At 70.6% G+C, this 57,102-nt stretch carries 51 protein-coding genes, 3 pseudogenes and 1 riboswitch (2 of these 55 running past the window's edge); of the genes and pseudogenes, 42 read left to right on the top strand and 12 right to left on the bottom strand.

The features are described 5' to 3' along the window. The 17 genes from OG510_RS09660 to OG510_RS09580 form a co-directional block, all read left to right on the top strand. Positions 1-391: the 3' portion of a hypothetical protein gene (locus OG510_RS09660; protein WP_164265902.1), read on the top strand. The gene continues 203 nt to the left of window position 1, outside the view; the window shows 391 of its 594 coding nt (coding positions 204-594); the start codon falls outside the window, past its left edge; its stop codon occupies positions 389-391. A gap of 163 nt (positions 392-554) precedes the next feature. Beyond that, a complete protein-coding gene (rpsP, locus tag OG510_RS09655; RefSeq protein ID WP_406136376.1) occupies positions 555-1,001 on the top strand; it encodes a 30S ribosomal protein S16 in 447 nt (148 codons plus the stop codon). A 2-nt stretch (positions 1,002-1,003) separates the two neighbouring features. Then, positions 1,004-1,243 (top strand): RNA-binding protein, encoded by a 240-nt coding sequence (locus tag OG510_RS09650; protein WP_164265900.1) that lies wholly within the window; start codon positions 1,004-1,006, stop codon positions 1,241-1,243. A 155-nt stretch (positions 1,244-1,398) separates the two neighbouring features. Next, positions 1,399-2,004, top strand: a complete 606-nt coding sequence (rimM, locus tag OG510_RS09645; RefSeq protein ID WP_406136374.1) for a ribosome maturation factor RimM — start codon at positions 1,399-1,401, stop codon at positions 2,002-2,004. Further along, positions 2,004-2,825 (top strand): tRNA (guanosine(37)-N1)-methyltransferase TrmD, encoded by an 822-nt coding sequence (gene trmD, locus OG510_RS09640; RefSeq protein WP_406136373.1) that lies wholly within the window; start codon positions 2,004-2,006, stop codon positions 2,823-2,825. The genes rimM and trmD overlap by 1 nt, the downstream gene beginning before the upstream one ends. Positions 2,826-2,956: 131 nt before the next feature. Next, positions 2,957-3,307: a 50S ribosomal protein L19 gene (gene rplS, locus OG510_RS09635; protein ID WP_164265897.1), complete on the top strand. Its 351-nt coding sequence runs from the start codon at positions 2,957-2,959 to the stop codon at positions 3,305-3,307. 33 nt (positions 3,308-3,340) lie between these two features. Beyond that, positions 3,341-4,108 (top strand): signal peptidase I, encoded by a 768-nt coding sequence (gene lepB, locus OG510_RS09630; protein WP_406136372.1) that lies wholly within the window; start codon positions 3,341-3,343, stop codon positions 4,106-4,108. Continuing rightward, positions 4,101-5,177: a signal peptidase I gene (lepB, locus tag OG510_RS09625; RefSeq protein ID WP_406136370.1), complete on the top strand. Its 1,077-nt coding sequence runs from the start codon at positions 4,101-4,103 to the stop codon at positions 5,175-5,177. The genes lepB (OG510_RS09630) and lepB (OG510_RS09625) overlap by 8 nt, the downstream gene beginning before the upstream one ends. Further along, positions 5,092-6,072 (top strand): signal peptidase I, encoded by a 981-nt coding sequence (gene lepB, locus OG510_RS09620; RefSeq protein WP_406142347.1) that lies wholly within the window; start codon positions 5,092-5,094, stop codon positions 6,070-6,072. Before lepB (OG510_RS09625) ends, lepB (OG510_RS09620) begins: the two co-directional genes overlap by 86 nt. A gap of 45 nt (positions 6,073-6,117) precedes the next feature. After that, a complete protein-coding gene (lepB, locus tag OG510_RS09615; RefSeq protein WP_406136369.1) occupies positions 6,118-6,864 on the top strand; it encodes a signal peptidase I in 747 nt (248 codons plus the stop codon). A 1-nt stretch (position 6,865) separates the two neighbouring features. Then, a complete protein-coding gene (locus OG510_RS09610; RefSeq protein ID WP_406142346.1) occupies positions 6,866-7,342 on the top strand; it encodes an NUDIX hydrolase in 477 nt (158 codons plus the stop codon). A 54-nt stretch (positions 7,343-7,396) separates the two neighbouring features. Beyond that, the gene (locus tag OG510_RS09605) at positions 7,397-7,705 is read left to right on the top strand and encodes a DUF2469 domain-containing protein (protein ID WP_003965949.1); all 309 of its coding nucleotides are present in this window, start codon (positions 7,397-7,399) and stop codon (positions 7,703-7,705) included. A gap of 113 nt (positions 7,706-7,818) precedes the next feature. After that, entirely contained in the window at positions 7,819-8,178 is a 360-nt protein-coding gene (locus tag OG510_RS09600) for a YraN family protein (protein WP_406136367.1), read from the top strand. Then, on the top strand, positions 8,178-9,800 hold the full coding sequence (locus OG510_RS09595) for a YifB family Mg chelatase-like AAA ATPase (protein ID WP_406136366.1): 1,623 nt from the start codon (positions 8,178-8,180) through the stop codon (positions 9,798-9,800). Before OG510_RS09600 ends, OG510_RS09595 begins: the two co-directional genes overlap by 1 nt. Then, the gene (gene dprA / locus OG510_RS09590; protein ID WP_406136364.1) at positions 9,797-10,969 is read left to right on the top strand and encodes a DNA-processing protein DprA; all 1,173 of its coding nucleotides are present in this window, start codon (positions 9,797-9,799) and stop codon (positions 10,967-10,969) included. Before OG510_RS09595 ends, dprA begins: the two co-directional genes overlap by 4 nt. Before the next feature lie 208 nt (positions 10,970-11,177). Then, complete coding sequence (whiG, locus tag OG510_RS09585; protein WP_164265889.1) at positions 11,178-12,014, top strand: RNA polymerase sigma factor WhiG; 837 nt, start codon at positions 11,178-11,180, stop codon at positions 12,012-12,014. A gap of 73 nt (positions 12,015-12,087) precedes the next feature. Next, complete coding sequence (locus OG510_RS09580) at positions 12,088-12,645, top strand: TetR/AcrR family transcriptional regulator (protein WP_406142345.1); 558 nt, start codon at positions 12,088-12,090, stop codon at positions 12,643-12,645. Between the two features lie 281 nt (positions 12,646-12,926). Here the strand turns inward: OG510_RS09580 and OG510_RS09575 are convergent. After that, positions 12,927-13,310, bottom strand: a pseudogene (locus OG510_RS09575) (peptidoglycan DD-metalloendopeptidase family protein); the annotation flags it as partial. A gap of 480 nt (positions 13,311-13,790) precedes the next feature. Here OG510_RS09575 and rpsB point away from each other — a divergent pair. The 10 genes from rpsB (at position 13,791) to OG510_RS09525 (ending at position 24,404) form a co-directional block, all read left to right on the top strand. Next, entirely contained in the window at positions 13,791-14,738 is a 948-nt protein-coding gene (rpsB, locus tag OG510_RS09570) for a 30S ribosomal protein S2 (RefSeq protein WP_406136363.1), read from the top strand. A 94-nt stretch (positions 14,739-14,832) separates the two neighbouring features. Beyond that, positions 14,833-15,669: a translation elongation factor Ts gene (gene tsf / locus OG510_RS09565; RefSeq protein WP_164266817.1), complete on the top strand. Its 837-nt coding sequence runs from the start codon at positions 14,833-14,835 to the stop codon at positions 15,667-15,669. Positions 15,670-15,854: 185 nt separating this feature from the next. Continuing rightward, the gene (gene pyrH, locus OG510_RS09560) at positions 15,855-16,610 is read left to right on the top strand and encodes a UMP kinase (RefSeq protein WP_164266825.1); all 756 of its coding nucleotides are present in this window, start codon (positions 15,855-15,857) and stop codon (positions 16,608-16,610) included. Positions 16,611-16,785: 175 nt separating this feature from the next. Next, the gene (gene frr / locus OG510_RS09555) at positions 16,786-17,343 is read left to right on the top strand and encodes a ribosome recycling factor (protein ID WP_164266826.1); all 558 of its coding nucleotides are present in this window, start codon (positions 16,786-16,788) and stop codon (positions 17,341-17,343) included. Beyond that, the gene (locus tag OG510_RS09550; RefSeq protein ID WP_406136361.1) at positions 17,343-18,443 is read left to right on the top strand and encodes a phosphatidate cytidylyltransferase; all 1,101 of its coding nucleotides are present in this window, start codon (positions 17,343-17,345) and stop codon (positions 18,441-18,443) included. The genes frr and OG510_RS09550 overlap by 1 nt, the downstream gene beginning before the upstream one ends. Before the next feature lie 116 nt (positions 18,444-18,559). Beyond that, a complete protein-coding gene (gene rlmN / locus OG510_RS09545; RefSeq protein ID WP_164266819.1) occupies positions 18,560-19,666 on the top strand; it encodes a 23S rRNA (adenine(2503)-C(2))-methyltransferase RlmN in 1,107 nt (368 codons plus the stop codon). Positions 19,667-19,695: 29 nt separating this feature from the next. Then, positions 19,696-19,800: riboswitch (TPP riboswitch) on the top strand. A gap of 72 nt (positions 19,801-19,872) precedes the next feature. Continuing rightward, complete coding sequence (locus tag OG510_RS09540) at positions 19,873-20,997, top strand: thiamine ABC transporter substrate binding subunit (protein WP_406136360.1); 1,125 nt, start codon at positions 19,873-19,875, stop codon at positions 20,995-20,997. Positions 20,998-21,071: 74 nt separating this feature from the next. Continuing rightward, the gene (locus OG510_RS09535; RefSeq protein ID WP_406142344.1) at positions 21,072-22,685 is read left to right on the top strand and encodes an ABC transporter permease; all 1,614 of its coding nucleotides are present in this window, start codon (positions 21,072-21,074) and stop codon (positions 22,683-22,685) included. Next, the gene (locus OG510_RS09530; protein WP_406136359.1) at positions 22,685-23,710 is read left to right on the top strand and encodes an ABC transporter ATP-binding protein; all 1,026 of its coding nucleotides are present in this window, start codon (positions 22,685-22,687) and stop codon (positions 23,708-23,710) included. Before OG510_RS09535 ends, OG510_RS09530 begins: the two co-directional genes overlap by 1 nt. A 226-nt stretch (positions 23,711-23,936) precedes the next feature. Then, complete coding sequence (locus OG510_RS09525; RefSeq protein WP_406142343.1) at positions 23,937-24,404, top strand: SRPBCC domain-containing protein; 468 nt, start codon at positions 23,937-23,939, stop codon at positions 24,402-24,404. Positions 24,405-24,413: 9 nt separating this feature from the next. Here the strand turns inward: OG510_RS09525 and OG510_RS09520 are convergent, their stop codons facing one another. Both OG510_RS09520 and OG510_RS09515 read right to left on the bottom strand, forming a co-directional pair. After that, a complete protein-coding gene (locus OG510_RS09520) occupies positions 24,414-25,520 on the bottom strand; it encodes an LOG family protein (protein ID WP_406136358.1) in 1,107 nt (368 codons plus the stop codon). Between the two features lie 170 nt (positions 25,521-25,690). Next, complete coding sequence (locus tag OG510_RS09515; RefSeq protein WP_406136356.1) at positions 25,691-27,148, bottom strand: purine-cytosine permease family protein; 1,458 nt, start codon at positions 27,146-27,148, stop codon at positions 25,691-25,693. A 66-nt stretch (positions 27,149-27,214) separates the two neighbouring features. Here OG510_RS09515 and OG510_RS09510 point away from each other — a divergent pair, with 66 nt between their 5' ends. Continuing rightward, positions 27,215-27,853, top strand: coding sequence for a TetR family transcriptional regulator C-terminal domain-containing protein (locus OG510_RS09510; RefSeq protein WP_406136354.1), 639 nt, complete (start codon positions 27,215-27,217; stop codon positions 27,851-27,853). Between the two features lie 140 nt (positions 27,854-27,993). Next, on the top strand, positions 27,994-29,619 hold the full coding sequence (locus OG510_RS09505) for an amidohydrolase (protein WP_406136352.1): 1,626 nt from the start codon (positions 27,994-27,996) through the stop codon (positions 29,617-29,619). A gap of 149 nt (positions 29,620-29,768) precedes the next feature. Here OG510_RS09505 and OG510_RS09500 read toward each other — a convergent pair whose 3' ends face one another. From OG510_RS09500 to OG510_RS09485, 4 genes are all read right to left on the bottom strand, one after another. Then, positions 29,769-30,875 (bottom strand): hypothetical protein, encoded by a 1,107-nt coding sequence (locus tag OG510_RS09500; protein WP_406136350.1) that lies wholly within the window; start codon positions 30,873-30,875, stop codon positions 29,769-29,771. Continuing rightward, positions 30,857-31,594 carry an ABC transporter ATP-binding protein gene (locus OG510_RS09495; protein ID WP_406136348.1) on the bottom strand — a complete coding sequence of 246 codons (738 nt, stop codon included), beginning with the start codon at positions 31,592-31,594 and terminating at the stop codon, positions 30,857-30,859. Before OG510_RS09495 ends, OG510_RS09500 begins: the two co-directional genes overlap by 19 nt. A 147-nt stretch (positions 31,595-31,741) precedes the next feature. After that, the gene (locus OG510_RS09490; protein WP_406136347.1) at positions 31,742-33,103 is read right to left on the bottom strand and encodes an aspartate aminotransferase family protein; all 1,362 of its coding nucleotides are present in this window, start codon (positions 33,101-33,103) and stop codon (positions 31,742-31,744) included. 2 nt (positions 33,104-33,105) lie between these two features. Then, positions 33,106-33,609 (bottom strand): Lrp/AsnC family transcriptional regulator, encoded by a 504-nt coding sequence (locus tag OG510_RS09485; protein WP_164264740.1) that lies wholly within the window; start codon positions 33,607-33,609, stop codon positions 33,106-33,108. Between the two features lie 213 nt (positions 33,610-33,822). On the opposite strand from OG510_RS09485, the gene OG510_RS09480 reads away from it, so the two are divergent. The 3 genes from OG510_RS09480 (at position 33,823) to OG510_RS09470 (ending at position 38,100) form a co-directional block, all read left to right on the top strand. Beyond that, complete coding sequence (locus tag OG510_RS09480; protein ID WP_406136346.1) at positions 33,823-35,262, top strand: gamma-aminobutyraldehyde dehydrogenase; 1,440 nt, start codon at positions 33,823-33,825, stop codon at positions 35,260-35,262. A gap of 186 nt (positions 35,263-35,448) precedes the next feature. Then, a complete protein-coding gene (locus OG510_RS09475; protein WP_406136345.1) occupies positions 35,449-36,627 on the top strand; it encodes a PotD/PotF family extracellular solute-binding protein in 1,179 nt (392 codons plus the stop codon). 483 nt (positions 36,628-37,110) lie between these two features. Then, complete coding sequence (locus OG510_RS09470; RefSeq protein WP_406136344.1) at positions 37,111-38,100, top strand: TauD/TfdA dioxygenase family protein; 990 nt, start codon at positions 37,111-37,113, stop codon at positions 38,098-38,100. A 111-nt stretch (positions 38,101-38,211) separates the two neighbouring features. Here the strand turns inward: OG510_RS09470 and OG510_RS09465 are convergent. From OG510_RS09465 to OG510_RS09455, 3 genes and pseudogenes are all read right to left on the bottom strand, one after another. Then, a pseudogene (locus OG510_RS09465) lies at positions 38,212-40,005 on the bottom strand (glycine betaine ABC transporter substrate-binding protein); the annotation flags it as partial. Between the two features lie 520 nt (positions 40,006-40,525). After that, on the bottom strand, positions 40,526-41,221 hold the full coding sequence (locus OG510_RS09460) for a glycerophosphodiester phosphodiesterase (RefSeq protein ID WP_406136343.1): 696 nt from the start codon (positions 41,219-41,221) through the stop codon (positions 40,526-40,528). Between the two features lie 33 nt (positions 41,222-41,254). Next, a complete protein-coding gene (locus tag OG510_RS09455; protein WP_406136342.1) occupies positions 41,255-42,280 on the bottom strand; it encodes an adenosine deaminase in 1,026 nt (341 codons plus the stop codon). A 108-nt stretch (positions 42,281-42,388) separates the two neighbouring features. Between OG510_RS09455 and OG510_RS09450 the strand changes: the two genes are divergently transcribed. The 9 genes and pseudogenes from OG510_RS09450 to OG510_RS09410 form a co-directional block, all read left to right on the top strand. Further along, on the top strand, positions 42,389-43,249 hold the full coding sequence (locus tag OG510_RS09450; protein ID WP_406136341.1) for a DUF4190 domain-containing protein: 861 nt from the start codon (positions 42,389-42,391) through the stop codon (positions 43,247-43,249). 308 nt (positions 43,250-43,557) lie between these two features. Continuing rightward, entirely contained in the window at positions 43,558-45,063 is a 1,506-nt protein-coding gene (locus OG510_RS09445; RefSeq protein WP_406142342.1) for a gamma-aminobutyraldehyde dehydrogenase, read from the top strand. Between the two features lie 18 nt (positions 45,064-45,081). Continuing rightward, entirely contained in the window at positions 45,082-46,329 is a 1,248-nt protein-coding gene (locus OG510_RS09440) for a spermidine/putrescine ABC transporter substrate-binding protein (protein ID WP_406136340.1), read from the top strand. A gap of 118 nt (positions 46,330-46,447) precedes the next feature. Continuing rightward, a complete protein-coding gene (locus OG510_RS09435) occupies positions 46,448-47,602 on the top strand; it encodes an ABC transporter ATP-binding protein (protein WP_406136339.1) in 1,155 nt (384 codons plus the stop codon). Next, entirely contained in the window at positions 47,599-48,531 is a 933-nt protein-coding gene (locus OG510_RS09430) for an ABC transporter permease (protein ID WP_406136338.1), read from the top strand. Before OG510_RS09435 ends, OG510_RS09430 begins: the two co-directional genes overlap by 4 nt. After that, the gene (locus tag OG510_RS09425) at positions 48,531-49,340 is read left to right on the top strand and encodes an ABC transporter permease (protein WP_406136337.1); all 810 of its coding nucleotides are present in this window, start codon (positions 48,531-48,533) and stop codon (positions 49,338-49,340) included. Before OG510_RS09430 ends, OG510_RS09425 begins: the two co-directional genes overlap by 1 nt. Positions 49,341-49,403: 63 nt before the next feature. Then, complete coding sequence (locus tag OG510_RS09420) at positions 49,404-50,822, top strand: NAD(P)/FAD-dependent oxidoreductase (RefSeq protein WP_406136336.1); 1,419 nt, start codon at positions 49,404-49,406, stop codon at positions 50,820-50,822. A 141-nt stretch (positions 50,823-50,963) separates the two neighbouring features. Further along, positions 50,964-51,431: a hypothetical protein gene (locus tag OG510_RS09415; RefSeq protein WP_406136335.1), complete on the top strand. Its 468-nt coding sequence runs from the start codon at positions 50,964-50,966 to the stop codon at positions 51,429-51,431. 290 nt (positions 51,432-51,721) lie between these two features. Further along, a pseudogene (locus tag OG510_RS09410) lies at positions 51,722-52,741 on the top strand (chitinase); the annotation flags it as partial. On the opposite strand, the gene OG510_RS09405 reads toward OG510_RS09410, so the two are convergent. Then, positions 52,692-53,273, bottom strand: coding sequence for a phosphatase PAP2 family protein (locus OG510_RS09405; protein ID WP_406136334.1), 582 nt, complete (start codon positions 53,271-53,273; stop codon positions 52,692-52,694). The pseudogene OG510_RS09410 and the gene OG510_RS09405 sit on opposite strands and share 50 nt — an antisense overlap. Positions 53,274-53,615: 342 nt before the next feature. Continuing rightward, the gene (gabT, locus tag OG510_RS09400; RefSeq protein ID WP_406136332.1) at positions 53,616-54,947 is read right to left on the bottom strand and encodes a 4-aminobutyrate--2-oxoglutarate transaminase; all 1,332 of its coding nucleotides are present in this window, start codon (positions 54,945-54,947) and stop codon (positions 53,616-53,618) included. Between the two features lie 235 nt (positions 54,948-55,182). Between gabT and OG510_RS09395 the strand changes: the two genes are divergently transcribed. Further along, positions 55,183-57,102, top strand: partial view of an ATP/GTP-binding protein gene (locus tag OG510_RS09395; RefSeq protein WP_406136331.1) — the 5' portion only. 450 nt of this gene lie beyond the right edge of the window; 1,920 of the gene's 2,370 nt are visible here — the first part of the coding sequence; it begins with the start codon at positions 55,183-55,185; its stop codon lies off the right edge, out of view.

The following is a 57,102-nucleotide window of genomic DNA, read 5'->3' as shown; positions in this document are numbered from 1 at the left end:
CACCTCCCGCGCCGGCCGCTACCACAACCGCAGGTTCCTGGCGATCGCCGAGGAGATGGGCCTCGACCACCCCGAGGAGCCGCATCCCAGCAGCGGCTTCTCGCTGGTCTCGCTCAACCCCGAGGCGAAGCGCAGGTACCGGCAGACGGCCGAACGGCTGCAGCGCGCCCTCAAGGCGCACACCGCGGCCACGGCCGCCGACACCAAGCGCTCCTTCCGCGGACCTGCCGCCCGGCACGGTTCATCCGGCGGCGGTGTGCGGGTGAAGGCGGTCTGCGACTGCGGCCGCAATGTCCGGGTCGTTCCGTCTGTGCTGGCCCAGGCGCCCATCGTCTGCGGTGGCTGCGGGAAGGCTTTCCGTATCCCGGAAGTGGTCGCCGCGGCCGGCTGACCCGGGGTGCCGCAACGTATGGCACAATGGCTAGCTGTACTCGACAGCCGCACAGGAACCCTCTCGTCCTCCGGCTGACGCGTCCATCGGGCACCCGAGTACCGCAACCCCACGTGGCATCTCGTTGTGCCCAACCACGTCAAGACCAGGAGACACCACTTCCGTGGCAGTCAAGATCAAGCTGAAGCGTCTGGGCAAGATCCGTTCGCCTCACTACCGCATCATTGTCGCCGACTCCCGTACCCGCCGTGATGGCCGGGCCATCGAGGAGATCGGCCTGTACCACCCGGTGCAGAACCCCTCGCGCATCGAGGTCGACTCGGAGCGTGCGCAGTACTGGCTGTCCGTCGGCGCCCAGCCGACCGAGCCGGTCATGGCGATCCTGAAGCTCACCGGTGACTGGCAGGCGCACAAGGGCCTCCCGGCCCCCGCGCCGCTGCTGCAGCCGGAGCCGAAGGCCGACAAGCGCGCCGCGTTCGAGGCGTTCGCCAAGTCCATCGAGGGCGACGAGCCGAAGGGTGAGGCCATCACCCCGAAGGCGAAGAAGGCCGACAAGAAGGCGGACGAGGCGGCTCCGGCCGCTGACTCCACCGAGTCGACCGAGGCCTGAGCATGCTCGAGGAGGCTCTCGAGCACCTCGTGAAGGGCATCGTCGACAACCCCGACGACGTACAGGTCGCTTCGCGCAACCTCCGTCGCGGGCAGGTGCTGGAGGTCCGGGTGCACCCCGACGACCTCGGTAAGGTGATCGGCCGCAACGGCCGCACCGCGCGCGCCCTGCGCACCATCGTGGGCGCCATCGGCGGCCGTGGCATCCGGGTCGACCTCGTCGACGTGGACCAGGTCCGCTGAGAAGTAGCTGAACACCGGCTCGGGCCGGGGAGGGCTGAGAAGCCGTCCCCGGCCTTTGTCGTCCGCGGTCCGCGCGGCAACACTGGAAGCGGCAGAACCGGCAAGACCGGCAAGACCGGCAGAAACAGCAGAACCGGCAGAATGAGGAGCGAAGCGTGCAACTGGTAGTCGCACGGATCGGGCGCGCCCACGGGATCAAGGGTGAAGTCACCGTGGAGGTGCGGACCGACGAGCCCGAGCTGCGGCTCGGTCCCGGCGCGGTGCTCACCACCGACCCTGCGGCCACCGGGCCGCTGACCATCGAGACCGGCCGGGTGCACAGCGGCAGGCTGCTGCTGCGCTTCGCGGGGGTCACGGACCGGACCGCCGCCGAGGCGCTCCGGAACACCCTGCTGATCGCCGATGTCGACCCGCGGCAGACTCCTGAGGACCCCGAGGAGTACTACGACCACCAGCTGATGGACCTCGACGTGGTGCTGGCCGACGGCACCGAGATCGGCCGGATCACCGAGATCACCCACCTGCCCTCGCAGGACCTCTTCATCGTGGAGCGGCCCGACGGCAGCGAGGTCATGATCCCCTTCGTCGAGGAGATCGTCACCGGGATCGACCTGGAGGAGCAGCGGGCCGTCATCGATCCGCCGCCCGGCCTGATCGACGCCGACCAGGCCGAGGTCGCGGGGACCCGGGACGAGGCCGCCGGGGACGAAGCCGCCGAGGGCCAAGCCGCCGAGTCCGCGGACGCCAGGGACGGCGACTGATGCGGCTCGATGTCGTCACGATCTTCCCCGAGTACCTCGAACCGCTGAACGTCTCGCTGGTCGGCAAGGCGCGCGCCCGCGGCCGGCTCGACGTACAGGTGCACGACCTGCGCGACTGGACGTACGACCGGCACAACACGGTCGACGACACCCCGTACGGCGGCGGCCCCGGCATGGTCATGAAGACCGAGCCCTGGGGCGAGGCGCTGGACGAGGTGCTGGCCGCCGGTTACGAGGCGGGGGCGTCGGGCCCGGTCCTGGTCGTGCCCACGCCCAGCGGCCGCCCCTTCACCCAGCAGGTCGCGGTCGAGCTGTCCGAACGGCCCTGGCTGGTCTTCACGCCCGCCAGGTACGAGGGCATCGACCGACGGGTGGTGGACGAGTACGCGACCCGGATGCCGGTGTACGAGGTGTCCATCGGGGACTACGTCCTGGCCGGTGGCGAGGCCGCCGTCCTGGTGATCACGGAAGCCGTCGCCCGGCTGCTCCCCGGGGTGCTCGGCAACGCCGAATCGCACCGCGACGACTCCTTCGCCACCGGCGCGATGGCCGATCTGCTGGAGGGGCCCGTCTACACGAAGCCGCCCGAGTGGCGCGGCCGGGGCATCCCGGACGTCCTGCTGAGCGGCCACCACGGGAAGATCGCACGCTGGCGCCGGGACGAGGCGTTCCGGCGTACGGATCTCAACAGGCCGGATCTGCTGGAGCGCAGCGACCCCGCGTCCTTCGGCAAGAAGGACCGCGAAATGCTCTCGATCCTGGGGTGGAAGCAGGGTCCCGGAGGGCGATTTGGGCGAGAGCCCGGAGCCGTGGAACAATAGGCCGCTGCTGTACGTCCGGCGTGCGCCCCTGCCACAGGGGGAACGACGACCGTCCGACGCGATCAGCTCCCGAAACTCATCACGATGATCCCGTCGATGACCTGTGGCATCGGCGAAGAAAGCAGAAGATCATGTCCAGCCTGCTCAACGACGTCAAGGCCGCTTCGCTCCGGTCCGACCTGCCGGCCTTCCGTGCCGGTGACACGGTCAACGTCCACGTCCGTGTCATCGAGGGCAACCGTTCGCGTATCCAGCAGTTCAAGGGTGTCGTCATCCGCCGCCAGGGTGCGGGCGTCAGCGAGACCTTCACGGTCCGCAAGGTCTCCTTCTCCGTCGGCGTCGAGCGCACCTTCCCGGTGCACAGCCCGATCTTCGAGAAGATCGAGCTCGTGACCCGCGGTGACGTCCGTCGCGCGAAGCTGTACTACCTCCGTGAGCTGCGCGGCAAGGCCGCGAAGATCAAGGAGAAGCGCGACCACTGAGTCCACAGGGCGGCCGGATAAGCTCTGGCCCCGATGGACACCGAAGCACAGCACACGGAGCGCGACCGCTCACCCGAACCGGATACGTCCGGTGAGGAGGAACGGTCGCGCTCCGTGCGTCTCTCCGCGCTGGTCGAGGGGCCCTGGCGCAAGGCCGGGCTGCTGGTCCTCGTCTGCGCGGTGTTCCTGCTGCTGCTGAGTACGTATGTGGTGCAGCCGTTCCTCATCCCCAGCGGCTCCATGGAACCCACGCTCCAGGTGGGGGACCGGGTGCTGGTGAACAAGCTGGCGTACCGGTTCGGCGACGAGCCGCGGCGCGGGGACGTGGTGGTCTTCGACGGCACCGGCTCCTTCGTGCAGGACGCGCCCGCGCAGAACCCGGTGACCCGGGTGGTGCGCGGTGCGGCGGCCGCGCTGGGGCTCACGGCGCCCACCGGGACCGACTATGTGAAGCGTGTGGTGGGGGTGGGCGGCGACCGTGTGGTCTGCTGCGACAAGCGCGGGCGGATCGAGGTGAACGGGCAGCCGGTGGACGAGCCGTACGTGTATCCCGGCAACCCGCCCTCCCAGGTGCCCTTCGACATCGTGGTGCCCGCGGGGACGCTCTGGGTGATGGGCGACCACCGCTCCCGCTCCAGCGACTCCCGCGACCATCTCGGTGACCCCGGTGGCGGGATGGTCCCGGTGGACGAGGTGATCGGACGGGCCGGCTGGATCGGCTGGCCGGTCGGCCGCTGGACGTCGCTGGAGCGGACCGGAGCCTTCGACCGGGTGCCGGCGGCCGGCGGCCGCCATGGGTAACCGGGGGAGAGCCCGCGGCAGCGGTGCGACCGGCGAACGGCCAGCGGCGGCGGACGGCCCCACGGGCGAGCGGTCCCTGCCCACCAGGGCCGAGCGGCGCAGACTCGCGCGCAAGGTCCAGCGGCGGCGCAGACGGTCAACGGCGCGTGAGATCCCCGTCCTCATCGTCGTCGCGGTCGTGATCGCGCTGGTGCTCAAGACGTTCCTGGTCCAGGCGTTCGTCATCCCGTCGGGTTCGATGGAGGAGACGATCCGGATCGGTGACCGGGTGCTGGTGGACAAGCTCACCCCCTGGTTCGGCTCGAAGCCGCAGCGCGGCGATGTCGTCGTCTTCAAGGACCCCGGCCACTGGCTGCCGCCGGGGGAGAGCACCACGCAGGACTCCTCGTTCCCCGTCAAGCAGCTCAAGTCCGGACTGACCTTCATCGGGCTGTTGCCGTCGAACGACGAACAGGACCTGATCAAGCGGGTCATCGGAGTCGGCGGGGACACCGTGAAGTGCTGCGACAAGGACGGCAGGGTCACCGTCAACGGCACGCCCCTGAACGAGCCGTACCTCCATCCTGGAAACCCGCCGTCCGAGCTGAAGTTCGAGGTGAAGGTACCGGCGGGACGGCTCTTCGTGATGGGTGACCACCGGTCCAACTCGGCGGATTCACGGTTCCATCTGGACGAGCCGTACCAGGGGACGGTGCCGGTGAGCGGTGTGGTGGGGCGGGCAGTCGTTATCGCCTGGCCGCTGGGACACTGGAGCAGGCTCAGGGAACCGGCCACCTTCGCGTCGGTGGCGTCCGCGCCGGGGGCCACGGCCTCCGGGGCCGTGGATCCGCAAAGCCCCGGTCAGCAGCGGCTCGTGGCTCAGGATCGGCACGTAAACTTCCCGCTCCCGACTCCTGCGGAACTTCCGCTCGTTATGGGAGTGGTGGGCCTGCGTCTCCCCGGAGGCAGGCGACGGCACGGAGTGAGGAGTGGATGTGGGGGACGTGGCGGTCGGCGCGCGATCCGGACACGAAGAGCCAGAGGACCGGCCAGGGCCGCCCGTTGGTGGCGAGGGAACCGAAGCCTCTGACAGCGGGAGGGCCGGTGGCCAGCACAGGGCCGGCGACCGGCAGGAAGGACCCGGCGGGCCCGGCGGGCCGTACGGTCCTGACGAGGGCGACGGGAACGGCGAGGGCACCGGGAGCACCCGGACGAAGGAACCGAAGAAACAGCGCTCCTTCTGGAAGGAGCTGCCGCTCCTCATCGGAATCGCGCTGGTCCTGGCCCTGTTGATCAAGACTTTCCTGGTCCAGGCGTTCTCGATCCCGTCCGACTCGATGCAGGACACCCTGCAGCGCGGCGACCGGGTGCTGGTCGACAAACTGACGCCGTGGTTCGGCTCGGAGCCCGAGCGGGGTGACGTTGTGGTGTTCCACGACCCGGGCGGCTGGCTGGAGGGCGAGCCGACCCCGACGCCGAACGTGGCGCAGAAGTTCCTGAGCTTCATCGGCCTGATGCCGTCCGCGGAGGAGAAGGACCTGATCAAGCGGGTCATCGCGGTCGGCGGTGACACGGTTTCCTGCAAGAAGGGCGGCCCGGTCGTCGTCAACGGCAACGCGCTCTCCGAGAAGTCGTACATCTACCCGGGCAACACCCCTTGCGACGACCAGCCGTTCGGGCCGATCCATGTGCCCAAGGGCCGGATCTGGGTGATGGGCGACCACCGCCAGGACTCGCTCGACTCCCGCTACCACCAGCAACTGCCCGGTGGCGGCACGGTGTCGGATAAGGAGGTCGTCGGACGGGCCTTCGTCGTGGCCTGGCCGGTCAACCGCTGGTCGTGGCTGGGCGTTCCGAGCACCTTCGACCAGAAGGGCATCAACGCCGCGGGCGCGGCCGCTCCCGGCGCGCTGGGACTGGCGGGCGCGTTGCCGCTGGTGATCCGGCGCAGGCGCAGGCTGACCCGCGACGGTACTGCCGGGTAAGGTGCCGTCCCAGGTTGTCGATCTCCGATACGGGGGAGCGCTGGGATGAGCGGAACAGTACGTACGAGTGGCGGAGGCCGGCTCGGCAGCGCGCTGTCGGGCCTGGCCGTGGCCATCGGCTGCGTGCTCTTTCTCGGAGGGTTCGCGTGGGGCGCGGTGGAGTACAAGCCGTACACCGTGCCGACCGACTCGATGACCCCGACCGTGCAGGTCGGGGACCGGGTACTGGCACAGCGAATAGACAGCAGCACGGTGCGCCGCGGGGACGTGGTGGTGTTCAAGGACCCCGACTGGGGCGATATGCCGATGCTGAAGCGGGTGGTCGGGGTCGGCGGCGACAAGGTCGCCTGCTGCGACACCCGGGGCCGGCTCACCGTGAACGGCAAGGGGATCGACGAGCCGTATCTCAAGGCCGATTCGCTCTCCAAGGGACGGGCGTCCGCGGTCGGTTTCACCGTGCAGGTGCCCGAGGGCAGGCTCTTCCTGCTCGGTGACGAGCGCACCAACTCGATGGACTCACGCGTCCACCTCCAGGACGCGGACCACGGCTCGGTCCCGCGCTCGACCGTTTCCGGGCGGGTGGACGCCATCGCCTGGCCGCTGAGCGGCGGAATGATGGAGCGGCCGAAGGGCTTCGCCGCGCTGCCCGGCGGGGTCTCGCAGCCCGGACCGCTGAAGCTGGTGGTGGCGGCCGTTCTGGCCGGGGTCGTGCTGATTCTCGGCGGGGCGGTCTACGGGCCGCTCGCGCGGCGGCTCGGCCGCAGCAAGAAGGTGCCTGCCGGTGTCGCCTGACATGCGGAAGGTCGCCCGCGTCATCCTGCTCGATCCGGCCGACCGGGTGCTGCTGATGCACGGGTTCGAGCCCGCCGATCCGGCCCGTACCTGGTGGTTCACTCCCGGTGGTGGCGTCGAGGCGGGGGAGACCCACGAGGAGGCCGCGCTCCGCGAGGTGCGGGAGGAGACCGGCATCGACACGGTGGAACTCGGCCCGGTGCTGTGGACCCGGGTGTGCTCGTTCCCGTTCGACGGGCGGCGCTGGAACCAGGACGAACAGTATTTTCTCGGGCGAACCACTCGGACGGCGACCGCCCTGGACGGACTGACCCCGCTGGAGCAGCGCAGTGTCGCGGGGCTGAGGTGGTGGACTTCCGCCGAACTGTCCGCGACGCGTGAGACGGTGTACCCGACCAGGCTCGCCGGGCTGCTGCGCACGCTGCTCGACGAGGGTCCCCCGGCTGCACCGGTGGTCCTGGCCCCGGAAATCGTCTAGGGGTGCGGGGAGCGGCGCACAATAGGGGGACGCACGGCTGAAGGGGAACATGCCATGAGCGCCGAGGACCTCGAGAAGTACGAGACCGAGATGGAGCTGAAGCTCTACCGGGAGTACCGCGACGTTGTCGGCCTGTTCAAATATGTGATCGAGACCGAGCGGCGCTTCTACCTCACCAATGACTACGAGATGCAGGTGCACTCCGTACAGGGCGAGGTCTTTTTCGAGGTGTCGATGGCTGATGCCTGGGTCTGGGACATGTACAGGCCGGCCAGGTTCGTCAAGCAGGTACGTGTACTGACTTTCAAGGATGTGAACATCGAGGAGCTCAACAAGAGCGACCTCGAACTTCCGGGCGGGTAACTTCCGGGTGGCTGACTTCCGGGTGACTGAGTTGTCCACAACCGGCGAGTAATCCACCAAGATCCACACGGTGGAGGCCGGGGCGGCAGAGTCGGTGCCGGAGGTGGTGCCGGATGAACGCACGGGGGGCACTCGGGCGGTACGGCGAGGAGCTGGCGGCGAGGACGCTGGCCGGAGCCGGAATGACCGTCGTCGAGCGGAACTGGCGGTGCAGGTCGGGCGAGATCGACATCGTGGCGCGGGACGGTGACGCACTGGTCGTCTGCGAGGTGAAGACCCGCAGAGAAGGCTCTTTCGAACATCCGATGGCCGCGGTCACCCCGGTCAAGGCCGGCCGGCTCAGACATCTCGCCGAGTGCTGGCTCGCGGCCAACGGCGGAGCGCCGGCCGGCGGCGTACGGATCGATCTGATCGGCGTGCTGCTGCCCAGGCGCGGAGCGCCGCTCGTCGAGCATGCGCGGGGGGTGGCCTGATGGGCTTCGCGCGTGCGTGTTCAGTCGCCCTGGCCGGGGTCGACGGTGTGGTGGTGGAGGTCCAGGCGGATCTCGAACCGGGTATCGCCGCCTTCACGCTGGTGGGGCTCCCGGACAAGAGCCTGGTCGAGAGCCGGGACCGGGTCAGGGCCGCGGTGGTGAACTCGGGTGCCGAGTGGCCGCAGAAGAAGCTCACCGTCGGGCTGAGCCCGGCGTCGGTGCCCAAGAGCGGCAGCGGCTTCGACCTGGCCGTCGCCTGCGCCGTGCTGGGCGCGGCCGAGCGTATCGACCCGAAGGAGATCGCCGATCTGGTGCTCATCGGGGAGCTGGGGCTCGACGGCCGGGTCAGACCGGTGCGCGGCATCCTGCCCGCCGTGCTGGCGGCCGCCGAAGCGGGATACCGGCGGGTCGTGGTCCCGGAGCAGACCGCGGGGGAGGCGTCGCTGGTGCCGGGCGTCTCGGTGCTCGGGGTGCGGAGCCTGCGCCAGCTCGTCGCCGTACTGACCGGCGAGCCGGTTCCCGACGAGGCGGCCCCGGTGCAGGGGCGGCCGGACTCGATGCTGGCCGGGCTGATGGTGCCGGGCGCCGGGGCCGGTACCGGACTCGCCCTGGGGGCGGGATCCGGCGCGGGGCCCGATCTCGCGGACGTGGCGGGGCAGCCCGCGGCCAGAAAGGCGCTGGAGGTCGCCGCCGCAGGGGCCCACCATCTGCTGCTGCACGGACCGCCCGGCGCGGGCAAGACCATGCTGGCCGAGCGGCTCCCGGCGATCCTGCCGCCTCTGACCAGACAGGAGTCCCTGGAGGTGACCGCGGTCCACTCGGTGGCCGGCATCCTCCCGCCCGGAGAGCCACTGATCGGGACCGCGCCGTACTGCGCGCCGCACCACTCGGCGACCATGCAGTCGCTGATCGGCGGCGGCAACGGCCTGCCACGGCCCGGAGCGGTGTCCCTGGCACACCGGGGCGTCCTCTTCCTCGACGAGGCACCCGAATTCTCCGTCCGGGTCCTCGACGCGCTCCGTCAGCCGCTGGAGTCCGGACGCGTGGTCGTCGCGCGCAGCGCCGGGGTGGTGCGCCTGCCGGCCAGATTCCTGATGGTGCTGGCCGCCAACCCCTGCCCCTGCGGCCGCCACACGATGAACGGCTCCGGGTGCGAGTGCCCGCCGTCGGCCGTCCGGCGCTACCAGTCCAGGCTCTCCGGCCCGCTCCTCGACCGGGTGGACCTCCGGGTCGAGGTGGAGCCGGTGCGCCGCTCGGACCTCATGGGGCAGGGCGACGCGGGAGAGCCGTCGGCCGCCGTGGCCGTACGGGTGCGGGAGGGCCGTGAGCGGGCGGCCGCGCGGCTCGCCGGTACGCCGTGGACGACCAACAGCGAGGTGCCGGGCCATGAGCTGCGGACCCGCTGGACGGCGGCGCCGGGTGCGCTCGCGGTGGCCGAGCGGGACATGGAGCGGGGGCGGCTCACCGCCCGCGGTCTCGACCGGGTGCTGAGGGTGGCCTGGACGGTCGCCGACCTGGCGGGCCGCGACCGGCCGGGCGCCCAGGACGTCGGGCTGGCGCTCCAACTGCGTACCGGAGTGGACCGCGGGGCGCTCCTCGCCGCAGGGAAGGACAGCGGATGAGTACGACGGACACCGGCGGGGAGGAGCGGGTGGCCCGGGCCGCGCTGACCCGGATCATCGAGCCGGGCGACGAGCTGGGCGGCCGCTGGCTGCGCGAGCTGGGGCCCGTGGAGCTGTGGCGGCGGCTGCGCTCCGTGGCGGACGGCGAGGAGGCGGCGTTCCCCGGGATGAGCGCCAGACGGCTTGCCGGATACCGGCTGCGGGCGGCCGCCGCGCGACCCGAGCGGGACCTGCGGGACGCGGCGGCGGGCGGCGGGCGGTTCATCTGCCCCGGCGACCAGGAATGGCCGGCCCAGCTCGACGACCTGGGGGACGCGCGGCCGATCGGGCTCTGGGTACGGGGCCGGCCCCATCTGCGGATATGGGCGCTGCGCTCCGTCGCCGTGGTCGGCGCCCGGGCCTGCACGGCTTACGGGGCGCACGTCGCGGCCGCCCTGGGCTCCGGCCTCGCCGAGCTGGGCTGGGTCGTCGTGTCGGGCGCCGCGTTCGGTGTGGACGGCGCCGCGCACCGTGGCGCGCTGGCCGCAGGCGGGGCCACCATCGCGGTGCTGGCCTGCGGAGTCGACACGGTCTACCCGCGTGGCCACGCCGAGATGATCGGCCGGATCGCGGAACAGGGGCTGCTCATCAGCGAGTTGCCACCGGGGGACCACCCCACGCCCAGCCGGTTCATCCTCCGCAACCGCGTGATCGCCGCCCTCACCCGGGGGACCGTGGTCGTCGAGGCCGAGTACCGCAGCGGCTCACTGGCCACCGCGCGCAGCGCGCAGCAACTGGGCCGGTACACGATGGGTGTCCCCGGGCCGGTCACCAGCGGCCTCTCCGCCGGAGTGCACGAACTGCTGCGTGGCGGCGGCGTACTGGTCACGGACGCGGCCGAAGTCGCCGAGCTGGTGGGGGACATCGGCGATCTGGCACCCGTCAGACGCGGCCCGGTCCTGCCCAGGGACCTTCTGGGACCGGTCGCCACCCGGGTTCTTGAGGCACTTCCCGGCCACGGTGCGATGGACGGACGCGATGTGGCCCGTGAGGCGGGGACGACAGCCGATGAAGCGCTCGCCAGGTTGTACGAACTCCACTCGTTGGGGTTCGTTGAACGGCGAAGTGAAGGATGGCAGTTGGCGTCCGGGGCGCCACAGATCGCCGACGCGCGGCGAGGCGATGCTTGATCTGGGGCAATCGGGTGAAAAGGTGATGTCACAGCCTCGGCAGGGGCCTTCCGGCATCACCTCCCGGACACGGTCCACGCGATGACGTCGCACAGGTGCTATGACGGACACATCGCGCCCTGCGATGCTCCAGTCACGCTACGCTCACGAGGAATCCGGCTCAAAACAAGTCCCACGCAGGTCCCAGCAGAACGGCTCAAGGCAACGAATGCCCCAGCACACGTCCGGGTCTGACCGCGCGGCAGCGCCACCGGCTGCACGTGGCCATATTCGGCCCCCCGCGCCGTCGTCGCTCGATGAGCTGTGGCGGTCGTACAAGTCGACGGGCGACAAACGGCTGCGCGAGCAGCTGATCCTGCACTACTCGCCCCTGGTGAAGTACGTCGCGGGCCGGGTCAGCGTGGGGCTGCCGCCCAATGTCGAACAGGCCGACTTCGTGTCATCGGGCGTCTTCGGGCTGATCGACGCCATCGAGAAGTTCGACATCGAGCGGTCCATCAAGTTCGAGACCTATGCGATCACCCGGATCCGCGGCGCGATGATCGACGAACTCCGCGCGCTCGACTGGATTCCCCGCTCGGTCCGGCAGAAGGCACGCGCCGTCGAGCGCGCCTACGCCACGCTGGAGGCCCAGCTGCGCCGCACCCCGTCCGAGACCGAGGTCGCGGCCGAGATGGGCATCGCCGTCGAGGAACTGCACGCGGTCTTCAGCCAGTTGTCCCTGGCGAATGTGGTGGCCCTGGACGAGCTGCTGCACGTCGGCGGCGAGGGCGGCGACCGGCTGAGCCTGATGGACACCCTGGAGGACACCGCAGCGGACAACCCGGTCGAGCTGGCCGAGGGCCGCGAGCTGCGCAGACTGCTGGCCCGCGCCATCAATACGCTCCCCGACCGGGAGAAGACCGTCGTCACCCTCTACTACTACGAGGGCCTCACGCTCGCCGAGATCGGCCATGTCCTCGGGGTCACGGAGAGCCGCGTCAGCCAGATCCACACCAAATCCGTGCTGCAGCTTCGCGCCAAGCTGTCGGACGTCGGCCGCTGATCCCGCAGGCGAATCGTCCCTGCCGGAACGGCTTCCGTAAAGTGGGCCCGTGCCCAGGATTCGAGCGGCCTCCGTGGCCGAACACCGAACCATGCAGCGCAGCGCCCTGCTGGACGCCGCCCGCACCCTCCTCTCCGAAGGCGGCACGGAGGCGCTGACCTTCCCCGCCCTCGCCGAGCGCACCGGCCTCGCGCGCTCTTCCGTCTACGAGTACTTCCGCTCGCGCGCCGCTGTGGTGGAAGAGCTCTGCGCCGTCGACTTCCCGGTCTGGGCCGCGGAGATCGAGTCCGCGATGGAGCGGGCCCCTGATCCGGCCGGCAAGGTCGAGGCGTACGTCCGCCAGCAGCTTGCCCTGGTCGGGGACCAGCGCCACCGGGCCGTGGTGGCCATCTCCGCCGGTGAGCTCGACGCGGGCGCCCGCGAGAAGATCCGTGCCGCACACGGTGGTCTGATCGCGATGATCGTCGAGGCGCTCGAAGCTCTGCACCACGACCAGCCGAGGCTGGCGGCGATGCTGCTCCAAGGGGTGGTGGATGCGGCGGTGCGGCGTATCGAGACCGGGTCGGCCGAGGACCCCGCCGTGGTGGCCGACGCGGCCGTCGCGATGGCGCTGGGCGGTGTCCGGGGCTGATCCCCGCCCGGTTCGCCCCGGACACCGTCCAGCGATCCCCGGGGCGCTGGCGCCGTGTTTGGCGGGGCCTGCCCGCTCTGCGGGAATTGCCTGACCTCCGGGGCTTGTCCGGCCTCCAGGGCCTGCTTGATCTCCGGGGTCTGCTTGATCTCCGGGACTCCGAAAACGGGCAGCAGCCTGGACGGACCCTGTCGCAGCAGGCTGGGCGGGAGCAGCGACAGCGGGTTCAGATAGCTGTCCCCGCGCAGCAGCCCCCAGTGCAGGCAGCCCGAAGGGCAGTGGGACGGCCCGGCCTCCCGTACGGCGACCGGCCGGCCCGCGGTGACCTCGTCCCCGGTCCCGACGAGCGCCCGGACCGGTTCGTAGGTGGTGCGCAGGGAGGTGCCGGACACCGCGATGGTCAGGACGCCGTGACCGGCCACCCGGCCCGCGAACGTGACCCGGCCGGAAGCGGCCGCCAGCACCGGTGTGCCGGGTGGGGCGGCCAGGTCGATCCCGCGGTGCCCCGGCCCGTACGGGGAGGCGGGCGGGTCCCAGCCGTGGACGATCCGCGGACGGCCGGCCACCGGCCAGCTGCGGTCAGCCGCCGGAACGGATTCCGCCGGAGCTGGTCCCGCCGGAATGGGCCCCGCCCGCACGGCGCCGGATCCCGGTAACGCCGACATCACTGGCATCGGTGACGTCACCGATGCCAGTGATGCCACCGATGCCCCCGCCATGGCAGACACCGCGGGCACCACGGGCAGCAGCACCGCGCAGCACACCGCCACGAGGCGCCCGAGGCACATGAGGTGCCCGGGGCGCCCGAAGCGCACGAGGAGCGTGAAGGGCCGGAAGGGCCGGAAGGGTCCGGAGGGTGCCAGGAACATGGGACAACCGTCCCCCCGTACGCCGCTTCGTGGGGATCATGGCCGGTATCTGTGGACTACCAGCCGGTTGTGGACATCGCCGTCACCCGGCACCCACCGGGTCCCGTACACTTCTGGTGGCGATCCGGGTCACCGGGTCGACTTCGCACGCCCCCCATCACCCCATCAGCGGTCGATGGACGCGCCTCTCGGTCCCTCGTGGCACGGCGCGTGTGGGCGTCAGGCGCGACAGCAAACCTGCGGTCGCGACAACCGAGTACATCAAGGAGTACGGCCATGGCCGTCGTCACGATGCGGGAGCTGCTGGAGAGCGGCGTCCACTTCGGTCACCAGACCCGTCGTTGGAACCCGAAGATGAAGCGCTTCATCTTCACGGAGCGCAACGGCATCTACATCATCGACCTGCTCCAGTCGCTGTCGTACATCGACCGCGCCTACGAGTTCGTCAAGGAGACCGTCGCCCACGGCGGCTCCATCATGTTCGTGGGTACCAAGAAGCAGGCCCAGGAAGCCATCGCCGAGCAGGCGACGCGCGTGGGCATGCCCTACGTCAACCAGCGTTGGCTCGGCGGCATGCTGACCAACTTCTCCACCGTCTACAAGCGCCTTCAGCGTCTGAAGGAGCTCGAGCTCATCGACTTCGAGGACGTGGCCGCCTCCGGCCTCACCAAGAAGGAGCTCCTGGTCCTCTCGCGCGAGAAGGCCAAGCTGGAGAAGACCCTCGGTGGTATCCGCGAGATGCAGAAGGTGCCCAGCGCCGTCTGGATCGTCGACACCAAGAAGGAGCACATCGCCGTCGGTGAGGCGCGCAAGCTCCACATCCCGGTCGTCGCGATCCTCGACACCAACTGCGACCCCGACGAGGTCGACTACAAGATCCCGGGCAACGACGACGCGATCCGCTCCGTCACCCTGCTCACCCGCGTGATCGCCGACGCCGTCGCCGAGGGCCTCATCGCCCGCTCCGGCGCTGCGACCGGCGACCAGAAGCCGGGCGAGAAGGCGGCTTCCGAGCCGCTCGCCGAGTGGGAGCGTGACCTGCTCGAGAAGAAGGACGGCGCCGAGGTCGTCCAGACCTCCGCCGAGACCGAGAAGGTCGCGGACGCCGAGGCCGCCGCCGAGACCCCGGCCGCCGCCGAGGCCCCGGCCACCGAGGCGCCCGCTGCCGAGGCCCCTGCCGCCGAGGCGCCCGCCGCCCCGGCCGCGGACGCCGAGCAGTCCTGACCCTCACCCGGTTCGGTCGTTGACGGCGGAGGCCCCCGGGCCTCCGCCGTTCACCCGTAAGATCTTTCAGACTTCGAGAGAGAATTTCACGATCATGGCGAACTACACCGCCGCTGACGTCAAGAAGCTCCGCGAGCTCACCGGCGCCGGCATGATGGACTGCAAGAAGGCGCTCGACGAGGCCGACGGCAGTGTCGACAAGGCCGTCGAGGCGCTCCGCATCAAGGGCCAGAAGGGCGTCGCCAAGCGCGAGGGCCGCTCCGCCGAGAACGGCGCGGTCGTCACCCTCATCGCCGACGACAACACCTCCGGTGTTCTGGTCGAGCTGAAGTGCGAGACGGACTTCGTCGCCAAGGGTGACAAGTTCCAGGCTGTCGCCAACGCGCTCGCCGCCCACGTCGCCGCGACCTCCCCGGCCGACATCGCGACGCTCCTCGCGTCCGAGATCGAGGCCGGCAAGACCGTCCAGGCGTTCGTCGACGAGGCCAACGCCAACCTCGGCGAGAAGATCGTCCTGGACCGCTTCGCGCAGTTCTCGGGCGTCTACGTCACCTCGTACATGCACCGCACCATGCCCGACCTGCCCCCGCAGATCGGTGTCCTGGTCGAGCTGGACAAGGCCGACGCCGACCTCGCCCGCGGTATCGCGCAGCACATCGCCGCCTTCGCGCCGAAGTACCTGGACCGCGAGGACGTCCCGGCCGAGGTCGTGGAGGCCGAGCGTCGCGTCGCCGAGGAGACCACGCGCGCCGAGGGCAAGCCCGAGGCCGCCCTCCCGAAGATCGTCGAGGGCCGGGTCAACGGATTCTTCAAGGACGCCACGCTCCTGGGCCAGCCGTACGCCCTGGACAACAAGAAGTCCGTCCAGAAGGTTCTCGACGAGGCCGGTGCCACCCTGAAGCGCTTCTCGCGCATCAAGGTCGGCATCTGAGTCTGTACGCGATCCACCGAAGACCCCGATAGGGTCTGACGCAGCCGCCCGGGTCCGCGCCGGACGGCCGCAGATCTGACGAGGAGGCCATTGCCGCACAGGGAACCGCAAGGACCCCCGGCAATGGCCTTCTTCGTATGCGCACGAGGAGAATCTCCATGGAACAGGCCGACAAAAACGCCGACATGACCGACGACGGCACTACCGGCGACGGCAAGAGGCACGGCCGCTTCATGCTGAAGCTGTCCGGCGAGGCGTTCGCCGGCGGCGGCGGCCTCGGCGTCGACCCCGATGTCGTGCACGCCATCGCCCGCGAGATCGCGGCGGTCGTCCGTGACGGCGCCGAGATCGCGGTCGTCATCGGCGGCGGCAACTTCTTCCGCGGCGCCGAGCTCCAGCAGCGCGGCATGGACCGGGCCCGCTCCGACTACATGGGCATGCTCGGTACGGTCATGAACTGCCTCGCCCTCCAGGACTTCCTGGAGAAGGAGGGGATCGACTCCCGCGTCCAGACCGCCATCACCATGGGGCAGGTCGCGGAGCCGTACATCCCGCTGCGCGCAGTCCGGCACCTGGAGAAGGGACGCGTCGTCATCTTCGGCGCGGGCATGGGCATGCCGTACTTCTCGACGGACACCACCGCCGCGCAGCGCGCCCTGGAGATCGACGCCGAGGCGCTGCTCATGGGCAAGAACGGGGTGGACGGGGTCTACGACTCCGACCCGAAGAAGAACCCCGACGCGGTGAAGTACGACGCGCTGGAGTACAGCGAGGTACTGAACCGCAACCTCAAGGTCGCCGACGCGACCGCCATCACCCTCTGCCGTGACAACAGCCTGCCGATCCTCGTCTTCGAGTTGCTGGCCTCGGGCAATATCGCGCGGGCCGTCAAGGGTGAGAAGATCGGGACTCTTGTGAACGACCAGGGCACCCGGGCCTGAGAACCGGGCGTCGGCCGTTCGGGAGAACCAAGGGGCCACGCGGTCACAAGGCCGAGAGGCCGAGAGGCCAACAGGACCGACTAGAACCTGCCGGTCGGACACCGTGCAGGGCAAGACGCGGGTTTACTCCAGGGCCTGAGAACGCGGGCCCACTCAAGACATGCAGGAGCAAGTGGTGATCGAAGAGACCCTCCTCGAGGCCGAGGAGAAGATGGAGAAGGCCGTCGTGGTCGCCAAGGAGGACTTCGCCGCGATCCGCACCGGCCGTGCGCACCCGGCGATGTTCAACAAGATCGTGGCGGAGTACTACGGCGCGCTGACCCCGATCAACCAGCTCGCCTCGTTCTCCGTGCCGGAGGCCCGGATGGCCGTGGTGACCCCGTTCGACAAGACTTCGCTGCGCAACATCGAGCAGGCGATCCGCGACTCGGACCTCGGCGTCAACCCGAGCAACGACGGCAACATCATCCGGGTGACGTTCCCCGAACTGACCGGTGAGCGCCGCAAGGAGTACATCAAGGTCGCCAGGACCAAGGCCGAGGACTCCAAGATCTCGATCCGCTCCGTCCGCCGCAAGGCCAAGGAGACGATCGACAAGATGATCAAGGACGGCGAGGTCGGCGAGGACGAGGGCCGCCGCGCCGAGAAGGAGCTCGACGACACCACCGCGAAGTATGTCGCGCAGGTGGACGAGCTGCTCAAGCACAAGGAAGCCGAGCTGCTCGAGGTCTGATGAACGACTCTTCCTGGGGTGCCCCGCAGAGCGGCCATCCCGTCGGGGAATGGCGACCCGCCCCCGACCAGGGCGCTGTCCCGGCGGGTCCCGCATACGGCGAGCATGAAGTTGAGCAGACTCGGCCCATGCCCATCGTGCCCGACGCAGGCAGAGACGCCGAAGACGGCGGCCGTGACCATGACGGCCGTGCCGACCACGACCGGGGGGCCGCTCGCCCGAGTGGCCCCTCGTTCCGTGACGAGACGCCGCAGGAGCCCGCACCGGCCCCGCCGCCTCCCGAGAAGAAGAAGGCCGGCCGTGATCTGCGGTCGGCGATAGGGGTCGGTCTCGGCCTCGGCGTGGTGGTGATCGCCTCGCTCTTCGTCTGGAAGGCCGCGTTCGTCATCGTGATCGCGGTCGCGGTGGTCGTCGGCCTCTGGGAGCTGACCTCCCGGCTCGATGAGCGCAAGGGCGTCAAGGCGCCGCTGGTACCGCTCGCGGTGGGCGGCGCCGCCATGGTCGTCGCCGGGTACGCGCGGGGGACCGAGGGTGCCTGGATCGCCATGGCGCTCACGGCGCTCGCCGTCCTGGTCTGGCGGATGACCGCGCCACCGGACGGCTACCTCAGGGACGTCACGGCTGGGGTGTTCGCCGCCTTCTACGTGCCGTTCCTGGCGACGTTCGTGGCGCTGCTGCTGGCCGCCGACGACGGGCCCTGGCGGGTGCTCACGTTCCTGGTGCTGACCGTGGTCAGCGACACGGGTGCATACGCGATCGGCTGGCGCTTCGGCAAGCACAAGCTCGCACCGCGTATCAGCCCCGGAAAGACCAGGGAGGGGCTGTTCGGGGCGGTCAGCTTCGCGATGGTGGCGGGCGCGCTCTGCATGCAGTTCCTGATCGACGACGGGCAGTGGTGGCAGGGTCTGCTGCTCGGCCTCGCCGTCGCGGCCAGCGCCACCCTGGGCGACCTGGGCGAGTCCATGATCAAGAGGGATCTCGGGATCAAGGACATGGGAACGCTGCTGCCGGGCCACGGCGGGATCATGGACCGGCTGGACTCCCTGCTGCCCACCGCACCCGTGGTCTGGCTGCTGCTCGTGCTGTTCGTCGGATCCTGAAGGCCGGCTCCTGAGACCGGACGTCCACGTCTGCGACCTGCTGCTTCACCGAGGGAGGGCCCGCTGTCCACAGGACGGCGGGCCCTCCCTCCGCTGTCTGCGACACTGGATGGACCATGCCTAAGCCCGGAGAACTCACTTTCGTCGCGCCCCGCGGAGCCAAGAAGCCCCCGCTCCACCTCGCCGACCTCACGCCCGCCGAGCGCAAGGACGCCGTGGCCGAGACCGGCGAGAAGCCGTTCCGCGCCAAGCAGCTGTCGCAGCACTACTTCGCGCGGTACGCCCACGACCCCGCCGAGTGGACCGACATCCCGGCCGCCTCGCGCGAGAAGCTGCGGGAGGCGCTGCTCCCCGACCTGATGAGCGTGGTGCGCCACATCAGCTGCGACGACGACACCACCCGTAAGACGCTGTGGAAGCTGCACGACGGCACGCTCGTCGAGTCCGTCCTGATGCGCTACCCGGACCGAGTGACGATGTGCATCTCCTCGCAGGCCGGCTGCGGGATGAACTGCCCGTTCTGCGCCACCGGCCAGGCCGGTCTGGACCGCAATCTCTCGACGGCCGAGATCGTGCACCAGATCGTCGACGGGATGCGCGCGCTGCGCGACGGTGAGGTGCCCGGCGGGCCCGCCCGGCTCTCCAACATCGTCTTCATGGGCATGGGCGAACCGCTCGCCAACTACAAGCGGGTGGTCGGCTCGATCCGCCGGCTGACCGACCCCGAGCCCGACGGTCTCGGTCTCTCGCAGCGCGGGATCACCGTGTCCACGGTCGGCCTGGTGCCCGCGATGCTGCGCTTCGCCGACGAGGGCTTCAAATGCCGCCTCGCGGTCTCGCTGCACGCGCCCGACGACGAGCTGCGCGACACCCTCGTCCCGGTCAACACCCGGTGGAAGGTCCGTGAGGTGCTGGACGCCGCCTGGGAGTACGCCGCGAAGTCCGGCCGCCGGGTCTCCATCGAGTACGCGCTCATCCGCGACATCAACGACCACGCCTGGCGGGGCGACCGGCTGGGACGGCTCCTCAAGGGCAAGCCCGTCCACGTCAACCTGATCCCGCTCAACCCGACGCCGGGCTCCAAGTGGACCGCGTCCCGGCCGGAGGACGAGAAGGCGTTCGTCGCCGCCATCGCCGCCCACGGAGTCCCCGTGACCGTACGGGACACCCGCGGCCAGGAGATCGACGGAGCCTGCGGGCAGCTGGCCGCCGCCGAGCGGTAGGGCCCGTGTAACGTGGGGCGCACATTTTCATATTCCGACAGGGGAGCGCCACAGCGCTGAGAGTGCGGCCATGCCGCAGACCCTCTGGACCTTGCCCGGGTCATTCCGGGTAGGAAGTTCGGTCACTACTCAAGCTGTTCAGCCCTGCCCGCTCTCCCGCGGGCAGGGCCGCGTCTCTTCCTGGATGTCCATCCCAGGAGGAATCAGTGAGCACCACCAAGCGAGCGCGCACGGCCGGCAGAACGCTCAGCACCAGGAAGCTGACGGTCACCGCGCTGGCCGCCGCGCTGGGCGTCTCGGCGCTCGCCGCCTGCGGAGGCTCCGACGACTCGGGCTCGGGCGCCAAGAACTCCAAGGTCGTGACGCTCGTCAGCCATGACTCGTTCGCCGCGTCCCCCGCCGTGCTCAAGGAGTTCACCAAGGAGACCGGCTACACCGTCCACGTCCTCAAGAGCGGGGACGCGGGCGCCACGCTCAACCAGGAGATCCTCAGCAAGGGTTCCCCGCGCGGTGACGTCTTCTTCGGTGTCGACAACACCCTGCTGTCCCGGGCGCTCGGCAACGGCCTGTTCACGCCGTACCGGGCGAAGGGCCTGGACCAGGTCGCATCCGCCGTACAGCTCGACGCGAAGAAGCACCGGGTCACACCGGTCGACAGCGGCGACCTCTGCGTCAACTACGACAAGAAGTACTTCGCGGACCACAAGCTCGCCCCGCCCAGGAGCTTCGACGACCTGATCAAGCCGCAGTACAAGAACCTGCTGGTCACCGAGAACGTCGCCACCTCCTCACCGGGCCTGGGCTTCATGCTCGGCACGGTCGGGCGGTACGGGAACGACGGCTGGCAGGCGTACTGGAAGAAGCTCACGGCCAACGGAGTCAAGGTCGACGACGGCTGGGAGCAGGCGTACAACAACGACTTCTCCGGCTCGGCCGGCGGCAAGAAGGCCAAGGGCGACCGGCCGCTCGTCGTCTCGTACGCGTCGAGCCCGCCCGCCGAGGTGCTGTACGCCAAGCCGCGGCCGAAGACCGCCCCGACCGGCGTCGTCACCTCTACCTGCTTCCGGCAGATCGAGTTCGCCGGGCTGCTCGGCGGCGCGAAGAACGAGGCGGGCGGCAAGGCCCTGATCGACTTCCTGATCAGCAAGAAGTTCCAGGAGGACATGCCGCTCAACATGTTCGTGGACCCGGTGGTGAAGGGCGCGAAGGAGCCCGCGGTCTTCACGGAGTTCGGCGCGAAGGTCACCAGGCCCGAGACCGTCGCACCCGCCACGATCGCCAAGAACCGTGACCAGTGGGTCAAGTCGTGGTCCTCGATCGTCCTGAAGTAGCACCCGAGGCGCAGGCCGGGCCCGGGCCGTCGACCGGGGCGGGCCGGCGCCGGGCGGCGGTCGGGCTCGCGCTGATGATGGTGCCCGCCGTGTTCTTCGCGGTCTTCTTCGCCTACCCGGTCGCGGCCATCGTCGGCCGCGGCCTGAAGGCGGGCGGCACCTGGCAGTTCGGGCGGATCGGCGAGGTGCTGAGCGAGCCCGGCATCCTGCACATCCTGTGGTTCACCACCTGGCAGGCATGCGCGTCGACCGGGCTGACCCTGCTGATCGCGCTGCCCGGCGCGTATGTCTTCGCCCGCTTCGACTTCCCCGGCAAACAGCTGCTGCGCGCGGTGGCGACCGTGCCCTTCGTGCTGCCCACCGTCGTCGCCGGGACGGCCTTCCTCGCGCTGCTCGGCCGCGGCGGGCTGCTCGACCAGCTGTGGGGCGTCCGCCTGGACACCACGGTCTGGGCGATCCTGCTCGCGCATGTCTTCTTCAACTACGCGGTGGTCGTCAGGACCGTGGGGGGCCTCTGGGCCCAGCTCGACCCGCGCCAGGAGGAGGCCGCGCGGGTCCTGGGCGCCTCCCGGTTCGCCGCCTGGCGGCGGGTGACGCTGCCCGCGCTGACGCCCGCGGTGGCCGCGGCCGCGCTGATGGTCTTCCTCTTCACCTTCACCTCCTTCGGGGTGGTGCAGATCCTCGGCGGACCCGGCTTCTCCACGCTTGAGGTGGAGATCTACCGGGAGACCGCCGAACTGCTCGACCTGCCGACGGCGGCCGTGCTGACCCTGGTGCAGTTCGCCGCGGTCGGAGCGATCCTCGCGCTGCACGCCTGGACCGTACGGCGCCGGGAGAGCGCGCTGAGCCTGGTCGACCCGGCGCGGACCTCCCGCCGTCCGGCGGGCGCCGGCCAGTGGGCGCTGGTCGGCGGGGTGCTCGCGGTCATCGGCGTACTGATCCTGCTGCCCCTGGGGGTGCTGGTCGCACGGTCCCTCGACGGCCCCGGCGGGTACGGCTTCGCGTTCTACCGGGCGCTCCAGTCGCAGGGCGCGGGCGGCGGTACGTTCCTGGTACCGCCGGTCGACGCGATCTGGAACTCCGTGCGGTACGCCGTGGTCGCGACCGGGATCGCCCTGGTCATCGGCGGACTCGCGGCCGCGGCGCTCACCCGGCGGGCCGGGCGGCTGGTGCGCGGGTTCGACGCCCTGCTGATGCTGCCGCTGGGGGTGTCCGCGGTCACCGTCGGCTTCGGGTTCCTGATCACCCTCGACAAGCCGCCGCTCGATCTGCGTGCGTCCTGGATCCTGGTGCCGCTCGCCCAGGCGCTGGTGGGCGTGCCGTTCGTCGTACGGACGATGCTGCCGGTGCTGCGCGCCGTGGACGGGCGGCTGCGGGAGGCCGCTGCGGTCCTCGGCGCCTCGCCGCTGCGGGCCTGGCGCGAGGTGGATCTGCCGCTGGTGCGCCGGGCGCTGCTGGTCGCCGCCGGGTTCGCGTTCGCCGTGTCGCTGGGGGAGTTCGGGGCGACGGTCTTCATCGCCAGGCCCGACAATCCGACGCTCCCGGTGGCGGTGGCGCGGCTGCTGGGGCGGGCCGGTGAGCTCAACTACGGGCAGGCGATGGCTCTTTCCACGATTCTGATGCTGGTGTGCGCCGTGTCGCTGCTGGTGCTCGAACGCATTCGTACCGACCGCTCGGGAGAGTTCTGATGCTGCAACTGGACGGTGTGACGGTCCGCTTCGGGCAGCGGGTGGCGCTGGACGCGGTGGATCTGACGGTCGCCGAGCACGAGACGGTGTGTGTGCTCGGGCCCAGCGGCAGCGGCAAGTCGACGCTGCTGCGGGTGGTGGCCGGGCTGCAGCCGGCGTCCGCCGGGCGGGTGCTGCTGGACGGCGCCGACCAGAGCGGGGTGCCGGTGCACCGGCGCGGTGTGGGGCTGATGTTCCAGGACCATCAGCTCTTTCCACAGCGCGACGCCGGGAGCAATGTGGCTTTCGGGCTGCGGATGCGTTCCGTGCCACGGGCCGAACGGGACCGCCGGGTCGAGGAGTTGCTGGAGCTGGTCGGTCTGCCCGGCGCCGGGCGGCGCGCGGTGGCCGCCCTGTCCGGCGGCGAGCAGCAGCGTGTCGCGCTCGCCCGCGCGCTGGCCCCGCGCCCCAAACTGCTGATGCTGGACGAGCCGCTCGGCCAGCTCGACCGCAGTCTGCGCGAGCGCCTCGTGGTGGAACTGCGCGGTCTTTTCGGCCGGTTGGGTACGACCGTGCTCGCCGTCACCCACGACCAGGGTGAAGCCTTCGCGCTCGCCGACCGGGTCGTGGTGATGCGGGACGGGGGGATCGCCCAGACCGGCACCCCGCTGGAGGTCTGGCAGCGGCCGGCCTCGGAGTTCGTCGCACGGTTCCTCGGCTTCGACAATGTGGTGGCCGCGACGGTCACCGGCCGGGCCGCTGACACCCCGTGGGGCAAGATCCCGGTGCCCGAGGGGTCGGCGCAGGGGGAGGCCCGGCTGCTGGTGCGGCCGGCCGGTGTGCGGCTCGCGGCGCCGCGGGACGGGCTGCGCTGCACGGTGGAGGCGCGTACGTTCCGGGGCAGCCATGTGGCCGTACTCCTCAGCCCTGAGCACGGGCCGCGGCTGGAGGCGGAGTGCCCGCTGCTGACGGCGCCCGCTGTGGGCGAGACGGTGGGGGCGGTCTTCGAGGCGGCCGATGTGGTCCTGCTGGCCGCGCAGGAGTGACGGCGCGTCCCGGGCGTGCGGCGGCCGCGGTCACCGGGCCGGGCGCTCCGGCAGGACAGTCCGGGCCGCCCGGGAGAACATCTGAGTGACCCTCCGCAGAGGGACGCACACCATGGGCACCGACATCAAGATCACTGCCACCATGGCCACGGACACCAAAGGCACCGGCACCAAGATCACCGCCACCACGAGCGAGCGCCGCCACCATGAGCACCGGAAGGACACCATGACCACCGCGAAGACCACCGCGAGCGAGGCCGACGGCATCACCCTCACCCGAGTCCTGGACGCGTCGCGCGAGCGGGTCTTCCGGGCCTGGACCACACCCGCGCAGTTCGCCGCCTGGTACGGCGGCGACGCGCCGGCCCCGGTGGACCGGGTCACCATGGACGTACGCCCCGGCGGGAAGTGGAGCCTGGTGCTGGTCGTGCCGGGCCACGGTGAGATGCCCTTCCACGGTGTCTACCGCGAGGTCGCACCACCGGAGCGGCTGGTCCTCACCCTCAAGGACGCGGGGGCGCCCGATGACATCGAGGGGGAGAAGGTCACCGTCACCCTCGCCGACCTGGGCGGCCGTACCGAGATGGTCTTCCACCAGGGCGGCGGCAACCTCAGCGCCGATGAGTACCAGAACGCCGCGGCCGGCTGGGGGGCCTTCTTCGACACCCTCGCCCGGGTGCTGGCCGAGGGCTGAGGGCGGCCTTCAGAAGACCATCCGGGCCAGCGCCTCGGGGGCCTCGTCCACGCTGTCGACCAGGGCGATACGGGACTCCATCGGCCGGCCCTTCGCCAGCGCCCGCAGCAGCGGCCAGGCGGGCAGTTCCTCGGTCCAGTGGGCGCGGTCCACCAGGACCATGGGGGAGGGCTCGCCGTGCGAGCGGTAGTAGTTCGGGGTCGCGTTGTCGAAGATCTCCTGGACGGTGCCCGCGGCCCCGGGCAGAAAGACGACGCCCGCGGTCGAGCGGGCCAGCAGCCCGTCCTCGCGGGTGGCGTTCGCGAAGTACTTGGCGATGTGCCCGGCGAAGGCGTTCGGCGGCTCGTGGCCGTAGAACCAGGTGGGGATGCCGACCGAGTCCCCGCCGTCCGGCCAGCGCTCGCGCACCCGGAAGGCGGCGCTCGCCCATTCGGAGACGGACGGGTCGAACGACGGTGCCTTGCCGAGGAGTTCGAGTGCCTCGTCCAGCATCCCGTCGCGGAAGGGCGCGGCGTACGCACCGAGGTTGGCGGCCTCCATGGCGCCGGGGCCGCCGCCGGTGGCGACGGTCAGGCCGGTGCGGGCGAGGGTGCGGCCCAGCCGGGCCGCACCCGCGTACTCAGCGGTGCCGCGGGCCATGGCGTGGCCGCCCATCACGCCCACCACCCGTGCGCTGTCGAGGTGTTCGTCGAGCGCGTCCGAGATCGCGTCGTCGTGGATGGAGCGCAGCATCGAGGCGAATATGTCGCCGTCGTTCCCGGTCCGCCGGAACCAGGCGTACGCGCGGGCGTCGGGGGTCGCGTCGTAGCCGCCGTCCGCCAGGCCCGCGAAGAGTTCGTCCGCCGAGTACAGCAGCCCGCGGTACGGCGCGAAGGGCAGGCCGGGGACCGGCGGGAAGACGAGCGCGCCCGCCGCGCCCACCGCAGACTCGGCCTCGGGGCGCATGGGGCAGCCCAGGAAGACCGCGCCGGATGTGTCCGTGGTGAGCAGGGTGTCCGTACGGTCCGTCAGGTCGACGGCCTGAACGCGGTATCCGCCGAGCGGCCCCCGGGCGGCCGCCCGGTCGAACTCGGCCAGGGACTCGATCTCGCGGTCACGCTCAGGTGTGGTGGGCATCCGGTCATCGTAGGGGAGCGCGCCGACGGGCCCGGCGGCGCGGCGCCCTAGCCGTGCGCCCGGGCGGTCACGCAGGCCCCCGCAGCTCCGGCAGGTCCCGCGGGCCACGCAGGGCCGGCAGGTCCCGCAGGTCCGGGCCGGCCACGCGGGTCCGGACCGGCCCGTGTCGGTCAGCTCCGGGCACCGACGGGCCGTCCGCCGCCCGTGGTGCGCAGCAGGATCGCGTAGCTGACCGATGCGGCGACGATACCGGCGGGCAGGGCGAGGTCGATGCCGTCCAGGGCCCGGGCGACCGGCCCGGTGTACAGGGTGTTCACGCACAGCGCCGAGACGGCGACGCCTCCGGCGAGCGCCAGGACCCCCGCCGTACTGAATCCGGCCCTGTACCAGAAGGGGCTGCCGGGGGTCTCGTCCATCAGCGCGGGCCCGTCGTAGCGGTTGCGGCGCAGCACGATGTCCGTGGCGTAGACGGCCATGGCCGGGCCCAGCAGGACGACGGTGAGCTGCAGGACGTTGTTGACGGTGTCGAGGAAGTTCGAGACGAGGAGCCCGTAGAGGGTGAGTGAGACGGCGGCGGTCCCGTCGGCGATCACGCTGAGGGAGCGGCGGATGCGGATGCCGACGGCCTGCAGGGCCAGTCCCGCGCTGTACGAGGTCAGGGCGTTGATGGCGATCGTGCCGAGGACCAGGGCGAAGAGGAAGAACGGGTCGAACCAGCCGGGCAGGATCTTCTCCAGCCCGGACTGCGGGTCGGTCATGTCGACGGCCGTCGCGGCGAAGGCGCCCAGGGAGCAGACGACGACGCTGGGCAGGAAGCCGCCCAGAGCGGTCCAGCCGACGATCGCCCTCGCCGGGGTGGTCCGGGGCAGATAGCGAGAGAAGTCGGCGCTGGTCGTGTAGGAGAGCGGGCCGGAGCCGATCAGGGTGACCCCGGCGATGAGGGCCGTCCACAGGCCGGTGCCGCTGAGCGGTTCGGCCGGCTCGTACGAGAAGTCTGTGTGCCGGAACACACCGACCGCGACGACGGCGAAGACGGCGGTGAGGACGAGCGTCAGCGGCAGATACAGCTTCATGATCAGGGCGTGCCCGTAGACGCCGATCGTCAGGGTGACCGCGGCGATGACCAGCACGACGACGATCTTGACGCCGGTGCTCGCGGTGATGCCGGTCTTCTCGACGAGCGCGAAGGCGGCGGTCGCCGCCGCGGCCAGGTTCAGGGCGAAGTAGCAGACGGAGATCATCCAGCCGACGACCGCGTTGTTCACGCGGTTGCCGCGGATTCCGAACATGGCGCGGGTGATCACCTCGCTCGGCGCCCCCGCGGACGGGCCGGATATGGAGAGCAGCCCGGTGAGCAACCAGAACAGATTGCCCACCACGATCACCGCGAGCGCCTGCCACAGGGTCAGGCCCATGAGGATCAGGGCGCCGCCGACCACGAGGCTCAGATAGTTGACGCTCGCCGCGGCCCAGACGGAGAACAGCTGCCTCGGGTGGCCGTGGCGTTCCTCCTCGGGGATGTGGTCGATGCCGTGGGCCTCGATACGGGCCGCCCCGTCCGGCGGGGGCGGCGCCTCCTGCTGTGCGGCGCGCGTGTCGTGGTGCGGTTCGGGAAGCGTGGACGCCATGCGGCCCTCCGGATGCTGTTACCCAGCTGCTTGCTTGTTGGTCGCACACTCAATAGCATCGATTCCATGCCGTCAAGCACTCAGAACAAGCGAATCCGCAAAGATCCTGCGGCAAGACGTGCGGAAATCGTTGCCGCGGCCGCCGAGGTGGCACTGATCGACGGGCTGGAGTGCATCACCCTCCGGCGCATCGCCGATGAGCTGGCCGTCCGGCCGGGGCTGATCAGTCACTACTTCCCTGCCGTGGAGGACCTGGTGTCCGAGGCGTACGGGAACGCCGCGGGCTCCGAACTCGACGAGCTCCTCCCGCTCGACCGGGCCGGCGCCACCGCCACCCAGCACCTGGCGCGGTTCTTCGCCCGGGCGGCCGGGGAGTCGTACGACGGCATCAGCAGGCTCTGGCTCAACGCCCGGCACCTCAGCCGCTACCGGCCCACGCTGCGTGACCGCGTCACCGTCCAGGAGGCCGCCTGGCGCGACCGGCTCGAAGGGCTCATCCGTGACGGTGTCGAGCGGGGCGAATTCCGCACCGGAGACCCGTCATTGACGGCCATTCAGATCCTGGTCGTCCTGGACGGGCTCGGCATGCTCGTCAACAGCGGCGACCTGGGCGACGACCCCCCGGTGGTCCGGAACATGCCCGCGACCACCGCGGAACGCGAACTCGGGCTGCCCGCGGGCACGCTGACCGCCCCCGCGAACTGACCTCTCTCCGAGGAACACCGAGGAACACCGAGGAACCCAAGGAACACAGGGGGGATCACCGGGGAACACCGATGAACGCCCGGCGGCCTCCCCGCGAACCAGCCCCTGCGAACCACCCCCAGCGAACACCGAGGAACCCCATGGACACCTCCCTCATCCTGCTCTCGGCCCGGCTGCTCGACCCGGTCACTGGCGACTTCCTGCCGCAGACCGCTCTCGCCGCGGCCGGCGGACGCATCACCGCGCTCGGCGGAAACCAGGAGATCCGCGCTCTCGCGGACGCCTCGACCACCGTGATCGACCTCAAGGGCGCGGTGGTGACACCCGGTCTCGTCGACGGGCACATCCACCCCGTATCGGGCGCCGAGATGACGCACGGCCTGGACCTCTCGCGCTGTACGGACGTGGAGCAGGTACGCGAGGAACTCGCCCGCGCGGTACGCGATCTGGCCCCCGGCGGGTGGCTGCACGGCTGGGGCCTCGACCCCAATGTCTTCGCCGGCGGGCCCGTCGCGACGGCCCCCTTCGACTCCGTACTCGACGGTGTGCCCGCCCTGCTGCAGCTCTTCGACGCGCACTCCATGCTGGCCAGCCGGCGCGCGCTGGAACTCGCCGGCGTCGACGGGCCCCGCACCTTCGGGCAGGCCACCGCAGAGGTGGTGTGCGACGCGGCAAGAAGGCCCACCGGCCTGCTCCTGGAGGACGCGGCCTGCGAACTCGTGGAGCGGACCGCCCCGCAGCCCACCCGCGGGGAACGGCGCGAACGGCTCGCCGCCACGCTGCGCGCCATGGCCGCAGCGGGGCTGACCGGCGGCCACGCCATGGACGCCAACGGGGACAGCCTCGCCTTCTACGCCGAACTCGACGCGGCCGGGCAACTGCCGCTGCGGCTCAGGGTCGCGCCCTGGTGCCAGCCGGGCACCGGCCCGGACGGTGTGCGCGCCCTCATCGGACAGCAGGGCGCGGGCGGCCGGCTGTGGCGCACCGACGGCGTCAAGATCTTCATGGACGGCACGATCGACAACGGCACCGCCTGGCTGGAACGTCCGGACTGCCACGGCGAGTCCCGGCACGCCTTCTGGCCGGACCCCGAGGAGTACACCCGTCTCATCGGCGAACTCCACCGGGCCGGTGTGCCCACCGCCACCCACGCCATCGGCGACGCCGCGGTACGGCATGTCCTCGACGCGGTCGAGAAGGCCCAGGAGGGCGGCGGCCGGGGGGCGCGGCACCGGGTCGAGCACATCGAGACCGTCCCCGACGACACCCTGCGCCGCTTCGCCGGGCTCGGTGTCATCGCGTCCATGCAGCCGACCCACTGCTGCGACTTCACCCGCGCCGACCACACCGACAACTGGTCGCGCCGTCTCGGTGAGGAACGCGCCGCACGCGCCTGGCGCTGCCGCGACCTGCACGACTCCGGCGCCGTCGTCGTCCTCGGCTCCGACTGGCCCATCGCCCCCTACCCGCCGCTCGAGGTCATGGCGGGCGCCCGCCACCGCAGGCCCACCCGTGACCTCGCCAGGCCCCCGCACGGTCCGGAACAGGCGCTCACCGCCCTGGAGGCCCTCCAGGGCATGACGGTGAACGCCGCCTACGCGGCGGGCGAGGAGCACGAGGCCGGCCGTATCGCAATCGGCCACCGCGCCGATCTGACGGTCCTGGCCGCCGACCCGCTCGCCACCGCGGCCACCGAACTGCCGCAGGTGCCGGTGCTGCTCACCGTCCTCGACGGCGAACCGACCCACCGCGACGCACGGCTGTGACCGGTCGGCCGGCGCCCGGCGGGTGAGGCCCGGCGACGCGCGCTCCACGGGGCAGGGGGACGCCCTCTTCCGGGACGGGAAGCGTCGCGGCGCCCCCCCATGCCAGGGGTGTCGAGCGCGTCACCGGCCAGGAGGCCGCGGCCGCCGCGCTACCGGGCCAGGGGCGTCGCGGCGAGTACCGCGACCGTCCAGGTCACCGGGGTGAACAGCGCGAGCAGGGCGGCCACGCGCAGCACGGCGGCCGACCGCAGCAGCCGCGCCGGGGCGAACGCGCGTACCAGGGCGGCCGACGTCGCCGCGCGGTCCTGACGGGCCTCGACGGCGGCGCTGAGCAGAGTGGCGGCCGAGCAGACCACGACGAGTGCGGCGCCCAGCGCGGTCAGCGGGCCGGTGAGCCGGGCGCCCGACGCGTGCGGCGCGGCAGCGGCGACGATCCCCGAGACCACCGCGCAGCACACGCCCAGCGGCCGGCCGATCCGGCCGGCCTCGGCCTGCAGCACCCGCCCGGCCAGGAGGCGCACCGCCCCGGGCCGCACGGACTGCAGGACCCGCCCGCACAGCTGGGTCAGGGCGGGACCCGAGACGGCGAGCCCCAGCGTGGCCAGGGCCCAGCCGGCCACGACGGCCGCCGGGCTGTCCCCGAACCTGCCCGGCACCGGCAGGGTGGCGCCTCCGGGCCGTCCGCTCGCGTACGCCTCGGCCGCGAGCCCCGCCGTGACCAGTGCCACGCCCAGGGCGAGCCCGTTCGGGGCGGCGCCCTCCCGGACGGGCCGGCGCCGCCGCACCGCCCAGGCGCTGCTCACGGCGGCGGCGACCGGCGCCGAAGCGAGCAGGAGCAGGGCCGCCGGCATCGGCAGCGGGCTGCCCGCTCCCGGCAGCCGGGCGCCCGAGCCGTCCCGCAGCCGGGTGAAGAGCAGCAGCGCCAGCGCGCTGCCCAGGGCGCAGGTCAGTGCGGCGGACACCGCCGACAGCACGGCGCGCCCGGCCGGGCCCAGCCCCGCGGCCGTCGCGCCGGGGCTGGGGCGGATACTCGGATCGGTGCGGGCCACCGCCGCCGCGAACCGCACCGTGGCGGCCAGCGGGATCAGGCACCAGAGCAGCCGCAACGCGGATCCTGTCCGGTGCCCCGGATGCCCCACCGCGTGACCGAGCACCCCGAGCAGCAGGAGTCCGGCACCGGCCGACGCCGCCGTGACCAGCAGCCTCCGCAGCAGGACGAGCGGGCCGGAACCGCGGGCTAGACGGAGAGCGAGCACGCGGAGCGCCCCTTGTCGCTGACCGCACCCGGGCCGGTGGGGGAAGCGGTGCGGCGTCCGTCCCTGAGCAGGACCGTACGGTCGGCGCAGGCGGCGACGTCCGGGTCATGGGTGGCGAGCACCACGGTGATCCCGTGCGAGCGGGCCGCCGTGACGAGGGTGCGCAGCAGCTGGACGCCTTCCGCGCCGTGCAGGGCGGCGGTGGGCTCGTCGGCGAAGAGCACCGTGGGGCCGGCGGCCAGCGCGCGGGCGACGGCCACCCGCTGGCGCTGGGCCTGCAGCAGGGTGTGCGGGCGCTTCCCGGCGTACGCCCCCAGGTCGAGCCGCTCCAGCCACTGCAGGGCCGTGTGCTTGGCGTCGCGGTGCGACGCGCCGTTCAGCAGCAGCGGCAGGGCCGTGTTCTCACGGACCGTCAGTTCGGGTACGAGCAGGGGCTCGGGGTCGATCCAGCTGAACCGGGACAGCCGCAGCCGCTCGCGGGCCACCCGGCCGAGGGTGTGCACGGGGCTGCTGTTGAACCACACCTCGCCCTGCTGCGGCACGAGCTGGCCGGACAGACAGCGCAGCAGTGTGGTCTTGCCGCTGCCGCGCGGGCCGAGTACGGCGAGGATCTCCGCTTCACGCACGCCGAGCGAGACACCGGTGAGCGCGGGTGAGCCGCTGTGGGAGTAGTGCGCGGAGCGCGCCCAGAGCACGTCGTTGTCCGGTGGGGCCACCATGGGGAGCACACCTCGGTTCGGGTCCGATGGGTCACTGGGCACCGTAGGGACTCAGGGCCGGGGTGGGCGGACAGCACGCGGCCCGGCCGCACCCGTATCCACTCGTACGGGTGCGGCCGGGCCGGAACGGCGGTCGCGGGGGTGCGGTCAGATCTTCGCCCATGCCTCCGTGAGGACCCCGCGCAGGATCGACTCGATCTCGTCGAACGTCGACTGGTCGGAGATCAGCGGCGGCGCGAGCTGGACGACCGGGTCGCCGCGGTCGTCGGCCCGGCAGTACAGACCGGCCTCGTACAGGCCCTTGGAGACGGCGTTGTAGAGGATGCGCTCGGTCTCGTCCTCGTTGAAGGTCTCCTTGGTCGCCTTGTCCTTGACCAGCTCGATGCCGTAGAAGAAGCCGTTGCCGCGGACGTCGCCGACGATCGGCAGGTCGCTGAGCTTCTGCAGCGTCGAGTAGAAGGCGCCCTCGTTGTCGAGGACGTGCTGGTTGAGGCCCTCGCGCTCGAAGATGTCGAGGTTGGCGATGCCGACGGCGGCCGAGACCGGGTGGCCGCCGAAGGTGTAGCCGTGCAGGAAGGTGTTGCCGTCGCGGTAGAACGGCTCGGCCAGCCGGTCGGAGATGATGCAGGCGCCTATCGGGGAGTAGCCCGACGTCATGCCCTTGGCGCAGGTGATCATGTCCGGCACGTAGTCGAACTTGTCGCACGCGAACATCGTGCCGAGGCGGCCGAAGGCGCAGATGACCTCGTCCGAGACGAGCAGCACGTTGTACTTGTCGCAGATCTCCCGCACGCGCTGGAAGTATCCGGGCGGCGGCGGGAAACAGCCGCCGGCGTTCTGCACCGGCTCCAGGAAGACGGCGGCGACCGTCTCGGGGCCCTCGAAGAGGATCTCCTGCTCGATCTGGTCGGCGGCCCAGCGGCCGTAGGCCACCGGGTCGTCGCCGTGGATCGGGGCGCGGTAGATGTTGGTGTTGGGGACCTTGTGCGCGCCGGGGACCAGCGGCTCGAAGGGGGCCTTGAGCCCGGGCAGCCCGGTGATGGACAGGGCGCCCGCCGGGGTGCCGTGGTAGGCGACGGCGCGGGAGATGACCTTGTACTTCTGGTGGTTGCCGGTGAGCTTGTGGTACTGCTTCGCCAGCTTCCAGGCGGTCTCGACGGCCTCGCCGCCGCCCGTGGTGAAGAAGACCTTGTTGAGGTCGCCCGGCGCGTAGTTCGCGAGGCGCTCGGCCAGCTCGACGGCCTTCGGGTGGGCGTACGACCAGATCGGGAAGAAGGCCAGTTCCTGGGCCTGCTTGTACGCGGTCTCCGCCAGCTCGTGGCGGCCGTGGCCCGCGTTGACCACGAACAGGCCGGAGAGGCCGTCGAGGTAGCGCTTGCCCTTGTCGTCGTAGATGTAGGTGCCCTCGCCACGCACGATGGTGGGAACGGGCGCGTTCTCGTACGACGACATGTCCGTGAAGTGCATCCACAGGTGGTCGTACGCGGTCTGGCTCAGGTCCTTGCTCATGACTATCGGGTGCCCCACTGGTAGGTCTGTTTTTTCAGCTTGAGGTAGACGAAGCTCTCGGTCGCCCGCACACCAGGCAGCGCGCGGATCCGCTTGTTGATGAGGTCGAGCAGATGGTCGTCGTCCTCGCAGACGACCTCCACCATGAGGTCGAAGGAGCCCGCGGTCATCACCACGTAGTCGACCTCGTTCATGGTGGCCAGTGCGTCGGCGACCGGATCGAGATCGCCCTCGACCGTGATGCCGACCATCGCCTGGCGCCTGAACCCCACGGTCAGCGGGTCGGTGACGGCGACGATCTGCATGACGCCCTGGTCCTGGAGTTTCTGTACTCGCTGGCGGACGGCCGCCTCGGAGAGGCCGACGGCCTTCCCGATCGCGGCGTACGGCCGCCTGCCGTCCTGCTGGAGCTGTTCGATGATCGCCAGGGAGACGGCGTCGATCGGGGGATTGCCGTTCCCGTTTCTGGAATCTGCGCTGCGACTGGCCACGCCCACACTGTGCATGAGGTCTCGCCCGTCATGCAAGCCCAGAGCGATGTAATTCGTTGTCGAAACCCATTTTGGGAACTGAATCCGAAGTTCCGGGTGGCTGGGTATGTCGAAAGCGTCGCCCTTGCGATTAGGGTGGTGTCTCACCCATCGGGACATCCACCGGACATCGACCGGGCACCATCCGTCGGGACATATCCATCGGGCATCGGAGAGGGAGAGAACACTGTGACCACCGAGCTGCGCCGGCTGCGTAACTACATCAACGGGGAGTTCCGGGACGCCGCTGACGGCCGGACCATCGACGTGGTCAACCCGGCCACCGGCGAGGCGTACGCGACCTCCCCGCTGTCCGGGCAGGCCGACGTCGACGCCGCCATGGAGGCGGCGGCCGCGGCGTTCCCCGCGTGGCGCGACGCCACGCCGTCGGAGCGCCAGCGGGTGCTGCTGAAGATCGCCGACGCCTTCGAGGAGCGGGCCGAGGACCTGATCGCGGCCGAGAGCGAGAACACCGGCAAGCCGGTCGGGCTGACCCGCACCGAGGAAATCCCGCCGATGGTGGACCAGATCCGCTTCTTCGCCGGCGCCGCACGGATGCTCGAAGGCCGCTCGGCCGGCGAGTACATGGAGGGGCTGACCTCCATCGTCCGGCGTGAGCCGGTCGGTGTCTGCGCCCAGGTCGCGCCGTGGAACTACCCGATGATGATGGGCGTGTGGAAGTTCGCACCGGCCCTCGCGGCGGGCAACACCGTCGTCCTGAAGCCCTCCGACACCACACCCGCCTCCACGGTCCTGATGGCCGAGATCATCGGGGCGATCGCGCCCAAGGGCGTCTTCAACGTCGTCTGCGGCGACCGGGACACCGGCCGCACGATGGTCGAGCACACGATCCCCGCGATGGCCTCCATCACCGGGTCGGTACGGGCCGGGGTGCAGGTCGCCGAGTCCGCGGCCAAGGACGTCAAGCGGGTCCATCTGGAGCTGGGCGGCAAGGCGCCGGTCGTCGTCTTCGAGGACGCGGACATCGCGAAGGCCGTCGAGGACATCTCCGTCGCGGGGTACTTCAACGCCGGGCAGGACTGTACGGCGGCCACCCGGGTGCTGGTCCACGCCTCGGTCCACGACGAGTTCGTCACCGCGCTCGCCAAGGCGGCCGCCGACACGAAGACCGGACAGCCGGACAACGAGGACGTGCTGTACGGCCCGCTCAACAACGCCAACCAGCTGGCCCAGGTCAGCGGCTTCATCGACCGGCTGCCCGCACACGCCAAGGTCGAGGCCGGCGGCCACCGGGTCGGCGACAAGGGGTACTTCTACGCCCCGACCGTCGTGTCCGGCCTGAAGCAGGACGACGAGATCATCCAGCACGAGGTCTTCGGCCCCGTCATCACCGTCCAGTCGTTCCAGGACGAGGCGGAGGCCCTCGCGAACGCCAACGGCGTGGAGTACGCGCTGGCCTCGTCGGTGTGGACCAAGGACCACGCCCGCGCCATGCGGATGTCCAAGAGCCTCGACTTCGGCTGTGTGTGGATCAACACCCACATCCCGCTCGTCGCCGAGATGCCGCACGGCGGATTCAAGAAGTCCGGCTACGGCAAGGACCTCTCGGCCTACGGCTTCGACGACTACACCCGGATCAAGCACGTGATGACCTCGCTGGACGGCTGAACACCCCGGCGCGCGCCCGCCGGTTCAGCCGCCTGTCCGCCGCCCCCGTACGGTCGTCCGTGCGGGGGCGGCGCGCGTCCTGGTGCGCCGCGGGCGCCGGGCCCCGACAAGGTGTCGTGGCCGGGGCCGGTGCTCCGTACGCAGCGTCCATTGCCCGCCGCCGCTGGTGGAGGTGAAGGTGGGCGCATGGCAGATCTTGGTGTTTCCCGGCGTTCCCTCCTCCGTGGTTCCGGCGCGGTGGGCGCGCTGGCCGCGCTCACCGGATGCGGGGTCCCCGCGGCGTATGTGAAGCCGGGGGAGCGGGCCGGACGCGACAGATCCGCGCAGGACCGGAGCCTGGTCTTCGCCAACTGGCCGCTCTACATCGACACCGACGACCACAACCCGTCGAAGCGGCCCACCCTCGACACCTTCGAGAAGCGGTCCGGGATCAAGGTCAAGTACACCGAGGAGATCAACGACAACGACGAGTTCTTCGGGAAGATCAGCCCGGCGCTGATGAACCACCAGGAGACCGGCCGGGACCTGATCGTCATCAGCGACTGGATGGCCGCCCGGTTCGTCCGGCTCGGCTGGGTCGAGGAGATGGACCGGGCTAGGCAGCCGAACGTCGCCAGATACCTCGACCCGCAGCTCCGCTCGCCCGCCTTCGACAAGGGGCGCAAGCAGAGCGTGCCCTGGCAGTCCGGGATCACCGGCATCGCGTACAACCGGCGCAAGGTCGGCCACGAGATCAAGCACCTGAGCGACCTCTGGGCCCCCGACCTGCGCGGCAAGGTCACCCTGCTCTCCGGTCTCGACGAGGCGTTCGCCCTGCTCATGCAGGGCAACGGCGCCGACATCACCCGCTGGACCGCCAAGGACTTCGACACCATGTGCGACCAGGTCGAGAAGCTCGTACGGACGAAGCAGATCCGGCGCTTCACCGGCAACGACTACATCAAGGACCTGTCCACCGGCGATGTGCTCGCCTGCCAGGCGTACTCCGGCGATGTGATCCAGCTCCAGGCCGACAGCCCGGACATCGAGTTCGTGGTGCCCGAGGAAGGCGGCGAGCTGTGGGCGGAGTCGATGATGATCCCCAACCTCGCCCGCCACAAGACCAATGCCGAGAAGCTGATCGACTACTACTACGAGCCGGCGGTGGCGGCGAAGCTGGCGGCCTGGGTCAACTACGTGTGCCCGGTGCCCGCCGCACGGGAGGTGCTGGCCTCGTCGAAGGACAAGGAGCTGGCCGGCCTCGCCGAGGACCCGCTGATCTTCCCCGACGACACGATGCGCAAGCGCCTCGCGATCGCACGGGACATCACATCGGCCGAGCGGGTCGAGTACGCGAAGCGCTGGAACCGGATCGTGGGGCTGTAGGAGGGGCGGACGGTTGCCGGCCGGCGGGCTTGACCGCGCTGACGGGGGCCACCCACAATGCGTGCATGACCCTGTACTCGCTGACCACCGTCGCCCTGCGGATGACGGAGCCTCGCGGCGAGTGCGCTCCGCGGTCCACCACCTGTCTGTGCCGCCGAGGCCGTATCGGCTCGCCGCCCGGACGGGACGGCGTTCACTCGCGCTGAGCGTTCGTCAGCCACGTGGCCGCTTCCCGGAATGAAGCCGGGACGGAAGCGCCGGTGCTGTCCCTCCCCGGCCTCTCACGATCAGTGGACGACGCACCTTGCCCCGCATCTGCCCGGCAGGCACTCGGCGCGGACGAGCATGACTCCCTTCATCACTCGCCGCCCTCATCGCACCGCCGGAAGCCCCGGTCGCTGTCGCGGGACCCGCCGTCTCCGGATACCCGGGACCCGCGCACCGGGGCCCACGGCGGTTCGCTCTCCTGCAAGGAGGAACCGTATGACCACCACCGCCACCCCCCGAGTGACCGCCGCACCCGGCGCCGCCACTGCCACCGGCCGGTCCGCCGCCACCCCACCCGCCCTGCGTGAGGCACGCATCCCGCAGGACGGCCTGTACGAGGGTCACCGCGTCCTGGAACGGTTGCCGGCGGACGCGACACCGCGCCCGTACACCCTCTTCGACGTCGTCCCGCAGGCCCGCACGATCGGCGCCGAGATCCACGGAGCGGACCTCTCGCAGCCCCTGGAGCCCGCGCTGCGCGAAGAGCTGAACCGTGCCCTGCTGGAGTGGAAGGTGCTCTTCTTCCGAGGACAGAACCTCACGTCGGCCGCCCAGCGCGACTTCGCACGCAACTGGGGCGAGCTGGAGGTCAACCCGTTGCTGGCCAGTGGAGACAGCGAAGACGTCGTGCGCTTCGACAAGGCGGCGGGCGCACCGAGAACGTTCGAGAACGTATGGCACACGGATGTCACCTTCCGTGAACGCCCGGCTCTCGGTGCCGTCCTGCAACTGCGCGAGGTGCCTCCGCTCGGGGGAGACACCATGTGGGCCGACATGGCTGCCGCGTACGACAACCTGCCGCAGGAGGTGAAGGACCGCATCGACGGGGCGAGCGCCGTGCACGACTTCATCCCCGGCTTCGCACGCTTCTACGAGCCCGAGCGGCTCGCCCCTCACCAGGAAGCGTTCCCGCCCGTCGAGCACCCCGTCGTGCGCACGCACCCGGAGTCGGGCCGGCGGATGCTGTTCGTCAACACCTCATTCACGACCCGGATCGTCGGCGTCGACAGGGCGGAGAGCGACCGTCTGCTGCGATTCCTGTTCCAGCAGGCGCACGTACCCGAGTACCAGGTGCGTTTCCGCTGGCAGCCGGGCGACATAGCCTTCTGGGACAACCGGGCGACCCAGCACTACGCCGTGAACGACTACGCCCCGCACCGGCGGGTCGCCGAGCGGGTCGCCATCGCGGGAGACCGCCCGTTCTGAGCGGATGGTCGCTGCCGGGGGGTCGGGCGCGGCACGGCGCCCGACCCCCCGGCGCAACGACCCGGTGGCATACCCGGGTTCATCGCCGCAGGCTCCGGGTCAGGAGGACAGCGGCGCCATCTTGTCGACTATGCCCGGATTCTTGGCGATCCACTTCTCCACGGCTTTTTCCTCGTGGCCGGTGCCCTCGTCCTGGATGGTCGCCTCCAGGTCCGCGAGTTGCTTGTCCGACATATGCATGTTCTTGAGCCAGCCGTAGAACTCGGGGAACTTCTTCGGGAACGACTTGTGGCCGAGTGAGCGGATCTGGTTCACAGCGCCCCACAGCTTCTTCGGGTCCTTGAGCTTGGTCAACTTGTACTTGCTGTAGGCCCAGTGCGGCGACCACAGCACGACCGCCACCGGTTCATGCTTCTTCAACGCCCGCTGCAGTTCCAGGATCATGCTGGGGGAGCTGCCGTCGGTGACCTTGTACTCCTTGTCGAGCCCGTATCCGGGGAGCACCTTGTTCTTGAGCATGTTCATCTGGCCGGTCCCGGGCTCGATGCCGATGATCCTGCCGCCGAACTCCTTCGACTTTCCCTTGAGATCTGCCATCGAGTGGATGCCCTTGACGTAACTGGGCACCGTCACTTCCAACGTGGTCTTGTCGTACCACGGGCCGATGTCGACCAGGTCGTCCTTGTACTTGTCCCAATACTGCTTCTGAGCGTTCGGAAGCCAGGCATCGAACTCCACATCGACCTGGCCGCCGGCCATCGCGGTGAACATCGACCCGACGTCGTACTGGTGGATGCTGGGCTTGTAGCCGCGCCGTTCCAGGATGTTCTTCCACAGGTACGTCATGGCCACGTCCTCGTCCCACGGGAAGAAGCCGATGTCGGGAGCCGCGCCGGCGTCCTTCCCCAGGTCCTTCTCCTTCACCCCTGGGTGGCCGTCGTCCGAGCCGGAGAACTGCAGCCCGCCGGCGACGAGCGCGAGCACCAGCACACCGATGCCCGCGAACGTGGTGCTGGGCCTCCACCGCAGGGCATGGCCCGACCTGACGGAGGCCGCCTTCGCCAACGCACGGCGACCGAGAGGCGAGACGCGCTGATTGAGCGCACCGGTCATGCGGTCGAGATACATGGCGAGGATCACCACCGCGAGGCCCGCCTCGAAGCCGAGGCCGATGTCCACCGAGCTGATTGCCTGGAAGACGACGGTGCCCAGACCGTCGGCGCCGACCATGCCCGCGATGACCACCATGGACAGGGCGAGCATGATGATCTGGTTGATGCCGGCCATGATGGTCGGCAGGGCCAGCGGCAGCTGTACGCGCAGCAGAATGGAGCGCGGGTTGGCTCCGAACGCCTCCGCGGCCTCCACCAGTTCCTCGTCCACCTGCCGGATACCGAGTTCGGTCATCCGTACGCCCGGCGGCATCGCGAAGATGACCGTGGCGACGATGCCGGGCACCACGCCCACCCCGAAGAACGTGATACCGGGAACCAGGTAGACGAAGGCCGGCATCGTCTGCATGAAGTCGAGAACCGGCCGCAGGGCCGCACTCACCGACTTGTTACGGGCCGCCCAGATGCCGAGGGGGACAGCTATCACCATGGTGATCGTGACCGCCACGACGAGAAGCGACAGCGTCTGCATCGCCTGTTCCCACAACTCGATCGAGTCGACCAGGAAGAAGGCCGCGAAAGTGAGGACGGCCGCCACCGTGCCCCGCAGCCACCAGGCGATCAGGGCGAGGATCGCCGCCATCATCAGCGCGTCGGGGCCCGAGAGGACGAAGTACACGCCGTTGTACATGCCTTGGCCGACGGAGTGCAGGAAGTCGAAAAGCCAGGGCAGTCGATCTTCCAGAAAGTTGACGGCACTGTTGACGCCGGCCCCTATGGGGAGTCTGATCACAGCTCTCCGCCTTCGTCGCGCCGGTGGCTGCTCGGACCGGTCGGTCCCAGCGGATACCGCGCTCCGACAGCGCCGGGCCCACCTGGACTTCGCCCGGCCCTCCCGCCGAAGCCGTACCTGCGCGGGTGTTCTGTTGTCAGCCTGGTCACGTGTACCTTTCGCGTTGGCCTGAGGCCTGGCGAAAGAGACATGCCACCGCCGGGCCCCTTGGTGGTGTGCGACGTACGGGCGCGCGGCACATGGCCATGGCAGCGCCCCAGTCGGGCGGATATGCGTCTTGGCAGCCGGTGTCGACATGCTGCCGTGCCATCCGCGCGGCTGCCCGGAGGGCGTCCGCGCCCGGACAAGGTGGTTCAGGCTGCGGCTACCCAGCGCCCAGGAGGGTAAACGGCGGATTTCCTCGGTGACCCGGAGGCACACCAGCGCCGACTCCGGCCGCCCAGCCGGACCGAGCAGCCGCGGGCCGGGCGCCGGCGCTCGGCGTACCTCACGGCGGGCGGCCGCCGATCTCCGCGTCGGATCAGCGCCCGGGGCGTGTGCGGCGGCGGAGTGCGCCGAGGGCGTCCACGCGGTTCGTGGTGATCGAGTCCACGCCGAAGCCGATCAGCCGGCGCATCGAGCGCTTGGTGTCCGGGGTCCACGCGGAGACCAGCAGGCCGTCCCGGTGGACGCGGGCGCAGAGTTCCGGAGTCAGCAGCCCGAAGCGGTAGTTGAGCCAGCGGGGCTTCACCGCGTCGAGCAGGGCGGGGCGTGGCGGGGTCAGCGTCGTCCAGGTCATGGCGATCTCGGCGGCCGGGTCGGCCTCGCGCACGGCGAGCATCGTGGTCGGCCCCGCGCAGTAGTACGTACGGTCGCCCGCGCCGCACTCATGGACCACGCCGACCACCGCGCGCACCGCTTCCCGGGTGGCGCCCGGCAGATCGATCATGACGCGGTGGCCGCCGGCCGCCATCAGTGCTTCCCGGAGCGTCGGCACACCCGCGTTCGTCAGCCCGCGCAGCTCGTCGGCCGTGACCCGGTCGAGCGGCCGGTCGTGGCCCCACAGGCGCTCCAGGGTCGCGTCGTGCAGCAGCACGGGCACGCCGTCCCGGGTCAGCCGGACGTCGATCTCCACCGCGTCGGCGCCCCGTTCCAGCGCGGAGCGCACGGAGGGCAGGGTGTTCTCACGGAAGAGATAGGGATCGCCGCGATGGCCCACGGCTGTGACGGTACGCATGGGGCCATCCTTGCCGACCGCCGCGCCGGTCGGCTACCGGGCGAGCCACTGCGCGGTGTACGCGTCGATCTCGGCCGTCAGCTTCGCCTTGCCCGGTGCGTCGAGGAAGGACGCCGTCACCGCGTTCTTCGCCAGCTCGGCGGTGCCCTTCTCGTCCAGCCCCAGCAGCCGGGCCGCGACCAGGTACTCGTTGTTGAGGTCGGTGCCGAACATCGGCGGGTCGTCGCTGTTGATGGTCACCTGCACGCCGGCGTCCACCATCTCCTTCAGCGGGTGCTCCTCCAGGGTGCGGACGGCCCGGGTCGCGATGTTGGAGGTCGGGCAGACCTCCAGCGCGATGCCCTGTTCCGCGAGGTGGCCGAGGAGCTTCGGGTCACGGACCGAGCTGGTGCCGTGGCCGATCCGCTCGGCGCCCAGGTGGTGCAGCGCGTCCCAGATGGTCTCCGGGCCCGTCGTCTCACCGGCGTGCGGCACCGAGTGCAGTCCGGCCGCGCGGGCCCGGTCGAAGTAGGGCTTGAACTGCGGGCGGTCCACGCCGATCTCGGGGCCGCCGAGCCCGAAGGAGACCAGACCCTCGGGACGCAGGTCGAGCGCGAGCCGGGTCGTCTCGGCCGCCGATTCGAGTCCGGCCTCGCCGGGGATGTCGAAGCACCAGCGCAGTACGGTGCCCAGCTCGGCCTCGGCCGCCTTGCGGGCGTCCTCGATCGCCTCCATGAAGCCCTGCTCGGGGATGCCCCTGCGGGTGGAGGAGAACGGCGTGATGGTGAGCTCCGCGTACCGGATGTTCTGGCGGGCCATGTCGCGTGCGACCTCGAAGGTCAGCAGGCGTACGTCCTCGGGGGTGCGGATCAGGTCAACCACGGAGAGGTACACCTGGATGAAGTGCCCGAAGTCCGTGAAGGTGAAGTAGTCGGCGAGCGCCTCGGGGTCCGTCGGGACGGCCGAGTCCGGGTGGTGCGCGGCGAGTTCGGCCACGATGCGCGGAGATGCGGACCCGACATGGTGCACATGCAGTTCCGCCTTGGGCAGCCCCGCGACAAACGGGTGCAGGTCGGTCATCGGGTCCTCCGGGTACGGCGAGTTCTGCTGGTCGGAGAACATCGTATGCGGGGGCCTGAGCCTCGCACACAGGCTCTAGCATGACGAGCTGAGGATGGGGGAGGCCCAATGTCAGACAACGCACCACGCCCTTCGGGGGACCCCGAGCCGCCGAGGGATTCCGAGCCGGCGAAGGACCCCTGGGCGCCGCCCGAGCGGAAGGTACCGCTGGACAAGCAGCCGGAGCGGCCGCCGGCACACGGCAGCCCGGTGCACGACCAGCAGACGGTCACGGCCCTGCCGGCCACGGACCCCGCCCAGGGCGCCGCGCCGTCAGGTCCCGCCCCGGCGGCTCCCGGACAGCAGACACCGGCCGCTCCGCACATCCCGGGTCAGCAGGGCGGCGGTCAGCAGGGCCCCGGTCAGCACGGTTCCGTGCCCCCCGGGTTCGCGCCTCCCGGCTATCCGCCCCCGGGGTCCGTACCGCCCCCGCCGCTCGGGCCGAACGGTCCGGGGCTCGGCAGTCCGGTGCCGGGCGCCCCCGGACCGTACGGCTACCCGTCCTATCCGGGCGCGGCCCCCGGCCCGCAGGGGCCCGCCGCCTACGGCTACCCCGGGTACCCGGGATACGGCGGCCAGGGCGGCTGGAACACCATGCAGCCGGGCCCCGCCAACGGCTTCGGCGTGGCCGCGCTCGTACTCGGCATCCTCAGCGTGGTCATCTTCTGCGCCTGGGGCCTGGGCATCATCCTCGGGACGCTCGCCCTGATCTTCGGCATCCTCGGCCGCAAGCGCGCCGGCCGCGGTCAGGCGAACAACGGGGGGATGGCGCTCGCCGGGATCATCCTGGGGCCCATCGGCATCGTGGTCAGCGCCGCGTTCCTCAGCGTGGTGATCTGGGGCATCTCGCACTCCGAGCACTCCACCCCCGACTACGGCAGCGACGGCAGCACCTACCCGAGCTCGCTGACCGTGGGCGCCGGCCGCTGAGCCACGAACAACTGACCTCTTCTGCCCGGGCGGCCCCACCGGCGCCCGGGCAGCGCCGTACCCGGACCCGTCCGGCGCCCGTACCGGCGCCCGCGTCGGCGCCCGTCCGGCACCCCCCGGGCGGCCGCCCATGCACGGGACTCCGGCAGCCGCCACGGACACTCCGTCGTGGATTTTCCGGCCCACGCGACACATGGTCGACCGATTCCGTTGCGTAACCAAAAGGAAACAACGGAATCACTTGTTGATGAACTATCGCTCTGCCAGGATCGGCACTCAATTCGAGCTTGAGCTACGGAGAGAGCACGATGGTCAACAGCTTCCAGGTGCGGGACCGCTTCGCGGCCGGCGCACAGTACATCGGCGGGCAGCTGCGCCCCGGTACGTCAGGGCGGACCCAGGACGTCGTGAACCCCGCCACCGGTGAGGTGGTCCTCAGCTACGACCTCGCCGGCACCGCCGACGTCGACGCCGCCGTCGCGGCGGCCTGCGCGGCCTTCCCCGGCTGGTCGGGCGCCACCCCGGGGGAGCGCTCCGACGCGCTGAACCGCTTCGCGGCCGTGCTCGCCGAGCGCGCCGAGGAGTTCGCGTACGCGGAGTCCCTCCAGTGCGGCAAGCCCATCAAACTGAGCCGCGAGTTCGATGTGCCGGGCACCGTCGACAACGCCGCCTTCTTCGCGGGCGCCGCCCGCCGGCTGCAGGGCCAGTCGGCCGGTGAGTACAGCGGCGACCACACCTCGTACGTCCGCCGTGAGGCCATCGGCGTGGTCGGCTCCATCGCGCCCTGGAACTACCCGCTCCAGATGGCCGCCTGGAAGGTGCTCCCGGCCATCGCCGCGGGCAACACCATCGTGCTGAAGCCCGCCGAGATCACCCCGCTCACCTCGCTGATGTTCGCGCAGGCGGCCACCGAAGCGGGCATCCCCGACGGGGTCGTCAACATCGTCAACGGCCTCGGCGCGGAGGCGGGCGAACACCTCGTCGGCCACCCGGACGTCGTCATGACCTCGTTCACCGGATCGACGCCGGTCGGCAAGCGCGTCGCCGAGATCGCCACCGCGACCGTCAAGCGGATCCACCTCGAACTCGGCGGCAAGGCACCCTTCCTGGTCTTCGACGACGCCGACCTGGAAGCCGCCGTGCACGGCGCGGTCGCCGGTTCGCTCATCAACACCGGCCAGGACTGCACCGCCGCCACCCGGGCCTATGTCCAGCGCCCGCTCTACGACGCCTTCGTGCGGGGCGTCGCCGGGCTGATGGGCACCCTCCGCATCGGCGACCCCTTCGACGAGTCGACCGACATCGGGCCGCTGATCAGCTACGCGCAGCGCGACCGGGTCGCCGCCTTCGTGGACCGCGCCAGGGACACCGCCCGCGTGGTCACCGGCGGGGCAGCCCCCGAGAACGACGGCGCCTACTACCTCCCGACGCTGATCGCCGACGCGGCCCAGGACAGCGAGATCGTCCAGGCCGAGATCTTCGGCCCGGTCCTGGTCGTGCTGCCCTTCGACTCCGACGACGAAGGCATCGCCCTCGCCAACGACACCCCCTACGGGCTGGCCTCGTCGGCCTGGACCCGGGACGTCTTCCGGGCGAACCGGGCGACCCGGGAGATCCAGGCCGGCTGTGTCTGGGTCAACGACCACATTCCGATCATCAGCGAGATGCCGCACGGCGGTTACAAGGCAAGCGGCTTCGGCAAGGACATGTCCGTGTACTCGTTCGAGGAGTACACCCAGGTCAAGCACGTCATGTACGACAACACCGCGGTGGCCCGCAAGGACTGGCACCGCACGATCTTCGGGGACCGATAAAGAAAGGGCACCGAGCCCATGGAGCACTTCGAGCCCGACCGTCTCTCCCCGGCCCAGCTGGCCGCCGCGCACCGCAGTCTGGCCCATGGCAGGGGAGCCCTCACCCGGCGGTCGCTGCTGCGCGCCACCGGCGCCGGCGCTCTCACGCTCGGCGGCCTCGCCGCCCTCACCGGCTGCGGCATCCCCGCGGCCGAACGCGACGGCGGGGCCCCGGCCTCCACCGACCACTCGGCCGCGGAGAAGGTGATCGACTTCTCCAACTGGACCGAGTACGTGGACGTCAGCGACGACGGGAAGCACCGGCCCACCCTGGAGGCGTTCACCGAGCGCACCGGGATCAAGGTCAAGTACACCGAGGACATCAACGACAACGTCGAGTTCTTCGGCAAGATCAAGCCGCAGCTCGCGGCCGGCCAGGACACCGGACGTGACCTCATCATCCTGACCGACTGGCTGGCCGCCCGGCTGATCCGGTTCGGCTGGGTGGAGCGGCTCGACGCGTCGCTGCTCCCGCACGCGTACGCCAACCTCTCCGATCAGTTCCGCACCCCCGACTGGGACCCGGGCCGCGCCTACTCGTACCCCTGGGCCGGTGTCCCCACCGTCATCGCCTACAACACGAAGGCGACCGGCGGCCGGAAGGTCGACTCCGTCACCCAGCTTCTCGACGACCCCAGGCTCAAGGGGCGGGTGGGGTTCCTGTCGGAGATGCGGGACTCCGTCGGGATGACGCTGCTCGACATGGGCAAGGACCCCGCGAAGGTCAACCGGGCCGACTTCGACGCCGCGATCGGCCGCCTCCAGAAGGGCGTCGACAGCAAGCAGATACGCCGCTTCACCGGCAACGACTACATCAGCGACCTGGACAAGGGCGACATCGCCGCCTGTGTCGCCTGGGGCGGTGACATCACCCAGCTCCAGAACGACAACCCGCACGTCAAGTACGCCATCCCGGCCGCCGGTTACATGACCTCCAGCGACAACATGATGATCCCGGCCAAGGCCCGCCACCCCTCCAACGCCGAGCGGCTGATGGACTACTACTACGAGCCCGCCGTCGCCGCGAAGCTCACCGCGTACACCAACTACCTCTCCCCGGTGGACGGCATCCGCGCCGAGCTCGCGAAGATCGACCCCAAGCTGGCGGCCAACCAGCTGATCCTCCCCGACAAGGCGATGGCCGCGAGGTCGCACTCGTTCCGCTCGCTCTCCAGCAAGGAGGAGACGGCGTACGAGGCGGCGTTCGCCCGGCTCATCGGAGCGTGACCCCACCGCGCGCCCAGCCCCCTTCCCGCTTCCTGCCCTCCCTGCTCCCCACCCTCCCCTCTGCCCTCAGCTCTCCCTCTGTTTCCACGACTTCCCACGAACCCCCGGGACCGTACCCATGACACAGACGAATGAAGGCGGCGACGTCCGTCTCGCCGGGATCAGCAAGACCTACGGGTCCTTCACCGCGGTGCACCCGCTGGACCTCACCGTCCCGCAGGGCTCCTTCTTCGCGCTCCTCGGCGCCTCAGGCTGCGGAAAGACCACCACCCTGCGGATGATCGCCGGCCTGGAGGACCCGACGACCGGCACCGTCCGGCTCGGCGACCGTGACGTCACCGACCTGCCCCCGTACAAGCGCCCCGTCAACACGGTCTTCCAGTCGTACGCGCTCTTCCCGCACCTCGACGTGACCGAGAACATCGCCTTCGGGCTGCGCAGGCGCGGCATCAAATCCGTCAAGAAGCAGGTCGGCGACATGCTCGACCTCGTCCAGCTCGGCGACTTCGCGCACCGCAAACCGCACCAGCTCTCCGGCGGCCAGCAGCAGCGCGTCGCCGTCGCCAGGGCGCTCATCAACCACCCGCAGGTCCTGCTGCTCGACGAGCCGCTCGGCGCCCTCGACCTCAAGCTGCGCCGCCAGATGCAGCTGGAGCTCAAGCGCATCCAGACCGAGGTCGGCATCACCTTCGTCCATGTCACCCACGACCAGGAGGAGGCCATGACCATGGCCGACACGGTCGCGGTGATGAACGGCGGCCGGGTCGAGCAACTGGGCGCCCCCGCCGAGCTGTACGAGAACCCGGACACCACCTTCGTCGCGAACTTCCTCGGCACGTCGAACCTCATCGAGGCCGAGGTCGTCGAGGCGGGAGCCGACATCACCGTCCTGGCGTCGGGCGCCAAGCTCCGGCTGCCCGCCGACCGGTGTACGGCCGCCACCAGCACCGGTGGCAAGCTGCTCGTCGGGGTACGGCCCGAGAAGATCGCCCTGGTGCACGCCGACGACGCGGCGGAGATAGCCGAGGGACGCAACCGCATCACCGGGCGCATAGCCGACTCCAGCTTCATCGGGGTCTCCACGCAGTACGTCATCGACAGCCCGGTCTGCCCCGGCCTGGAGGTCTACGTACAGAACGTCGAGCGCGACTCCCGGCTGTCCCCGGGCGCCGATGTGGTCCTGCACTGGAACCCCGGGCACTCGTTCGGCCTCGACGCCGGCCAGGCGGTCGACGCGGGCAAGGCCGACGCGAGCGCCGAGGAGGCCGCGTGAGCGTCACCGAGGCCCCGCCCGCCGAGGCACCCGCAGCGGAGGCCGGGGTGCTGCGCAAGTCCCCGGTCCGCAAACGGCTCGTACCGTACTGGCTGCTGCTGCCCGGCATCATCTGGCTGCTGGTCTTCTTCGCCCTGCCGATGATCTACCAGGCGTCGACGTCCGTGCAGACCGGTTCGCTGGAGGACGGCTTCCAGGTCACCTGGCACTTCCAGACGTACTGGGACGCGCTGCACGAGTACTACCCGCAGTTCATCCGCTCCCTGCTGTACGCGGGCACGGCGACGGTCCTGTGTCTGCTGCTCGGCTACCCGCTCTCGTACCTCATCGCCTTCAAGGCGGGCCGCTGGCGCAATCTGGTGCTGATCCTGGTCATCGCGCCCTTCTTCACCAGCTTCCTGATCCGCACCCTCGCCTGGAAGACGATCCTCGCCGACGGCGGCCCGGTCGTCGGGGCGCTGAACACCCTGCACATCCTCGATGTGACCAGCTGGCTCGGCTGGACCGACGGCAGCCGGGTGCTCGCCACCCCGATGGCGGTGGTCTGCGGACTCACCTACAACTTCCTGCCGTTCATGATCCTGCCGCTCTACACCTCGCTGGAGCGGATCGACGGACGGCTGCACGAAGCGGCGGGCGACCTCTACGCCACCCCCGCCACCACCTTCCGCAAGGTGACCTTCCCGCTCTCCATGCCGGGTGTCGTCTCCGGCACGCTGCTCACCTTCATCCCGGCGGCCGGTGACTACGTCAACTCCGAACTGCTCGGCTCCACCGACACCAAGATGGTCGGCAGCGTCATCCAGTCGCAGTTCCTGCGGGTGCTCGACTATCCGACGGCGGCCGCGCTCTCCTTCATCCTCATGGCGATCGTGCTGATCATGGTCACCGTCTACATCCGCCGAGCCGGCACGGAGGACCTGGTCTGATGCTGAGGAATTCCACGCGCCGGCTCCGCCGCCACCTCGTGACCATCGCGGGCCTGCTCACACTCGCCTATCTGATCCTGCCCAACGTCGTCGTGATGGTCTTCTCCTTCAACAAGCCCAACGGACGCTTCAACATCAGCTGGCAGCGGTTCTCGCTGGACGCCTGGAAGGACCCCTGCGGGGTCGCCGACATGTGCGGCTCGCTGAACCTCTCCCTGGAGATCGCCGTCTGGGCGACCATCGGCTCCACGGTGCTCGGCACGATGATCGCCTTCGCGCTGGTCCGCTACCGGTTCAGGGCGCGCGGCGCGATCAACTCGCTGATCTTCCTGCCGATGGCGATGCCCGAGGTCGTGATGGCCGCCTCGCTGCTCACCCTGTTCCTCAACATGGGCGCCCAGCTGGGCTTCTGGACGATCCTCATCGCGCACATCATGTTCTGCCTGAGCTTCGTGGTCACCGCGGTGAAGGCCCGCGTGATGTCCATGGACCCCCGGCTCGAAGAAGCCGCGCGCGATCTCTACGCGAGCCCGGTGCAGACCTTCCTGCGGGTCACGCTGCCGATCGCGTCGCCCGGGATCGCGGCGGGCGCGCTGCTCGCCTTCGCGCTCTCCTTCGACGACTTCATCATCACCAACTTCAACGCGGGGTCCACCGTGACCTTCCCCATGTACGTCTGGGGATCGGCGCAGCGCGGTACCCCTGTACAGATCAACGTCATCGGCACGGCGATGTTCGTCATCGCGGTGCTGGTGGTACTCGGCGGCCAGCTCGTCGCCAACCGCCGGAAGAACAGCACACCGCACTGAGCAGCAGACCGCACTGAGCAGCACAGCACAGCGCACCGAGCAGTCCCCGAAGGAGTGGAACCCATGGCCCCAGCTGCCATGACCCGTGCCCTTGCCGCATCGCTCGCCGACGCCGAACCGGTGTCGTTCTGGCTGGAGGACCCCGGCAAGCCCGCCGTCCTGCCCGCCCTCACCGGGGACGTCAGCTGTGATCTGCTGGTCGTCGGCGGCGGCTACAGCGGACTGTGGACCGCGCTGCTCGCCAAGGAGCGCGACCCGGGCCTCGACGTCGTCCTCATCGAGGGCCACGAGGTGGGCTGGGCCGCTTCGGGCCGCAACGGCGGCTTCTGCGCGGCCTCGCTGACCCACGGCCTCGCCAACGGGCTCGAACGCTGGCCGGGCGAGATCAAGCAGCTGGAGCGGCTGGGAGCCCGCAACCTCGACGCCATCGAGGACACCGTCGCCCGCTACGGGATCGACTGCGACTTCGAGCGCACCGGCGAGATCGATGTCGCCACCCGCCCGCACCAGGCCGAAGAGCTGCGCGACTGGCACCGGGAGACCACCGAACTCGGCTTCGAAGGGCTGGAGTTCCTCGACCAGGACGCCCTGCGGGCCGAGGTGGACTCACCGACCTTCCTCGCCGGACTCTGGGACCGGCGCGGTGTCGCGATGCTGCACCCGGCCAAGCTGGCCTGGGGGCTCAAGCGGGCCTGTCTGGACCTCGGTGTGCGGATGTACGAGCGCACCCGCGGCCTCGGCCTGGCGCGCTCAGGCGCGGGAATGGCGGTCCGCACCCCGTACGGCCGGGTCTTCGCCCGGCAGGTGGCCCTGGGCACCAACATCTTCCCCTCGCTGGTGAAGCGGGTGCGCCCGTACACCGTCCCGGTCTACGACTACGCGCTGATGACCGAGCCGCTCTCCGGCGAGCAGCTGGCGTCGATCGGCTGGCGGGGCCGTCAGGGTCTCGGCGACAGCGCCAACCAGTTCCACTACTTCCGGCTGACCGCCGACCACCGCATCCTGTGGGGCGGCTACGACGCGATCTATCCGTACGGCGGCAGGCTGAGCGCCGAACTCGACCAGCGGCCTGCCACCTATCTGACCCTCGCCGAGCACTTCTTCACCTGCTTCCCGCAGCTGGCAGGGGTCCGCTTCAGCCACGCCTGGGGCGGTGCGATCGACACCTGCTCGCGGTTCTCGGCGTTCTTCGGTACGGCGCACGGCGGCCGGGTCGCCTACGCGGCGGGCTTCACCGGACTCGGTGTCGGGGCCACCCGCTTCGGCGGCGATGTGATGCTCGACCTCCTCTCGGGCGCCGAGACGGAGCGCACCCGCCTGGAGATGGTGCGGAGCAAGCCGCTGCCGTTCCCGCCCGAGCCGTTCGCCTGGGCGGGCATCGGGCTGACCAAGTGGTCGCTGGCGAGGGCCGACGAGAACGGCGGCCGGCGCAACCTCTGGCTGAAGTCGATGGACCGGCTGGGCCTCGGCTTCGACTCCTGAGCCGGGGGAGCCGTACGCGTCGATCCGGGCTGTGACCCAGTTCACTGTCATTGGGTGCCCGAACCCGCGTCATGAAGTGCTCCGCCCCCGCTCTCTCCCGTGCACGCAGGAACCGCGCGTACACGAATGGAGGCCGGGGCGATGGCTGACTCAGGGGCAAGGACCGCAGTGGAGTGGCTGGCTTCGGTGGCACCGGATCCCGGCGCGTGCCGGCGGGCCTGGGAGCGCGACCCGCACGGGGTGGCGCTCCTGCCCGCCGGGGTGCGCTGGGATGTGCTGATGGTGCCGGCGGAGCTTGGCTACCCGACCCTGGACGTGCTGTCCCGGCTCATCGACCGGCCGGGGCCGGTGCTGGCGGACTTCGGTGAGGCCAGGATGGGCTTCTTCGTACCGCCGGGGACGGCCGCGCGCTGGATCGGCACGGGCGTACGGGGCGCGGGCCGCGGCACCTGGATCGTGGTGCCGCGGCCGGGCCGGGCGGTCGGCGGGGTGCGCTGGCTCGTCCCGCCGGATGCCGAGGGGACCCTCACGGACCCGGCGCTGCTGGAGCTGGCGATGCACGAGGCCGCCGCGCTCCGGGCGGGCGACATTGGTGACGGACTGGTCTGAACCACCGCCGGGGATGTGTGAAGCCTTGACAGCCCAATTGGTCTGGACCATGTTGGGCGCGCTTCACTCCCGCGATCCCCCCATGTCCGGAGGCAGTTGTGAAACGCCCAAGACTCCTGGCCCTGCTCGCCACGACCGCACTCGCCGCGAGCGCGCTCTTCGCCACCGCCCAGACGGCCACCGCCCAGTCAGCCACTGGCCGGTCCGCCGGCGCTCAGGCCGCCACCGCCCAGTCAGTCACTGCCGGGACCGGCGCCGCCGCCCAGGCCGCCCCTTCCGCTGCGGGCGCGGCCCTCCCCGCGCACGCCCTGGTCGGCTATCTGCACTCCAGCTTCGCGAACGGCTCCGGCTACACGAAGCTGGCCGATGTCCCCGACTCCTGGGACGTGATCGACCTGGCCTTCGGCGAGCCGACCTCCCCCACGTCCGGCGACATCCGCTTCAACCTCTGCCCCGCCAGTGAGTGTCCCGGTGTCGAATCGGCCGACGCGTTCAAGGCCGAGATCAAGGCCAAGCAGGCGGCGGGCAAGAAGGTGCTGATCTCCATCGGCGGCCAGAACGGCCAGGTGCAGCTCACCACCACGGCCGCCCGCGACACCTTCGTCGCCTCCGTCTCGAAGATCATCGACGAGTACGGACTCGACGGCCTGGACATCGACTTCGAGGGCCACTCACTCTCCCTGGACACCGGCGACACGGACTTCCAGCACCCCACCACGCCGGTCGTCGTCAATCTGATCTCCGCGCTGAAGACCCTCAAGGCCAAGTACGGGGACGCGTTCGTCCTGACGATGGCGCCCGAGACCTTCTTCGTGCAGCTCGGGTACCAGTTCTACGGATCGGGCCCGTTCGGCGGCCAGGACCCGCGCGCGGGCGCCTATCTGCCGGTGATCAACGCCCTGCGCGACGACCTCACGCTGCTGCACGTCCAGGACTACAACTCGGGCCCGATCATGGGCCTCGACAACCAGTACCACACCATGGGCGGCGCCGACTTCCACATCGCCATGACCGACATGCTGCTCACCGGCTTCCCGGTCGCGGGCGACACCACGAAGATGTTCGCCCCGCTCCGCCCCGACCAGGTGGCCATCGGCCTGCCGGCCTCGGTGAACGCGGGCAACGGCTTCACCTCGACCGCCGATGTGGACGCGGCGCTCAACTGCCTGACCAGAAAGACCGACTGCGGCTCCTACGCCACCCACGGCACCTGGCCCGGCCTGCGCGGGCTGATGGCCTGGTCGGTCAACTGGGACCTGTTCAGCAACCAGGAGTTCGCGAAGAACTTCGACGCATACAGCTGGCAGTGACCAGCAGCAGCGCCGTGCACAACAGCCAGCTGGCCAGCACGTCGAGAGGCCAGTGGTAGCCGTGCAGGAGAAGACCGGTGCCCGTCGCCACCGTCAGGATTACGGCGACGGGCACCGGCCAGTTCCGCCGGACGTACGGCATCAGGAGCAGCGCGGCCCCGCCGTACGCCACCATCGCGGTGGCCGAGTGCCCCGAGGGGAAGTATCCGGTGGACGGGTCGAGCGGCCCCGGCCGCGCCGTCCAGAGCTTCAGCGGCACCACCAGGGCCGGCACAGCGGCCATCGCCAGGGCGGCGGCCAGGGCGTCCCGCCGGCTGCCGCGCCACAGGGCGTACGCCATCGCCACCAGCAGGACCGTCAGGGCGACCTCGGTGTTGCCCAGGTCGGAGAGGGCGCCGCTCAGCCGTCCAGGGCCGGTGCCCACGATGTGGCGGTCAACGCGCACATCGAGCCGCAGCAGCGGCCCGTGGACCATGACCTGCCAGGTGATCAGCGCGAAGAGAAGAACACAGCCGAGGGCGGATGGCAGCACGCGCCGCAGCCGGGGGAGAGAAGCCGGCCGCCCGGGAACAGGGGGGGTAGTTCCGGGGCGGCCGCCTGGACCGGGCTGCCGCGCGCCCCGGGGGGTGTGGGGCGGGCGGCCATCCGATCGGTGAGGAGATCCGGAGCCCGAAGGTCCGGTGGTGTGCGCGAAGGCACGACCAGGCGCGAGCTGGGGAGGCCCTTGCCTGGGGTCGCTCACAGTCATCCGTGAGCGGGGTGTTTCTCTCATCTGTCAGAACCGTACGGCAGCGGAAAGGGGGCCGACAGCGGGAATCGCATCCCGCCATCGGCCCCCCACACGTTCTTCACATGCCCCGACCGTTACTGGAGGTCACACGCCCGCGAAAGCCTGCTCCAGCAGGTCCAGGCCCTCGTTCAGCAGGTCCTCACCGATGACCAGCGGGGGCAGGAAGCGCAGCACATTGCCGTAGGTGCCACAGGTCAGGACCAGCAGCCCCACCGAGTGGCACGCCTTGGCCAGCGCCGCGGTCGCCTCCGGGTTGGGGTCCTTGCCGCCCGGCTTGACCAGCTCGACCGCGATCATCGCGCCCCGGCCCCGGACGTCGCCGACGATGTCGTACTTCTCCTGGATGGCCGTCAGCCGCGCCTTCATGATCTCTTCGATGCGCCGGGCCTTCGCGTTGAGGTCCAGCTCCTTCATCGTCTCGATCGAGCCGAGTGCGCCGGCGCAGGCCACCGGGTTGCCGCCGTACGTACCGCCGAGGCCGCCGGAGTGCGCGGCGTCCATGATCTCGGCGCGGCCGGTCACCGCGGAGAGCGGCAGCCCGCCCGCGATGCCCTTGGCGGTGGTGATCAGGTCGGGGACGATGCCCTCGTTCTCGCACGCGAACCACTGGCCGGTGCGGCAGAAACCGGACTGGATCTCGTCGGCCACGAAGACGATGCCGTTGTCCTTCGCGAACTGCGCGACGGCGGGCAGGAAGCCCTTGGCGGGCTCGATGAAGCCGCCCTCGCCGAGGACCGGCTCGATGATGATCGCGGCGACGTTGTCCGCGCCGATCTGCTTGTTGATCATGTCGATGGCCTGGGCGGACGCCTCGGCGCCGGCGTTCTCCGGGCCGCTCGGCCAGCGGTAGCCGTACGCCACGGGCACCCGGTAGACCTCGGGCGCGAACGGGCCGAAGCCGTTCTTGTACGGCATGTTCTTCGACGTCAGCGCCATCGTGAGGTTGGTGCGGCCGTGGTAGCCGTGGTCGAAGACCACGACGGCCTGGCGCTTGGTGTAGGCGCGGGCGATCTTCACGGCGTTCTCGACGGCCTCGGCGCCGGAGTTGAAGAGCGCGGACTTCTTGGCGTGGTCGCCCGGGGTCAGCTCGGCGAGCGCCTCACAGACCTCGACGTACCCCTCGTACGGGGTCACCATGAAACAGCTGTGGGTGAACTCGGCGAGCTGCGCGGACGCCCGGCGTACGACGGCCTCGGCGGAGGCGCCCACGGAGGTCACGGCGATGCCGGAACCGAAGTCGATGAGCCGGTTGCCGTCGACGTCCTCGATGATGCCGCCGCCCGCACGGGTCGTGAAGACCGGCAGCACGGAGCCGACACCGGCGGCGACCGTCGCATTGCGACGGGCCTGCAGCTCCTGCGACTTCGGGCCGGGAATGGCGGTGACGACGCGGCGCTCCTGCGGAACAGCGGTCATGGGGGACTCCTGTGGGACGAAATCGGACGCTTCCTCTCACAGCAGGCTAGGGGCGCGTCCGGAACGTGGGCATGCTCCGTTCGGTAGTGGTCCGGTTGTGTCGTTGTCCGCGACGGACATAGGAGGGTGATGACACCCGGTAGCGGGCACGTGGCACTAGATTGAGCGCGAGATCGAGGCGCGGCACCGAGGCAGATCGCACAGGGCGGACCTGGCTGGTCAGGGGGCAGGGGTCATGAACACCGAAGGCACGCACGACGCACGCGGCACCCGGGGGGCCGGTCCCGTGCCGCACCCCGCAGGACCCCCGGCCGTCCCGCCCCCGCCCGGCTACGCGCCCACGACAGGGCCGGTGCTCACCGACTGGCTTGCAGCCCCGCGCCACCGGGCCGGGCCCGGTGTCTGGGCGTACGGCCATGTGGAGCGCCCCCCGGAGTCCGAGCACGTGCCCGGCCGCACCGTGCTCAGCGGGGCGGTCATCTCACTGCTGGCCTGCGTCCTGGTCTGGTCGCTCTGGAACAACGGCTACATCCCCTACTGGCGCGTCCCGTTGGAGCTCTTCACGCCGGGGGACTGGTGGAGCCGCCAGCGGATGGGCGAACCGGCGCCGCAGGGCGCACAGCGAGCGCTCGAGATCTACCGGTTCCTGATCGCGTGCGCGCTTCTCTACGGCTTCGGCCGGCTCGGGAACTGGCGCGGGGCTTTCGAGCGCGGCGTCGAGGGACGATCGCCGCATGTCCGTGCGACGGCCGCTGCGGTCCTGGCTTTCCTTGTCTGGATGCTCGTGTGGACGGACACCCTGCCGGGGCTCAACGTGATCTTCTGGCTGATCCCGCAGTCCTGGCGGTCCGGCGCCGGCGCCGATATCGCGCGCCTCACGCCGCTCGCATTGATCACCATCGCGGTCGTCTGGCCGTTCGCCCGGCTGGGCCGCTGGCGCACCCTGCTGCGCCCGGGGCAACTGCCGCAGCAGCGCGCCCCGCAGGAGCAGCCGCACGCGTCCGCCCAGGCCAGGGCGGCGGTCCGGGACCCCTCGGTCCCCGACCCGGCCGACTGGCCCGAGCTGCGCGCCCAGGGCCTGACCGCACTCGCCGACCGGCTCTCCGACGAGGTGCGCTCCGGGCGGATGAACGACGTGGACTACACCCGGGTCCGGCGCGCCTGGCGCTCCGTCCAGGCGGACCCGGCCCGGCTCGACTCCTTCACCGACGCGGTGCGCCGGTCCGGCGCCGCCGCGTGCGTGCACCCCTCGGGCGCCCGCGATCTGCCGGTGCGCGCGGCCCGGCACGACCTGTTCGTACGCCAGGTCAGGCTCGGCACGGTCGACCCCGGCGAGCGCAACCCGTACGCCAGGCGCGGCAGCGGCCTCGCGCTCGAACCCGAACTGCTCGGCACCTCGCTGCTGGCCGTCGGACCGCCCGGCGCGGGCAAGACCCGCGACCTGGTGCGGCCGGTGGCCGAGTCCCTCGCCCTCCAGGCGCTCGCCGGCCAGGCCGCCGTCATCGTGGTCGCGGCGGCCGGCACCCAGCTCGGCCCCGACGAGGCATACGACGTCGTGGTCAAGCCCGGCGACCGCTCATCGGTCCACGACTTCGACCTCTACGGCGGCACCACCGACCCCGACGAGGCCGCCGCCGTGCTCGCCGAGGCGTTCACCGGTGACCTCCCCGAGGTCGACAGCAGGCGCGCCGCCACCGCGCTCGCCCAGCTGCTCGGCCCCTACCTCGCGGCGCACGGCCGCTTTCCCTCGGTCCCCGACCTGCGGGAACTCCTCGACGGTGTGCCGGCCGCGCTGGCCACCCTGCGCGAGGCGCTGGACGCGGCAGGACAGTTCGGCCTGCAGCGCGAACTCGACGCGCGCGCCCGGCAGTCCGGGGCGCCGGGTGATCCGGGACCCGCGCTCGCCGACCGTGTCGCCGCCCTCGACCGCCCCGCCTTCGCCGGGTTCTTCGACACATCGGGCACCTCCAGGCCCTTCTCGCTGCGCTCCCTCGAACACCCCGTACGCGTCAGGATCGACCTGCCGGAACGGGCGCACGCGGAGGCGTCCCGGGTGCTCGCCCGGCTCGTCCTCGCGCAGTTCACCGCGAGCGCGGCGGCCCGCGCCGACCGTTCGCTCTTCGCCTGCCTGGTCATCGACGACGCCACCCGCACC

The sequence above is a fragment of the Streptomyces sp. NBC_01089 genome (assembly GCF_045162975.1).
GTDB lineage: Bacteria > Actinomycetota > Actinomycetes > Streptomycetales > Streptomycetaceae > Streptomyces.
This window is presented reverse-complemented; position numbering and strand designations above follow the sequence as displayed.

Excerpts from the sequence above, each read along its gene's own strand:
- OG510_RS09650 (WP_164265900.1), top strand. The coding sequence starts at position 1,004 with ATGCTCGAGGAGGCTCTCGAGCACCTCGTGAAGGGCATCGTCGACAAC.
- trmD (WP_406136373.1), top strand. The coding sequence starts at position 2,004 with ATGCGGCTCGATGTCGTCACGATCTTCCCCGAGTACCTCGAACCGCTG.
- rplS (WP_164265897.1), top strand. The coding sequence starts at position 2,957 with ATGTCCAGCCTGCTCAACGACGTCAAGGCCGCTTCGCTCCGGTCCGAC.
- lepB (WP_406136372.1), top strand. The coding sequence starts at position 3,341 with ATGGACACCGAAGCACAGCACACGGAGCGCGACCGCTCACCCGAACCG.
- lepB (WP_406136370.1), top strand. The coding sequence starts at position 4,101 with ATGGGTAACCGGGGGAGAGCCCGCGGCAGCGGTGCGACCGGCGAACGG.
- lepB (WP_406136369.1), top strand. The coding sequence starts at position 6,118 with ATGAGCGGAACAGTACGTACGAGTGGCGGAGGCCGGCTCGGCAGCGCG.
- OG510_RS09610 (WP_406142346.1), top strand. The coding sequence starts at position 6,866 with ATGCGGAAGGTCGCCCGCGTCATCCTGCTCGATCCGGCCGACCGGGTG.
- OG510_RS09605 (WP_003965949.1), top strand. The coding sequence starts at position 7,397 with ATGAGCGCCGAGGACCTCGAGAAGTACGAGACCGAGATGGAGCTGAAG.
- OG510_RS09600 (WP_406136367.1), top strand. The coding sequence starts at position 7,819 with ATGAACGCACGGGGGGCACTCGGGCGGTACGGCGAGGAGCTGGCGGCG.
- OG510_RS09595 (WP_406136366.1), top strand. The coding sequence starts at position 8,178 with ATGGGCTTCGCGCGTGCGTGTTCAGTCGCCCTGGCCGGGGTCGACGGT.
- dprA (WP_406136364.1), top strand. The coding sequence starts at position 9,797 with ATGAGTACGACGGACACCGGCGGGGAGGAGCGGGTGGCCCGGGCCGCG.
- whiG (WP_164265889.1), top strand. The coding sequence starts at position 11,178 with ATGCCCCAGCACACGTCCGGGTCTGACCGCGCGGCAGCGCCACCGGCT.
- rpsB (WP_406136363.1), top strand. The coding sequence starts at position 13,791 with ATGGCCGTCGTCACGATGCGGGAGCTGCTGGAGAGCGGCGTCCACTTC.
- tsf (WP_164266817.1), top strand. The coding sequence starts at position 14,833 with ATGGCGAACTACACCGCCGCTGACGTCAAGAAGCTCCGCGAGCTCACC.
- pyrH (WP_164266825.1), top strand. The coding sequence starts at position 15,855 with ATGACCGACGACGGCACTACCGGCGACGGCAAGAGGCACGGCCGCTTC.
- OG510_RS09550 (WP_406136361.1), top strand. The coding sequence starts at position 17,343 with ATGAACGACTCTTCCTGGGGTGCCCCGCAGAGCGGCCATCCCGTCGGG.
- rlmN (WP_164266819.1), top strand. The coding sequence starts at position 18,560 with ATGCCTAAGCCCGGAGAACTCACTTTCGTCGCGCCCCGCGGAGCCAAG.
- OG510_RS09535 (WP_406142344.1), top strand. The coding sequence starts at position 21,072 with ATGATGGTGCCCGCCGTGTTCTTCGCGGTCTTCTTCGCCTACCCGGTC.
- OG510_RS09530 (WP_406136359.1), top strand. The coding sequence starts at position 22,685 with ATGCTGCAACTGGACGGTGTGACGGTCCGCTTCGGGCAGCGGGTGGCG.
- OG510_RS09525 (WP_406142343.1), top strand. The coding sequence starts at position 23,937 with ATGACCACCGCGAAGACCACCGCGAGCGAGGCCGACGGCATCACCCTC.
- OG510_RS09520 (WP_406136358.1), bottom strand. The coding sequence starts at position 25,520 with ATGCCCACCACACCTGAGCGTGACCGCGAGATCGAGTCCCTGGCCGAG.
- OG510_RS09515 (WP_406136356.1), bottom strand. The coding sequence starts at position 27,148 with ATGGCGTCCACGCTTCCCGAACCGCACCACGACACGCGCGCCGCACAG.
- OG510_RS09510 (WP_406136354.1), top strand. The coding sequence starts at position 27,215 with ATGCCGTCAAGCACTCAGAACAAGCGAATCCGCAAAGATCCTGCGGCA.
- OG510_RS09505 (WP_406136352.1), top strand. The coding sequence starts at position 27,994 with ATGGACACCTCCCTCATCCTGCTCTCGGCCCGGCTGCTCGACCCGGTC.
- OG510_RS09495 (WP_406136348.1), bottom strand. The coding sequence starts at position 31,594 with ATGGTGGCCCCACCGGACAACGACGTGCTCTGGGCGCGCTCCGCGCAC.
- OG510_RS09490 (WP_406136347.1), bottom strand. The coding sequence starts at position 33,103 with ATGAGCAAGGACCTGAGCCAGACCGCGTACGACCACCTGTGGATGCAC.
- OG510_RS09485 (WP_164264740.1), bottom strand. The coding sequence starts at position 33,609 with ATGCACAGTGTGGGCGTGGCCAGTCGCAGCGCAGATTCCAGAAACGGG.
- OG510_RS09475 (WP_406136345.1), top strand. The coding sequence starts at position 35,449 with ATGGCAGATCTTGGTGTTTCCCGGCGTTCCCTCCTCCGTGGTTCCGGC.
- OG510_RS09470 (WP_406136344.1), top strand. The coding sequence starts at position 37,111 with ATGACCACCACCGCCACCCCCCGAGTGACCGCCGCACCCGGCGCCGCC.
- OG510_RS09460 (WP_406136343.1), bottom strand. The coding sequence starts at position 41,221 with ATGCGTACCGTCACAGCCGTGGGCCATCGCGGCGATCCCTATCTCTTC.
- OG510_RS09455 (WP_406136342.1), bottom strand. The coding sequence starts at position 42,280 with ATGACCGACCTGCACCCGTTTGTCGCGGGGCTGCCCAAGGCGGAACTG.
- OG510_RS09450 (WP_406136341.1), top strand. The coding sequence starts at position 42,389 with ATGTCAGACAACGCACCACGCCCTTCGGGGGACCCCGAGCCGCCGAGG.
- OG510_RS09445 (WP_406142342.1), top strand. The coding sequence starts at position 43,558 with ATGGTCAACAGCTTCCAGGTGCGGGACCGCTTCGCGGCCGGCGCACAG.
- OG510_RS09440 (WP_406136340.1), top strand. The coding sequence starts at position 45,082 with ATGGAGCACTTCGAGCCCGACCGTCTCTCCCCGGCCCAGCTGGCCGCC.
- OG510_RS09435 (WP_406136339.1), top strand. The coding sequence starts at position 46,448 with ATGACACAGACGAATGAAGGCGGCGACGTCCGTCTCGCCGGGATCAGC.
- OG510_RS09425 (WP_406136337.1), top strand. The coding sequence starts at position 48,531 with ATGCTGAGGAATTCCACGCGCCGGCTCCGCCGCCACCTCGTGACCATC.
- OG510_RS09420 (WP_406136336.1), top strand. The coding sequence starts at position 49,404 with ATGGCCCCAGCTGCCATGACCCGTGCCCTTGCCGCATCGCTCGCCGAC.
- OG510_RS09415 (WP_406136335.1), top strand. The coding sequence starts at position 50,964 with ATGGCTGACTCAGGGGCAAGGACCGCAGTGGAGTGGCTGGCTTCGGTG.
- gabT (WP_406136332.1), bottom strand. The coding sequence starts at position 54,947 with ATGACCGCTGTTCCGCAGGAGCGCCGCGTCGTCACCGCCATTCCCGGC.